At 71.6% G+C, this 57,430-nt stretch carries 49 protein-coding genes and 1 riboswitch (1 of these 50 cut by a window edge); of the genes, 19 read left to right on the top strand and 30 right to left on the bottom strand.

What is annotated here, in order from left to right:
- Window positions 1-205, bottom strand: partial view of an AAA family ATPase gene (locus tag AB0L37_RS27880; protein WP_365511038.1) — the start only. The gene continues 431 nt to the left of window position 1, outside the view; 205 of the gene's 636 nt are visible here — the first part of the coding sequence; it begins with the start codon at window positions 203-205; the stop codon falls past the left edge of the window.
- A 131-nt stretch (window positions 206-336) separates the two neighbouring features.
- A riboswitch (glycine riboswitch) is annotated at window positions 337-448 on the top strand.
- A gap of 139 nt (window positions 449-587) precedes the next feature.
- Here AB0L37_RS27880 and gcvT point away from each other — a divergent pair.
- From gcvT to AB0L37_RS27860, 4 genes are all read left to right on the top strand, one after another.
- A complete protein-coding gene (gene gcvT / locus AB0L37_RS27875; RefSeq protein WP_365511035.1) occupies window positions 588-1,703 on the top strand; it encodes a glycine cleavage system aminomethyltransferase GcvT in 1,116 nt (371 codons plus the stop codon).
- A gap of 54 nt (window positions 1,704-1,757) precedes the next feature.
- Window positions 1,758-2,135, top strand: coding sequence for a glycine cleavage system protein GcvH (gene gcvH, locus AB0L37_RS27870; protein ID WP_365511033.1), 378 nt, complete (start codon window positions 1,758-1,760; stop codon window positions 2,133-2,135).
- A gap of 8 nt (window positions 2,136-2,143) precedes the next feature.
- Entirely contained in the window at window positions 2,144-3,409 is a 1,266-nt protein-coding gene (gene glyA / locus AB0L37_RS27865) for a serine hydroxymethyltransferase (RefSeq protein ID WP_365511031.1), read from the top strand.
- Window positions 3,410-3,543: 134 nt separating this feature from the next.
- The gene (locus tag AB0L37_RS27860) at window positions 3,544-4,914 is read left to right on the top strand and encodes an L-serine ammonia-lyase (protein WP_365511029.1); all 1,371 of its coding nucleotides are present in this window, start codon (window positions 3,544-3,546) and stop codon (window positions 4,912-4,914) included.
- Here AB0L37_RS27860 and AB0L37_RS27855 read toward each other — a convergent pair.
- Both AB0L37_RS27855 and AB0L37_RS27850 read right to left on the bottom strand, forming a co-directional pair.
- Window positions 4,901-5,758 carry an ANTAR domain-containing protein gene (locus tag AB0L37_RS27855; protein ID WP_365511027.1) on the bottom strand — a complete coding sequence of 286 codons (858 nt, stop codon included), beginning with the start codon at window positions 5,756-5,758 and terminating at the stop codon, window positions 4,901-4,903. The genes AB0L37_RS27860 and AB0L37_RS27855 overlap by 14 nt on opposite strands.
- A gap of 206 nt (window positions 5,759-5,964) precedes the next feature.
- Window positions 5,965-6,960, bottom strand: coding sequence for a L,D-transpeptidase (locus AB0L37_RS27850; RefSeq protein ID WP_365511024.1), 996 nt, complete (start codon window positions 6,958-6,960; stop codon window positions 5,965-5,967).
- Window positions 6,961-7,147: 187 nt separating this feature from the next.
- Between AB0L37_RS27850 and AB0L37_RS27845 the strand changes: the two genes are divergently transcribed.
- Entirely contained in the window at window positions 7,148-7,699 is a 552-nt protein-coding gene (locus AB0L37_RS27845) for a glycoside hydrolase family 25 protein (RefSeq protein WP_365511021.1), read from the top strand.
- A gap of 22 nt (window positions 7,700-7,721) precedes the next feature.
- Here the strand turns inward: AB0L37_RS27845 and AB0L37_RS27840 are convergent, their stop codons facing one another.
- Window positions 7,722-8,423: an NAD(P)-binding domain-containing protein gene (locus AB0L37_RS27840; RefSeq protein ID WP_365511018.1), complete on the bottom strand. Its 702-nt coding sequence runs from the start codon at window positions 8,421-8,423 to the stop codon at window positions 7,722-7,724.
- Between the two features lie 69 nt (window positions 8,424-8,492).
- Window positions 8,493-9,491, bottom strand: a complete 999-nt coding sequence (locus AB0L37_RS27835) for a zinc-dependent alcohol dehydrogenase family protein (protein WP_365511016.1) — start codon at window positions 9,489-9,491, stop codon at window positions 8,493-8,495.
- Between the two features lie 116 nt (window positions 9,492-9,607).
- Between AB0L37_RS27835 and AB0L37_RS27830 the strand changes: the two genes are divergently transcribed.
- Window positions 9,608-10,534, top strand: a complete 927-nt coding sequence (locus AB0L37_RS27830; protein WP_365511013.1) for an AraC family transcriptional regulator — start codon at window positions 9,608-9,610, stop codon at window positions 10,532-10,534.
- Window positions 10,535-10,541: 7 nt separating this feature from the next.
- On the opposite strand, the gene AB0L37_RS27825 is transcribed toward AB0L37_RS27830, so the two are convergent.
- A complete protein-coding gene (locus AB0L37_RS27825; RefSeq protein ID WP_365511010.1) occupies window positions 10,542-11,315 on the bottom strand; it encodes an NAD(P)-binding domain-containing protein in 774 nt (257 codons plus the stop codon).
- Between the two features lie 53 nt (window positions 11,316-11,368).
- Window positions 11,369-12,064, bottom strand: a complete 696-nt coding sequence (locus AB0L37_RS27820) for an FCD domain-containing protein (RefSeq protein ID WP_365511008.1) — start codon at window positions 12,062-12,064, stop codon at window positions 11,369-11,371.
- Between the two features lie 214 nt (window positions 12,065-12,278).
- On the opposite strand from AB0L37_RS27820, the gene leuA reads away from it, so the two are divergent.
- A complete protein-coding gene (leuA, locus tag AB0L37_RS27815) occupies window positions 12,279-13,979 on the top strand; it encodes a 2-isopropylmalate synthase (protein ID WP_365511005.1) in 1,701 nt (566 codons plus the stop codon).
- A gap of 1 nt (window position 13,980) precedes the next feature.
- Here the strand turns inward: leuA and AB0L37_RS27810 are convergent, their stop codons facing one another.
- The 4 genes from AB0L37_RS27810 to AB0L37_RS27795 form a co-directional block, all read right to left on the bottom strand.
- Window positions 13,981-16,686, bottom strand: coding sequence for a M4 family metallopeptidase (locus AB0L37_RS27810; RefSeq protein WP_365511003.1), 2,706 nt, complete (start codon window positions 16,684-16,686; stop codon window positions 13,981-13,983).
- Between the two features lie 150 nt (window positions 16,687-16,836).
- The gene (locus tag AB0L37_RS27805) at window positions 16,837-17,868 is read right to left on the bottom strand and encodes a hypothetical protein (protein WP_365511001.1); all 1,032 of its coding nucleotides are present in this window, start codon (window positions 17,866-17,868) and stop codon (window positions 16,837-16,839) included.
- 11 nt (window positions 17,869-17,879) lie between these two features.
- The gene (locus AB0L37_RS27800) at window positions 17,880-18,095 is read right to left on the bottom strand and encodes an EF-hand domain-containing protein (protein ID WP_365510998.1); all 216 of its coding nucleotides are present in this window, start codon (window positions 18,093-18,095) and stop codon (window positions 17,880-17,882) included.
- A gap of 46 nt (window positions 18,096-18,141) precedes the next feature.
- Window positions 18,142-19,056: a MerR family transcriptional regulator gene (locus AB0L37_RS27795; protein WP_365510995.1), complete on the bottom strand. Its 915-nt coding sequence runs from the start codon at window positions 19,054-19,056 to the stop codon at window positions 18,142-18,144.
- Window positions 19,057-19,127: 71 nt separating this feature from the next.
- Here AB0L37_RS27795 and AB0L37_RS27790 point away from each other — a divergent pair, with 71 nt between their 5' ends.
- Window positions 19,128-19,769, top strand: coding sequence for a GNAT family N-acetyltransferase (locus tag AB0L37_RS27790; RefSeq protein WP_365510992.1), 642 nt, complete (start codon window positions 19,128-19,130; stop codon window positions 19,767-19,769).
- Between the two features lie 7 nt (window positions 19,770-19,776).
- Here AB0L37_RS27790 and AB0L37_RS27785 read toward each other — a convergent pair whose 3' ends face one another.
- From AB0L37_RS27785 to AB0L37_RS27760, 6 genes are all read right to left on the bottom strand, one after another.
- Entirely contained in the window at window positions 19,777-20,946 is a 1,170-nt protein-coding gene (locus AB0L37_RS27785; protein ID WP_365511264.1) for a YncE family protein, read from the bottom strand.
- 2 nt (window positions 20,947-20,948) lie between these two features.
- On the bottom strand, window positions 20,949-21,743 hold the full coding sequence (locus AB0L37_RS27780; RefSeq protein WP_365510989.1) for a polysaccharide deacetylase family protein: 795 nt from the start codon (window positions 21,741-21,743) through the stop codon (window positions 20,949-20,951).
- Window positions 21,744-22,055: 312 nt separating this feature from the next.
- Window positions 22,056-22,559 (bottom strand): ATP-binding protein, encoded by a 504-nt coding sequence (locus AB0L37_RS27775; protein ID WP_365510987.1) that lies wholly within the window; start codon window positions 22,557-22,559, stop codon window positions 22,056-22,058.
- Window positions 22,560-22,843: 284 nt separating this feature from the next.
- Window positions 22,844-23,611 (bottom strand): enoyl-CoA hydratase-related protein, encoded by a 768-nt coding sequence (locus AB0L37_RS27770; RefSeq protein ID WP_365510985.1) that lies wholly within the window; start codon window positions 23,609-23,611, stop codon window positions 22,844-22,846.
- Window positions 23,612-23,712: 101 nt separating this feature from the next.
- Window positions 23,713-24,915, bottom strand: coding sequence for an Ig-like domain-containing protein (locus AB0L37_RS27765; RefSeq protein ID WP_365510983.1), 1,203 nt, complete (start codon window positions 24,913-24,915; stop codon window positions 23,713-23,715).
- Window positions 24,916-25,085: 170 nt separating this feature from the next.
- Window positions 25,086-26,303 (bottom strand): Ig-like domain-containing protein, encoded by a 1,218-nt coding sequence (locus AB0L37_RS27760; protein WP_365510981.1) that lies wholly within the window; start codon window positions 26,301-26,303, stop codon window positions 25,086-25,088.
- Between the two features lie 240 nt (window positions 26,304-26,543).
- Between AB0L37_RS27760 and glgX the strand changes: the two genes are divergently transcribed.
- A complete protein-coding gene (glgX, locus tag AB0L37_RS27755; protein WP_365511261.1) occupies window positions 26,544-28,754 on the top strand; it encodes a glycogen debranching protein GlgX in 2,211 nt (736 codons plus the stop codon).
- A gap of 43 nt (window positions 28,755-28,797) precedes the next feature.
- Here the strand turns inward: glgX and AB0L37_RS27750 are convergent, their stop codons facing one another.
- The 7 genes from AB0L37_RS27750 to AB0L37_RS27720 form a co-directional block, all read right to left on the bottom strand.
- Window positions 28,798-29,028 (bottom strand): e9imm peptide, encoded by a 231-nt coding sequence (locus AB0L37_RS27750; RefSeq protein WP_365510978.1) that lies wholly within the window; start codon window positions 29,026-29,028, stop codon window positions 28,798-28,800.
- Between the two features lie 140 nt (window positions 29,029-29,168).
- Window positions 29,169-29,612 (bottom strand): VOC family protein, encoded by a 444-nt coding sequence (locus tag AB0L37_RS27745; RefSeq protein WP_365510975.1) that lies wholly within the window; start codon window positions 29,610-29,612, stop codon window positions 29,169-29,171.
- The gene (locus AB0L37_RS27740; RefSeq protein ID WP_365510972.1) at window positions 29,609-30,481 is read right to left on the bottom strand and encodes a helix-turn-helix domain-containing protein; all 873 of its coding nucleotides are present in this window, start codon (window positions 30,479-30,481) and stop codon (window positions 29,609-29,611) included. The genes AB0L37_RS27745 and AB0L37_RS27740 overlap by 4 nt, the downstream gene beginning before the upstream one ends.
- Before the next feature lie 33 nt (window positions 30,482-30,514).
- Entirely contained in the window at window positions 30,515-31,156 is a 642-nt protein-coding gene (locus AB0L37_RS27735) for a response regulator transcription factor (RefSeq protein ID WP_365510969.1), read from the bottom strand.
- The gene (locus AB0L37_RS27730) at window positions 31,149-32,432 is read right to left on the bottom strand and encodes a sensor histidine kinase (protein WP_365510966.1); all 1,284 of its coding nucleotides are present in this window, start codon (window positions 32,430-32,432) and stop codon (window positions 31,149-31,151) included. The genes AB0L37_RS27735 and AB0L37_RS27730 overlap by 8 nt, the downstream gene beginning before the upstream one ends.
- A gap of 50 nt (window positions 32,433-32,482) precedes the next feature.
- Entirely contained in the window at window positions 32,483-33,247 is a 765-nt protein-coding gene (locus tag AB0L37_RS27725; RefSeq protein ID WP_365510964.1) for an ABC transporter permease, read from the bottom strand.
- Entirely contained in the window at window positions 33,244-34,167 is a 924-nt protein-coding gene (locus AB0L37_RS27720; RefSeq protein WP_365510962.1) for an ABC transporter ATP-binding protein, read from the bottom strand. Before AB0L37_RS27720 ends, AB0L37_RS27725 begins: the two co-directional genes overlap by 4 nt.
- A 169-nt stretch (window positions 34,168-34,336) precedes the next feature.
- On the opposite strand from AB0L37_RS27720, the gene AB0L37_RS27715 reads away from it, so the two are divergent.
- A complete protein-coding gene (locus AB0L37_RS27715) occupies window positions 34,337-36,193 on the top strand; it encodes an ABC transporter ATP-binding protein (protein ID WP_365510960.1) in 1,857 nt (618 codons plus the stop codon).
- Entirely contained in the window at window positions 36,190-38,049 is a 1,860-nt protein-coding gene (locus tag AB0L37_RS27710; RefSeq protein WP_365510958.1) for an ABC transporter ATP-binding protein, read from the top strand. Before AB0L37_RS27715 ends, AB0L37_RS27710 begins: the two co-directional genes overlap by 4 nt.
- A gap of 43 nt (window positions 38,050-38,092) precedes the next feature.
- On the opposite strand, the gene AB0L37_RS27705 is transcribed toward AB0L37_RS27710, so the two are convergent.
- Both AB0L37_RS27705 and AB0L37_RS27700 read right to left on the bottom strand, forming a co-directional pair.
- On the bottom strand, window positions 38,093-38,350 hold the full coding sequence (locus AB0L37_RS27705; RefSeq protein WP_365510956.1) for a hypothetical protein: 258 nt from the start codon (window positions 38,348-38,350) through the stop codon (window positions 38,093-38,095).
- A 247-nt stretch (window positions 38,351-38,597) separates the two neighbouring features.
- The gene (locus AB0L37_RS27700) at window positions 38,598-39,149 is read right to left on the bottom strand and encodes a sigma-70 family RNA polymerase sigma factor (RefSeq protein ID WP_365510953.1); all 552 of its coding nucleotides are present in this window, start codon (window positions 39,147-39,149) and stop codon (window positions 38,598-38,600) included.
- A gap of 203 nt (window positions 39,150-39,352) precedes the next feature.
- Between AB0L37_RS27700 and AB0L37_RS27695 the strand changes: the two genes are divergently transcribed.
- From AB0L37_RS27695 to AB0L37_RS27675, 5 genes are all read left to right on the top strand, one after another.
- The gene (locus AB0L37_RS27695) at window positions 39,353-40,084 is read left to right on the top strand and encodes a hypothetical protein (RefSeq protein WP_365510950.1); all 732 of its coding nucleotides are present in this window, start codon (window positions 39,353-39,355) and stop codon (window positions 40,082-40,084) included.
- 418 nt (window positions 40,085-40,502) lie between these two features.
- Window positions 40,503-42,596, top strand: a complete 2,094-nt coding sequence (locus tag AB0L37_RS27690; RefSeq protein ID WP_365510947.1) for a M4 family metallopeptidase — start codon at window positions 40,503-40,505, stop codon at window positions 42,594-42,596.
- A gap of 121 nt (window positions 42,597-42,717) precedes the next feature.
- A complete protein-coding gene (locus AB0L37_RS27685; protein ID WP_365510944.1) occupies window positions 42,718-43,080 on the top strand; it encodes a trypco2 family protein in 363 nt (120 codons plus the stop codon).
- Between the two features lie 31 nt (window positions 43,081-43,111).
- Window positions 43,112-46,585: a serine protease gene (locus AB0L37_RS27680; protein WP_365510942.1), complete on the top strand. Its 3,474-nt coding sequence runs from the start codon at window positions 43,112-43,114 to the stop codon at window positions 46,583-46,585.
- Between the two features lie 211 nt (window positions 46,586-46,796).
- On the top strand, window positions 46,797-48,371 hold the full coding sequence (locus AB0L37_RS27675; RefSeq protein WP_365510939.1) for a M4 family metallopeptidase: 1,575 nt from the start codon (window positions 46,797-46,799) through the stop codon (window positions 48,369-48,371).
- An 80-nt stretch (window positions 48,372-48,451) separates the two neighbouring features.
- Here AB0L37_RS27675 and AB0L37_RS27670 read toward each other — a convergent pair whose 3' ends face one another.
- The 4 genes from AB0L37_RS27670 to AB0L37_RS27655 all read right to left on the bottom strand — a co-directional run bounded on the left by AB0L37_RS27670 (window position 48,452) and on the right by AB0L37_RS27655 (window position 52,927).
- The gene (locus AB0L37_RS27670) at window positions 48,452-51,064 is read right to left on the bottom strand and encodes a glycosyltransferase family 1 protein (protein WP_365510936.1); all 2,613 of its coding nucleotides are present in this window, start codon (window positions 51,062-51,064) and stop codon (window positions 48,452-48,454) included.
- A 168-nt stretch (window positions 51,065-51,232) separates the two neighbouring features.
- A complete protein-coding gene (locus tag AB0L37_RS27665) occupies window positions 51,233-51,760 on the bottom strand; it encodes a hypothetical protein (RefSeq protein ID WP_365510933.1) in 528 nt (175 codons plus the stop codon).
- A 117-nt stretch (window positions 51,761-51,877) separates the two neighbouring features.
- Window positions 51,878-52,327, bottom strand: coding sequence for a hypothetical protein (locus tag AB0L37_RS27660; protein WP_365510930.1), 450 nt, complete (start codon window positions 52,325-52,327; stop codon window positions 51,878-51,880).
- 24 nt (window positions 52,328-52,351) lie between these two features.
- Window positions 52,352-52,927 carry a 1,4-alpha-glucan branching protein gene (locus AB0L37_RS27655; protein ID WP_365510927.1) on the bottom strand — a complete coding sequence of 192 codons (576 nt, stop codon included), beginning with the start codon at window positions 52,925-52,927 and terminating at the stop codon, window positions 52,352-52,354.
- A gap of 166 nt (window positions 52,928-53,093) precedes the next feature.
- On the opposite strand from AB0L37_RS27655, the gene AB0L37_RS27650 reads away from it, so the two are divergent.
- The 3 genes from AB0L37_RS27650 to AB0L37_RS27640 form a co-directional block, all read left to right on the top strand.
- Entirely contained in the window at window positions 53,094-54,311 is a 1,218-nt protein-coding gene (locus AB0L37_RS27650; protein ID WP_365510924.1) for a S8 family peptidase, read from the top strand.
- A gap of 195 nt (window positions 54,312-54,506) precedes the next feature.
- A complete protein-coding gene (locus AB0L37_RS27645; protein WP_365510922.1) occupies window positions 54,507-56,990 on the top strand; it encodes an alpha-1,4-glucan--maltose-1-phosphate maltosyltransferase in 2,484 nt (827 codons plus the stop codon).
- A 42-nt stretch (window positions 56,991-57,032) separates the two neighbouring features.
- Window positions 57,033-57,430: alpha-amylase family glycosyl hydrolase (locus tag AB0L37_RS27640; RefSeq protein ID WP_365510919.1), on the top strand; the 398-nt coding region annotated here is incomplete at its 3' end.

Here is a 57,430-nt window from a genome sequence, read left to right as displayed (position 1 = left end):
TGCGCACGACCTCGACGGCCCGGCGCATCAGCGTCGACTTGCCGCTGCCGGGCAGCCCGGAGATGACGACGAGGTCACCCGCGGCGAAGCCGAGTCTGCGCGGGGTGCGGCCGCCGCGGCCGCGCAGGTCCCGCACCGAGCGCTGGCGCGGGATCCGCACCCCCGGCAGCGCCGCCCCGTAAGCCCCTGCCACTGCCTTCTGCACCGTGATCGTCCTCCCCGTTCCGGTCACGCCACTCTTGCCCGCCAAGTGTAAAGAGAAGGTAATGCCCTGCGAGGGGTTTCCCCGTTCCGCGGGCATGCAATGATGTGCGCGCAAACTGCATACCGGCCGCTTGAATCCGCGCGGGAGAGTTCCGGCGCTCGTCGACCACGGTGACGAGTGCCCGGACGCCGAAGGAGCAAGTTCCTCCCTTGAATCTCTCAGGCCCCGTACCGCGCGGGCGAGGCAGATCTGAAAAGCGGGCCGCCCCTTGACGTACGGCGGCCCCACCCAAGGTGCAAGCCCCTCGGGGCGAACCTCTCAGGTTCCGATGACAGATGGGGAGGACTACCTCGCCATCTGCCATGCCCCGGGAGCACCAGCCATGACCCGTACGACCTCTCTCGACGCCCTGCATCGCTCGCTCGGCGCGACGATGACCGACTTCGCCGGCTGGGACATGCCCCTGCGCTACGGCAGCGAGCGTGACGAGCACAACGCCGTACGCACGAAGGCGGGCCTGTTCGACCTGTCCCACATGGGCGAGATCACCGTCAGCGGTCCGGCCGCCGTCGACCTTCTCAACCACGCTCTGGTGGGCAACATCGGTTCCGTCGGCGTCGGCCGCGCCCGCTACACGATGATCTGCCGCGAGGACGGCGGCATCCTGGACGACCTGATCGTCTACCGGCTCGAAGAGACGACGTACATGGTCGTCGCCAACGCGGGCAACGCCCAGGTCGTCCTCGACGCCCTCACCGAGCGCGCCGCCGGCTTCGACGCCGAGGTCCGCGACGACCGGGACGCGTACGCGCTGATCGCCGTGCAGGGCCCGCACTCCCCCGCCATCGTGAAGTCCGTCACGGACGCCGACCTGGACGGCCTGAAGTACTACGCGGGGCTGCCCGGCACCGTCGCGGGCGTCGAGGCACTCATCGCGCGCACCGGGTACACCGGCGAGGACGGCTTCGAGCTGTTCGTCTCCCCCGCCGACGCCGAGAAGCTGTGGCAGGCGCTGACCGAGGCGGGCGCCGAGTACGGCCTGATCCCGTGCGGCCTCTCCTGCCGCGACACGCTGCGCCTGGAGGCGGGCATGCCGCTGTACGGGCACGAGCTGACCACCGAGCTGACGCCGTTCGACGCCGGGCTCGGCCGGGTCGTCAAGTTCGACAAGACGTCGCACGGGGACGACTTCGTCGGGCACGACGCCCTGGTGGCCGCCGCCGAGCGCGCCGAGACGAACCCGCCGCGCAAGCTCGTCGGCCTGATCGCCGAGGGCCGCCGCGTGCCGCGCGCCGGGATGTCCGTCGTCGCCGACGGCACGGTGATCGGCGAGGTCACCTCCGGCGCCCCGTCCCCGACCCTGGGCAAGCCGATCGCCATGGCGTACGTGGACGCCGCGCACGCCGAGCCGGGCACGCGGGGCGTGGGCGTGGACATCCGCGGTACGCACGAGCCGTACGAGGTCGTGGCCCTGCCGTTCTACAAGCGCCAGAAGTAGCTCGCGCTCCCCCTCTGTCACCAGCACCTTCCCGCGTACAGGAGAATTCGCATCATGAGCAACCCCCAGCAGCTGCGTTACAGCAAGGAGCACGAGTGGCTGTCGGCCGTCGAGGACGGCGTCGCCACGGTCGGCATCACGGAGCACGCGGCCAACGCGCTCGGTGACATCGTGTTCGTCCAGCTTCCCGAGGTCGGCGACACCCTCACCGCGGGCGAGACCTGCGGCGAGCTGGAGTCCACCAAGTCGGTCTCCGACCTGTACTCCCCCGTCAACGGCGAGGTCGTCGAGGCCAACCAGGACGTCGTGGACGACCCGGCCCTGGTCAACTCGGCCCCGTTCGAGGGCGGCTGGCTGTTCAAGGTCCGCCTGGCCGACGAGCCGAAGGACCTGCTCACCGCCGACGAGTACACCGAGTTCTCCGGGAGCTGAACCGCACCATGAGCGACAAGTCCGTTCTGAACGAGTCCCTGCACGCGCTCGACCCGGAGGTCGCCGCCGCGGTCGACGCCGAGCTCAAGCGCCAGCAGTCGACCCTGGAGATGATCGCGTCGGAGAACTTCGCTCCGGTCGCCGTCATGGAGGCCCAGGGCTCGGTTCTCACCAACAAGTACGCGGAGGGCTACCCCGGCCGCCGCTACTACGGCGGCTGCGAGCACGTCGACGTCACCGAGCAGATCGCGATCGACCGTGTGAAGGAGCTGTTCGGCGCCGAGTACGCCAACGTGCAGCCGCACTCGGGCGCCTCCGCGAACCAGGCCGCCCTGTTCGCGCTCGCCAAGCCCGGCGACACGATCCTCGGCCTCGACCTGGCGCACGGCGGTCACCTCACGCACGGCATGCGCCTGAACTTCTCGGGCAAGCAGTTCGAGGTCGTCCCGTACCACGTGGACGACAACGGGCTGGTCGACATGGCCGAGGTCGAGCGCCTCGCCAAGGAGCACCGCCCGAAGGTGATCATCGCCGGGTGGAGCGCCTACCCGCGCCAGCTGGACTTCGCCGAGTTCCGTCGCATCGCCGACGAGGTCGAGGCGTACCTGTGGGTTGACATGGCGCACTTCGCCGGTCTCGTCGCCGCGGGCCTGCACCCCAACCCGGTGCCGTACGCCGACGTCGTCACGTCCACGACGCACAAGACGCTCGGCGGTCCGCGCGGCGGCATCATCCTCGCCAAGAAGGACTTCGCGAAGAAGCTGAACTCGTCCGTCTTCCCGGGCTTCCAGGGCGGTCCCCTGGAGCACGTGATCGCGGCGAAGGCGGTCTCCTTCAAGGTCGCCGCGAGCGAGGGCTTCAAGGAGCGACAGGAGCGCACGGTCGAGGGCGCCCGGATCCTCGCCGCGCGTCTGACCTCCGATGACGCCCGCGCCCACGGCGTGAACGTGCTCTCCGGCGGCACGGACGTGCACCTGGTCCTCGTCGACCTGCGCAACTCCGAGCTCGACGGCCAGCAGGCCGAGGACCGCCTCCACGAGGTCGGCATCACGGTCAACCGCAACGCCGTCCCGAACGACCCGCGCCCGCCGATGGTGACGTCCGGCCTGCGGATCGGTACGCCGGCGCTCGCCACCCGCGGCTTCGACGCCGACGACTTCCGCGAGGTCGCCGACGTGATCGCCGAGGCGCTCAAGCCGTCCTACGACGCGGCCGCGCTCAAGGCCCGCGTGACCGCTCTGGCCGACAAGCACCCGCTGTACCCCGGCCTGTAGCAATTACGTACGCTTTGCGGCGTACGAACTTTCGGGGCACCCCGCACACTGGACAGTGGGCGGGGTGCCCCGAACCACGTCCCCCGCTTGTCCCGGCAGACAACGGCGTCTACCACCATCATTGGAGTTCCACCGTGGCCATCTCGGTCTTCGACCTGTTCTCGATCGGCATCGGCCCGTCCAGCTCCCACACGGTCGGCCCCATGCGCGCGGCCCGCATGTTCGCGCGGCGCCTGAAGAACGAGGGCCTGCTCGACGGCACCGTCTCGATACGGGCCGAGCTGTACGGCTCGCTCGGCGCGACGGGCCACGGCCACGGCACCCCGAAGGCGGTGCTGCTCGGTCTGGAGGGCGAGTCCCCCCGTACGGTCGACGTGGAGCACGCCGACGAACGCGTGGAGGCGATCAAGGAGTCCCGGCGGATCAGCCTGCTCGGCAGGCACGAGATCGGCTTCGACTTCGACGACGACCTGATCCTGCACCGCCGCGAGACGCTCGCGTACCACGCGAACGGCATGACGCTGTGGGCGTACGACAGCGACGGCAAGGAACTGCTCACCAAGACGTACTACTCGGTGGGCGGCGGCTTCGTCGTCGACGAGGACGCGGTGGCGGGCGAGAACCCGATCGTGCCGGACGACACCGTCCTGAAGTACCCGTTCCGCACCGGCGACGAGCTGCTGCGCCTCACCCGCGAGACCGGCCTGTCGATCCCGGCGCTGATGCTGGAGAACGAGAAGGCCTGGCGCACCGAGGACGAGATCCGGGCCGGCCTGCTCGAACTGTGGCGCGTCATGCAGGCCTGCGTCTCGCGCGGCATGTCCCGCGAGGGCATCCTGCCCGGCGGCCTCAAGGTCCGCCGCCGCGCGGCGAGCTCGGCCCGCAAGCTGCGCGCCGAGGGCGACCCGCTGGCCCACGCCATGGAGTGGATCACCCTCTACGCGATGGCGGTCAACGAGGAGAACGCGGCGGGCGGCCGGGTCGTGACCGCGCCGACGAACGGCGCGGCCGGCATCATCCCCGCGGTCCTGCACTACTACATGAACTTCGTGCCCGGCGCCGACGAGGAGGGCGTGGTCCGCTTCCTGCTGTCGGCCGGCGCCATCGGCATGCTCTTCAAGGAGAACGCCTCGATCTCCGGCGCCGAGGTCGGCTGCCAGGGCGAGGTCGGCTCCGCCTGCTCGATGGCGGCGGGCGCCCTCGCCGAGGTCCTCGGCGGCTCCCCGGAGCAGGTGGAGAACGCCGCGGAGATCGGCATGGAGCACAACCTCGGCCTGACCTGCGACCCGGTCGGCGGCCTCGTCCAGATCCCGTGCATCGAGCGCAACGGCATGGCGGCGGTGAAGGCCGTCACCGCGGCCAAGATGGCGATGCGCGGCGACGGCTCCCACAAGGTCTCCCTCGACAAGGTCATCAAGACCATGAAGGAGACCGGCGCCGACATGTCCGTCAAGTACAAGGAGACGGCGAGGGGCGGCCTCGCCGTCAACATCATCGAGTGCTGATCCCGGCGGCCTGGAGGTGCAGGTGCTCCAGGGCGTCCCGCAGGACGGTCCCGGCGTGCCAGGACAGCCAGCCGCCGACCATGTGCTGGATCCGATCCAGCTCGGCCAGCTGCACGGGCCTGAACCCGGTCAGGGGGCGGGCGTGGTGGCTGGAGATGACGCCCCGCGCGATGCCGTCCAGGCCGGTGAGCGGGACGCTGTGGGCGGCGCGGCTGCCGCTGTCCAGGATGACCTGGCGCGTCTCCTCGTCGAAGATCTCCGTGCTGGCCACGTCCCGCACCGTGACCTGCCGGGCGGCGTGCGCGGCACGGTGGCAGGACGTGCCGTCCCCGACGAACGCGAAGTAGTCGACGAACGCCCGGGGATGCCCCTCGTGCCGCTCCATGCGCAGCACGTCCGCCTCCTGCAACTGGGCGTTGCCGGACTCCGCGCCGACGACGTCCATCACCCGGTGCAGGGCGGCCTTGAGGACCTCCCCCTGGTTGCGCGGGTCGAGCGGGCCGGCGCGCAGTCCGGTCAGCGCGGGCGGGTCCGTGCGGGTGCGGCCGGGAAACCAGAGCGAGTCCCGGTCAGGGGGCGGGCTCGTCGTGCTCAGCGCGGCGGCGACCTGGTGGAGCTTGACGTTGAAGCGCTGCGACGACTCGCGCAGGAGCGTGAACGCCGTGTCCCCGTCGGGGAGGTGGTAGCGGCCCATCAGCATCCCCTGGGCGAGGGCGACCCGGGAGCGGGCCCGCTCCTGGGTCCGCAGGCTCCGCACCTCGTCCCGCAGGGACCGGACCTCGCTCTCCAGGTCCTCTTCCGCGGGGTTGCCCGCGGCAGGGTGCGGCTGTCTGTCGGAGTGCATGGAAATCGGCCTTTCGGCGAGTCTGGTCGAGGACGCGCGGAACCAAGCGGACCTCGAGCCGCCGGTCGGCATCGTCGCCGACCGGCACAGCTCGCTCAGGGGCCCCTCAAGGGCTCGGCCCGGCGTGGTGCCTGCTTCCCAAGCACGTGATCCGACCGTATCTCCCGCCGCCGCGACACGTCACCCCGGCCCCGGCCACCGGATCTTCACAAGGTCGCGGCCGCCGACTCCCCCGCCGCGCTGCCGGCGAGCCACTCGTCCCAGCTCAGGTTGAAGGCCGCGTAGCCGTTGTCCGCGGGGGCCTTGGCGCGCGGCGAGCCGGTGATCGTCACCGGGTCGCCCTGCTTGACCTGCTGGTAGAACCACTTGGCGTCGGACATCGACAGGTGGACGCAGCCGTGCGAGCCGCGGGCGCTGCCGCTGCCCGGGTTCGGGTCGCCGGTCGAGTAGTGCACGTACGTACCGGACTGGGTGAGGTGCACGTCCCAGGGCAGGGTCAGGTCGTAGTAGTTGGCGCTGCCCTTGTCGCAGCTGATGCCGACGCTGCAGGAGGTCATGTGGACCTTCTCCTGCTTGTCGATGACGGCCATCGTGCCGTTCCAGGTGGGGTACTCGGCGCTGCCCGCGTTGATGGACAGGGTGCGCAGGGCCGTGCCGTTCTTGGTGACCTTCATGGTGTGGCCGGTGACGGAGACGGCCGCGCGGACGTCGTCGCCGACGGTGAACGTGTGCGTGTAGTCGTGCACGCCGTACCGGCCGTTGCCGTTGCTGACGCCCTCCATGTCGGCGACGACCTTCACCTTCGTACCGGAGGGCCAGTACTCCTTCGGACGCCAGTCGGCGCGCTTGTCGCCGAACCAGTGCCAGGCGCCCTCGACCGGCTGCGAGGCGCTCACCTTCATGTGCTTCTCCACGCCGGCCCGGGCCTTCGCCGCGACCGGGTTGGTGAACACCACCGAGATCGGCATGGCCACGCCGACCTTGGTGCCGGTCTGCGGGGTGATCGTCTCCAGGAGCATCGGCGGACCCTTGGGCTTGGTCGGCGACGGCTTGGCGCTCGCGCTCGCCTTCCCCTTGCCCGCCCCCTTCCCGTCGTCCCCGCTCGCCGCGTTCCCGCTCCCGCCGCCACAGGCGCTCACGCCCGCCAGCGCCGCGACCGTCACGAGCGCGATTCCTATGCCAGTGCCCTTGCGCCGTCCCACGACCTGCCCCGATCTCCGCCACCACTCGCCCCTCTGACAGGGGCGGACCCTCTGTCAGACAGTGAGAAGGACGGCGGTAGTTGCATGCTGTGTGGCAAAGCGTGTTCCAAGATTGCGGCCACTCATGCGTGTGCGCGGCTGGCACGATGGACGCTCGACCTCGTCGCCCCACCGACCGGAGGCCCGCATGATCCGTGGCATCGACGTCAGTTCGCATCAGGCCACGTTCGACACGGACGGTGTGTCGTTCGTCCTCGTGAAGGCGACGGAGGGGCGGTCCTACGTCAATCCGCGGCTGGCCGCGCAGACGAAGCGGGCCCGTGACGCCGGCTGTGTCGTCGGCTTCTACCACTTCCTGTGGCCGGGGAACATCACGGCGCAGGCCGAGTACTTCGTGAGCAAGGCGCCGGAGCAGCCCGGGGACCTGCTGGCGGCGGACTGGGAGACGACCGGGGAGGGGACGCGGGCGAGCAACGCGGAGAAGGACCGGTTCATCCGCGAGGTGAAGCGGCTGCGGCCCGGTCACCGGGTGCTGTTGTACTGCAACCGCGACTACTGGCTGAACCGCGACTCGACGTCCTACGCCGGTGACGGGCTCTGGATCGCCGACTACGTCACCGCCGGCAAGCCCCGTATCAAGGCGGACTGGGTGATCCACCAGTACACGGACCGCCCCCTCGACAAGGACGTGGCCGATTTCGCGAGCGAGGACGCGCTGCGCGAATGGGCCACGCCCTGACGGGGGTCCGGGCCGCCGGGGATCAGGCGCGCCACTCGGCCGTGCGGGTCGGGGAGGCCGCGTCGAGGGCCTTGCGCACGGCGGCCGCGTCGGCGGCCAGGCCGTAGACGGGGGTGCCCGGCTGCTGGCGCCAGGAGTCGTCCTGACCGCCGGCGTCGACCGCGTCGAAGCCGATCTCGTCGAGGAGGGCCGTCACGACCTGCTTGGCCGCCGTGTCGTCGCTCGCGATCGGCAGGGCGACGCGGGCCGGGTCGCCCTTCGGACGGGGCTTGTCGAGGATGTCGGCGGCGTACGTGCCGTTGAAGACCTTGACGACCTGGTGGCCGAGCTGCCGCTCCGTCCAGCGGCTCTCGGTCAGGCCCTCGTCCTCGATGCCCTCGATCTTCCCGTCGCGCTGCTGCGGGTAGTAGTTGCCGGTGTCGATGACGGCGACGTCGGCGGCGGCGGTGTCGAGGAGACCCTTGGGGAGGTTCGGCACGGCCTTCAGCGGGATGGTGACGACCACGACCTGCGCGTCGCGCACCGCGTCCTCGATGGTCGCGGGCGTCGCGCCGGTCTCCTCGGCGAGCGCGGTGAGGGTCTGCGGGCCGCGCGAGTTCGCGACGTGCACGTCGTGGCCGACGGCGGTGAAGCGCCGGGTGAGGTTGCCGCCGATGTTGCCCGCGCCGATGATGCCGATCTTCATGTGAGGTGCCCTTCGGGAGTCACTCTTCGGGAGATTCATGCATGTGCATGGAGTGCGAACCCCCGGTACGGGAGGACTATTCCTGGGCTCGGCTCAAAGAGTGACGGCTCAGAGAGCGACGACGATCTTTCCGGTGTGCGCGTTCGACTCCATCAGGCGGTGGGCGTCCCGGATGCGGTCGAGGCCTTGGAAGACCTCGGCGATCCGCGGGCGCAGGGCGCCGTCGCGCAGGCCCGCGTCGAGGAACGCGTTGGCGCGGCGCATGCCGTCGGCGGGCAGGTCGAAGTTGGCGTAGGTGTGGATGGTCTGCGGCCAGTTCATCGGGAAGGCGATCGTGCCGCCCAGCCAGCCGTAGACGACGATCGTGCCCCGCTTGCGCAACGCCGAGGCGTGGTGCGGGAGTTCGGGTCCGCCGATCGCGTCGAAGAGCAGGTCCGCGCCGTCGCCCCCGGTGACCCGCCGGACCTCCTTCGGCAGGTCGTCGCCGTCGGTGACGACGACGTGCTCGGCGCCGAGGTCGAGGAGCGCCTGGCGCTTGGCCTCGGTGCGGGTGGTGGCGATGGGGACCGCGCCGACGCGCCGGGCCACCTGGATCGCGGCGGTGCCGACGCCGCTGGAGGCGCCGGTGATGAGGACGTGGTCGCCCGGCCGCATCCCGCCCGTCTCGACCATGCCGCCGTACGCCGTCGTGTACGTGAGCCAGGCCGCGGCCCCGGTGACCGCGTCGACGGAGGCGCGGCGCGGGACGACCGCCGTCTCGGGGAGCACGATCCGGTCGCCGTAGACGCCCTGCGCGCCCATCTCGATGCCGGGTCCCGTCATCACGAGGTCGCCGGGCCGGAAGCCGGTGACCTGGTCGCCGACGGCCTCGACGACGCCGGACGCCTCGTAGCCGAGCCGCGATCCGGGCAGCGTCGGGAGGTAGTAGTACTCCCCCGCGCGGAACAGCGCCTCGGCGCGGTTGAGCCCCAACGCCTCGACGCGGATGAGGAGTTCGGCGGGGCCGGGGGCGCGCAGCGGTACGTCTTCGATGCGCAGGACGTCGGGACCGCCGAGCTCGTCGAAGAGAACGGCGCGGGCGGTGGCGGTGGGCGTGGTGTTCGTCATGCGTCGACCGTACGAAGGCCCGGCGAGACGAACCATGCCTGCCGGTCTCGCTTTCATGTCCGTACGTCTCACGCCAGTGGGTCTCACTGCCTCAACTCCCGCGCTACGGTGACCGGATGGACGTACTCAGCGACGCGATCTCCGCGATGCGGCTCGGGCGGCCGCACTCGGCGCTCCGGGACAAGTTCGCCCCGTGGGGCAACCGGTTCGACGCGCACGACGGCGCCGGGTTCCACGTGCTGCTGCGCGGCTCGGCGTGGCTGCTTCCGGAGGGGGACGAGGCGCGGGCCGTGGCGCTCGGCCCCGGCGACGTGGTCTTCCTCGCGCACGGCCGCGGGCACACCCTGGTCAGCGAAGTCGGCGTGGAGCCCGAGGACTTCAGGCTGCGGCCGGACGGCACCTGGCCCGCGCCGCCGCCCCGGCCCTGCGTCGGCCCGACGCCCGACACGGTGATGCTGTGCGGCGCCTACCTCCTGGACCGGGCGCGGGCCCATCCCCTGCTCGACGAGTTGCCGGACGTGGTGCATCTGCCGGCCCGGGTCGGCGCGCACCGTTCACTGCGGGCTGCGGTCGAGCTGCTCGGCGAGGAGCTCGACGAGCCGCGCCCCGGCTCGGACACGATCGTCTCGGCGCTCCTGGACACGCTGCTCCTGTACATCCTGCGGGCCTGGTGGCTGGGCCGGGACGAGCCGGGCGCGCACGCCTCCGGCTGGTCGGCGGCGCTCACCGAACCGCCGCTGGCGGCCGCGCTGCGGGCGATGCACGCGGATCCGGCGCACCCGTGGACGGTGGCGGAACTCGCGGCGCTGGGCGGTCTGTCACGGGCTGCGTTCGCGCGGCGGTTCGCGGCGGCGGTGGGGATGCCGCCGCTCGCGTATCTGACGTGGTGGCGGATGACGACGGCGGGTCGGCAGCTGCGCGAGGAGGACGTGCCGCTGCGCGTGGTGGCCGAACGGGCGGGCTACGCATCGGAGTTCGCGTTCGCCAAGGCGTTCAAGCGGGAGTTCGGGGTGGCGCCCGGTCAGTACCGCCGGGCATCCTGACGGACCGTCACCAGCCCTGCCTCAGATGGTCGAGGAGGCCGTCGAGCGCCTCGGTCAGGGCTGTGGCGTTGGCCTCGTCGAACCAGGTGGTGCGGATACGTTCGTTGCTGCCGTTCGGCGTCTCGTGGTCCGCGGCGAGCCGGCGCAGCGAGCGGGACCCGTCGCCCAGCGAGCGCCCGAGGCCCTGGAAGAGTCCGCGGACGTAGCGGTCCGCGTCGGCGGCCTCGACACCGTGCCGCCCGGCCCACTCGGCCAGCGTCGCCAGATACCAGTAATGGCTGGTCAACGTGCCCGTGAGAGCGGAGAAGACATCGAACTCCGCTTCGTCCGCGACCGGGAGCGCCCCGCCGAGCCGGTCGAAGAGGGCGTCGACGGCGGGGTGGGCGGGGCACGTCACGGTGACGGAGCCGCGCTCGCGCACGGCGGGCAGCGGGATGGCGCGCACGACGGGGGCGTCGGTGCCGAGGACGCGGCGCAGCGCTTCGGCAGGAACTCCGGCGACGACGCTGACGACGATCCGGTCCCCGCCGACCTTGAGTCCGGCGAGCGCCTCGGCGTATCCCCGCGGGCGTACGGCGATGATCACGATGTCGGAGCTGTCGACGACGCCCTGATTGTCGGCGCGGACCCGGACGTTCGGGTGGCGGGCGGCGAGTTCGGCGGACGTGCGGGCGCCGCGCGGCGAGAGGTTGACCGGCGGCGCCTCCTCGGTCCCGTCGCACAGGCCCTCCACCATGGCCCGCCCGATCTCGCCCACGCCGATGATCCCGATGCCGCGCACGCCGCCCCCCCTGTAAGTGGTGATCGTCCCTTCCTGCCCCTCCTCGGCCCGGCCTACCCCTGGCCGGTCAACTTGCCCTGAATCGCCAGGAGTTCGTCGCGCGCCGCGCGCTCCGCCGCGTCCGGGGCGCCCGCCACCACGGCCGCCACGATGGCGGCGTGCGCCGCGTCGCCGTGGTCGCGCTCCGCGTGGCGTACGTCGACGAGGTCGAGGAGGTCGATCAGGGCCTCGCGCAGGGCCGGGGTGAACTCCGCGAAGAGGTCCGTCAGGACGGGGTTGTGCGCGGCGGCGACGACCGCGGCGTGCAGCGCGATGTCGGCGTCCACGAACGCGTCGCCGGGCCCGTCGGCGGCCGCGCGGCGCGCGTCGAGCGCCGCCGTCATCGCCCGGACGTCGTCGTCGGTGCGCCGCTCGGCCGCGAGGCGCGCGGCCTGGGTCTCCAGCAGGGTGCGCACCTCGTACACGTCCACGAGGGCCGCCCTGCGCAGCCGCGTCGGGAAGTCCTCGACCGGTCTGGCCGCCGTCACGAAGACGCCCGCGCCCTGCCGGGGCCGCACCATGCCGGCGCCGGTGAGCGCGCGCAGCGCCTCGCGGACCGTGGAGCGGCCGACGCCGAGGTCCTTGGCGAGGGTCGTCTCGCCGGGCAGCCGGGTGCCGACGGGCCAGACGCCGTCGGCGATCCGGGCGCGCAGCCGCTCCGCGGCCTGTTCGACGAGGGGGCTGGGCCGGAGCGGACCGTCGGACACCACTGTCACCAACTTGTCTGAGGAGTACTTGTCTGAGGAGCTGAGGTGTGGCTAGTCTACGAGCATGTTCCGCGGACTGCTTCTTCTCGGCTGCCGCGGCGGGGCCTGACGCGACCGGCACCCCGCCGCGGGGTGTCGCGCTGCCGGTTCCCCTTCCGAAGACCTTCAGCAGACCTGCTGAGCCCTTCGGCCGTCAGCAGAGGAAGCCGAGAAGCCCATGTACCGCTGGAACCCCCAACAGCCCTCCCCCATGCCGTTCCACCGCTACCGCCCGTACCACGAGCGCGTCGACGTCCCTGTGGAGTCCCGGAGTTGGCCGGACCGCCGGCCCACCGAGGCCCCGCTGTGGGTCCCCGTCGACCTGCGCGACGGCAACCAGGCCCTCGCGGAACCGATGGACACCGACCGCAAGCGCCGCTTCTTCGACCTGCTGGTCGGCATGGGCTTCAAGGAGATCGAGGTCGGCTACCCGTCGGCCAGCCGGACGGACTTCGACTTCGTACGCCATCTGGTCACCTCCGGCGCCGTGCCCGACGACGTGACGCCGGTCGTCTTCACCCCGGCCAGGACGGACCTGATCGCGCGGACCTTCGCGTCGATCGAGGGGCTGCCGCGCGCGGTCGTGCACCTCTACATCGCGACGTCGCCGGTCTGGCGCGACGTCGTCCTCGGCAAGACGCGCGCCGAGATCGCGGCGACCGTGCGGGAGGCCGCCGTGCTCATGGCCCGCCTGGCCGACGCCCGCCCCGACGCGCACATCCGCTTCCAGTTCGCGCCGGAGACGTACAACGTCACCGAGCCCGACTTCGTCCTGGAGCTGTGCAACGGGCTCACCGAGCTGTGGGACGCGAGCCCCGACCGCCCCGTCACCCACAACCTGCCGACGACGGTCGAGATCGCGACCCCGAACGTGTACGCCGACCAGATCGAGTACATGAGCCGCCACCTGGACCGGCGCGACAGCGTGATCGTCTCCGTCCACCCGCACAACGACCGCGGCACCGGAGTCGCCGCCGCCGAACTCGCCGTCCTGGCGGGGGCGCAGCGCGTCGAGGGGTGCCTCTTCGGCAACGGCGAGCGCACCGGCAACGTCGACCTGGTGACCCTCGCCATGAACCTGTACGCGCAGGGCGTCGACCCGAAGATCGACTTCTCGGACCTCGACGCGGTGCGCGCGACGGTCGAGCACTGCAACCGGCTGCCCGTGCACCCCCGCCACCCCTACGCCGGCGACCTCGTCCACACGGCGTTCTCCGGTACGCACCAGGACGCCATCAGCAAGGGCTTCGCCCACCACGCGACCCGCACGGACGACCGCTGGGAGGTGCCCTACCTGCCGATCGACCCGGCCGACGTGGGACGCACCTACGAGGCGGTCATCCGCGTCAACTCCCAGTCGGGCAAGGGCGGAATGGCGTATCTCCTCAAGGAGCACTACGGCGTCGACCTGCCGCGCGAGATGCGCCCCGAGTACGCGCGGCTCGTCCAGGAGGCCACCGACGACAGCGGCAGCGAGGCGACACCGGACGAGCTGTACGCGCTGTTCCGCACCGCCTACCTGGACGCGACCGGTCCCGTCGCCCTCGCCGACGACTGGTCGGTACGCCAGGACGGTGCCGTCCACCACTTCGCCTGCGTCCTCGAAGTGGACGGCGAGTCCCGGGAGCTGGAGGGCAAGGGCAACGGCCCGCTGGCCGCGTTCACCGACGCCCTGCGCACAGCCGGCCTCGACGTCGACATCGAGTCCTTCACCCAGCACGGCCTGACGGCGGGCCCCGACAGCGAGGCCGTCGCCTACGTCCGCTGCCGGGTCGGTGCCGTACGGGAATGGGGCGCGGCCCGGCACACCTCGGTGCTGACCGCCTCCGTGGGGGCGGTCCTTTCCGCGGTGAACCGGGCCGTGCGTCAGGTGAGTTGAGCTAGTTCTCGCAGGTACCGGCGAAGGTCTCGCGGGTCACCACGTCCGTCGCGGCGGACGTGGTGTCCAGCCAGGCGATGCGCTGCCCGGCGCCGAGGGACGGGGCGAGCTGCGTCCCGGAGGAGCAGGAGACACGCTGGTACGCCGCCGTGCCCGCGACGACGTCCGCGGTCGGGGCGGCCTTCACCTTCCAGGGTCCGGTCCAGCTGCCGAGGCCGCCGAAGAAATCGGTCGAGGAGTACGCGAAGTAGGCGTCGGTGACCGTGAACTGGCCGAGGTAGAGCGTCGAGGGCGCCTTCAGCTTCTTCATCTGCGTCAGATCGGCGACGGGCGCCGTCACGACGGAGTCGCTGCGCAGCAGGAACGCCTGAGTGTCGCGGTAGAACACGCGGTCCGAGGTGAGCTGGACGTCCGTGATCTGCCCGAACAGGTAGCCCGTCATGCGCTTCGTCTGCGTCTTGCCGGTGGCGATGTCGTACGTGTGCAGATACGTGCCGTCGCCGCCGGCCCAGGCGATCGTGCCGTTCTTCATGGCGAGACGGGCGGCCTTGGTGCCGGGCTCGGGCGTCACGTCGACCGTCGTACCGTCGGCCTTGCGGAGCATGACGTCCTGCTCGCCGTCGGGCGTGGTGGAGAGGTAGGCGAGGGCGCCGTTCTCGGTGACGGGCTCGGTCTCGTCGGCGTCCGGGCGGTCGACGACCTTCTTGATCGCGCCCTGGCCCTTGTCCCCTGCACCGTAGATGCCGATGCCGTCGGCGCCGATCCGGGTGAAGACGACCCGGTCCCTGTCGAGCGAAGGGTCGATCAAGTAGGCGCCGTCCTGGGCGAGTTCGTGGTCGGAGTCGCCCTCCTGCTTGTCGAACCGGCCGACGGTGATACCGAACGCGGCGCCGCCCCGGTCCCAGGCGACGGCGTCGCCGTGGCCGATGGCGTAGACGTCCCCGCTGATCTGGGCGGCCTGTTCGTCGATGCCGCTGTACACCTCGTAGGCGGGCAGCACGTCGGCGCCGACGGTGGTGCCGTCGTGGCTGCCGCCCTTGGCCTCCCAGCCGTCCTGGATGCCGTGCGCGTCGAAGGCGGCGTCGATCTTCGCCCGGTCCTCGTCGGAGACCTTGAGGGACTTGGCGGCCAGGGTCACCGCGGTGCGCATCTCGGTGAAGCCCGACAGCGGGGTGAGGTAGTTCTGCGCGGCGCGGTAGACGATCCGGTCCGCGAGCCCGGTGTCGATCGACTTGCGCAGGTCCCACAGCGCGCCGCCGACGATGGTGGAGTTGTAGTGGACGCCGCCGTTGTCGATGTCGAGCGGGATCGGCTCGTAGTCCTTCTGCGCGTTGCGGCCGTCGCCCAGGTCGCGCAGCGCGCAGTCCTCCAGCGTCCCCTCGCCGTTGCAGAGGTACTCACCGATGAGCCCGGACTTCGGGTCGTCCATGGCGACGCCCTTGTCAGCGGTCTCCATCGCGTTGCCGAAGTAGTCGGATATCGCCTCGTTGAGGGCGCCGGACTGGTTCAGGTAGACGAGGCCCGCGCTGTGCTCGGTGACGCCGTGGGTCATCTCGTGGCCGACGACGTCGAGGCCGACGGACAGGGGCACGCCGTTCATGTGCCCGTAGACCATCTTCGAGCCGTCCCAGAAGGCGTTGGCGTAGTCCTTGCCGTTGCTCGCGACGTTGACGACGGAGTGGACGCTGCCGCCCTTGCCGTCGATGCCGTCGCGGCCGATCTCGTTCTTGTAGAACTCGTAGACCTTGGCCGCGTTCACGTGCGCGTCGACGGCGCCGGAGGCGGTGTTCGCCCCGTCGAAGCGGTCGGTGGCCGACGTCACCAGCGGTACGTCGTCGGAGACAGGGCCGCCCGCGACGTCGAGGTAGCTCTTGCGCTGCGCGTCGTACGTGCGGATCTGTCCGCCGGTGACCGGATACATGGCGCGGGTCGAGTCGACGAGCGTGTACGAGCCGTCGGCCGCCTTGTCCGCCTCCAGCGGCACCTGGCTGCCGTCGACGCGGACGCCGGTGGCCCGCGCGGGGGCGGCGTCGGCGGCGTCGACGTTGTTGTAGGAGAGCGCGAGGGCGCCGGCGCGGGCGTCGACGTACGCCTCCTGACGGACGGGGCTGCCGTCCCTGCGGGCGCCGGTGACGGTGAAGTGCCAGGCCAGGCGGCCGCCCCGGGCGTCGGGGAGCACGGTCAGGCCGTGCTCGGCGGTCTTCGCGCCCTCGACGCCGCGCAGGCTGCCGTCGAGGACGGCGAGGCGGTGGCGTGCGGTGGCCTCGTCGACCTTCGGGGTGGTGGAGACGGTGAGCTGTGTGTAGAGGGTGCCGGTGGCGGAGGTCACCCGCTCTCCGTCGCCGGACCGCTCGGTCTGCACGGCGTACTCGGCGCCGAACACCGGGACGCCGTCGTGCTGTTGGGCGAAGCGGACGGTGGTCTGGCCGCCGTCCTTCGTCGTACGGACGGTCCTCAGCTCGGACGCGGGCACCTGGTAGGTGTCCTCGTGGTCCGCGAGGTGGGCCCGGGCAGCCTGAGCGGGGGTGCCGCTCCTGGCTTCCTTGTCGAGCCCCTGGGTCATGAGGGGTGCCACCGGTACCGGGTCGCTCGCGGCGGTCGCCGCGTCGTCGGCCCACGCGGGCGCGGGCCCGGCCAGGAGCGCTGAGCCGGTGGCCGCGGCCACCACCCCAGCCGCCACGACCCGGCGTATCGGTCTCTTTGCCACAGATTTCTCCCCATCACACGCACAGACGCGGGGCTCGACAGCCCCACGTGATCGGTGAGTCGATGGTTCGGCACGGCGCGTGCCCCCTACAAGGGACGCCGGGTGGCGCGAAGTGGCCGCGGCGTAAATCCGCCTCGCGTAGGCGGCCGGTCACTCCATCCAGCCGGCGCGCACCGCATGGGCGCCGAGCTGGAACCGGGTCGCGGCCTTCGCCCGCGCCATCAGGGCGTGCAGCCGCCGCTGGACGGTGCGGTGCCCCATGCCCAGTTGGCGGGCGATGGCGGCGTCGGTCAGGCCGACGTGCAGCAGCGCCAGGATCTGCCGGTCGAGCCCGTCGACGCCGGCCCCGGGCGCCGCTTCGACACCGCCCGCGCGCAGCGGCCTCGCCTGCGCGAAGCACTGCTCGAACAGGGCCTGGAGCGCGGTGAGCAGCCCGCTGCGGTGGACGACGAGGGCGACCGGTTCCGTCTCGTCGCGCTCGGGGTCGAGCGGCAGCAGTGCCGTACGGCGGTCCACGATGATCAGCTTGATCGGCAGCCGGTCCGTGACGGTGACGCTCTGCCCCTCCGCGACGAGCTGCGCGAGCGAGGCCGCGGTCTCCGGCCGGTCGAACCAGCCGCGCTCCATCACCGAGCGCAGCTCCACACCCCGCGCGATCGAGTCGCGCTCGACCTCCTCGATGCTGTCCTCCACGGACAGCGCCACCGGGGCGTCGCGGGCGGGGATCAGGGAGCACACCTCGTGCTGCGCCTCGCGGCCCATGGTGAGCAGCCTGCGACGGATGGCGGCGGCCCCGGACAGCACCTCGACGGGGGCGCCGGAGGCGCGGACCTGGGCGGAGCGGTGCCGTTCGGAGAGCTCGGTGACGAAGTGCTCGACCTGGTGCAGGGCGCCGCGGCGGGCTTCGAGGAGCGGGCCGAGGGCGAGCACCGGGGAGGCCGCGCGGTAGCGCGGGGCGGCCCCGTCCACGCCGAGTCGGGCGCTGGCCAGGCCCCGCTCGACGAGGACGTCGAGGGCGCGCGTGACCTCGTACAGGCGCAACGGGCCGGTCAGCGCGGCCGGTTCGCTGTCGGGCCGGTCGACGAGCAGCCGGTAGACGGCGTCCTCCTCGGGCGCGAGCCCCAGCAGGGTGAGCAGCGAGACGTCCGCCGCCCCTGATCGCGGGGACGGCGGACGCGCCATGTCGTTCAGGGTCAGGCCTTGTTCAGGTTGGCCCAGAACTCGTCGAAGGACAGCAGCTTGTCGCCGTCGGTGTCCTGGCGGGCAATGAGGACCTCGGCCACCGACTCCGTGACGTTGAAGTCGCCCATCTGCGCCATGGCGCTCTTGTACTCGCCCGCCGTGATGAAGCCGTCGCCGTCCGCGTCGAACCGCTCGAACGCCTTGCGTGCTTCCTCGATGTCCGCCACCGGGACCACCCCTCGTTTACGTACTGCTGTGATTACGGGGGTCAGATTATCCGGAGAGCCTCGCGCGCAGTGCAGCGAGTACCCAGGCGAACTCCGCCTCGTGCCGCGGCAGGGTCGCAAGGCCCCGGACCCGGGACACCAGGTCGCGGAAGCGGGCCACGTCCTCGTTGGCGGCGGCCTCCATGCGTGCCAGGACCTCGGCGCGGTCGGCGTCGCCGAGCAGGCCGCGCAGTACCTCGTCCGCCTCGTCGGAGGCGGGGTCGACGCCGCGCTCCCTGGCCTCGGACGCGAGGTGCACCAGGCGGCTCATGAACCACAGGGAGCTGCCGGGTGTCACGTCGGGACCGCGGTCGGCGGCGTTGAACTCGATCATGCGGCGCATGTGCGCGCGGAAGTCCGGGTCCCGCATCAGCTCGGCCAGCTCCACCCAGGCGTCGACCTGCTCGGAGGTCGGGTCGTCCGGCAGGTCGGGGACCATCACCCGCATCCGGTTGCGGATGTCTGGGTCGGCGGCGTCCAGGCCGCCGAAGGTCTGCTCCATGAAGTCGTCGATGATGTGCCTGCGTTCGGCGGCGCTCAGCCGGGCCAGTTTGTTCATCAGAGCCATCTCCTCGGTGCTCGAACCACGCTTCGCGACGGTCGACAGGACAGCCCGGTTCAGCCGCAGCGAGCGGATCTGCGCGTCGAGCGCCGCCACGTGCGCGGCGGCGACGGCGGCGACGTCCGCGTCCCCGGCCACCACTTTCCGTACGTCGTCCAGGCCCAGGCCCAGCTCCCGCAGGGTGCGGATCAATTCCAGGCGGGCCACGGCCCCGGCGTCGTACAGTCGGTAGCCGCCGTCGCTGCGGGTCACGGGGTGCAGGACGCCCTCGTCGGACCAGAAGCGGATGGTGCGCACCGTGAGACCGGTGCGGCGCGCCAGCTGTCCGATCGTGAGCAGCTGCGGGCTGTCGTCGATCATGTCGGGGAGTCTGGGCCTTCCAGTGGGTGGAGACTCAAGCCGTTCGAGCAAGGCGAGCAAGGGGTACGGGGATGACTCTGCGGGACATTCTGGACGCGGCGGCGAAGGGTGTCTTCCCGGCGCCGGACGGCACGACGACGGTGGTCCCGCAGATGCGCGAGCGGGACGCGGGGGTGCTCGCGTTCACGGCGCACACCGTGGTGTTCACGGACGAGCCCGAGGAGTGGGTGCGCGAGACGCTGGCCGCGACGGACTGCGACGCGTTCGCGGCGTCGATGAACGCCCGCTTCCTGGCCGCGTTCATGGACCGTACGGGCCGGTCCCACGACACGATCGACCTGCTGACGGTGGCGTCGGCGCTGCCCGGTGAGCCGCCGCTCGCACTGCGCGAGATCCGCGACCGCGAACACCCCCGGGTGACCCGCGCGCTGATCCACCGCGACGACGTGCGGGTGTGGGAGGCGGCGGGCGACACCGGGGGCGTGCTGGTGCTCGGGCGCGGGATCGGCGGGCGCTGGGAGGCGGCGATCGAGGTCGACGAGGACGTACGCCACCGGGGGCTCGGGCGGCAACTGGCCGTCGCCGCCCGGCACTTGGTCCCGGAGGAGTACGTCTGGTCGCAGCAGTCGCCGGGGAACGCGCGCAGTGTGCGGGTGTTCCAGGCGGCGGGGTACCGGCCGGTGGGGTCGGAGGCCCTGATGCTGCGCTGTTAGTGCCTGCTTAGCGGAAGATGCCCGTGTGGCCGAGGGAGTAGCGGCCGGGCTGCGGGTAGACGGCGAGACCGTGCGGCCCCGAGCCCACCGGGATCCGGGCGATCTGGACGCCCGTACGCGTGTCGATGGCGTACACCTCGGCGTCGTAACGCCCGGACAGCCACAGCGTGTTGCCGTCCGCCGAGACGCCGCCCATGTCGGGGCTGCCGCCCTGCGGGAGCTTCCACTTCTTGGTCAGCTTGTTCTTCGGGAAGTCGAAGACGGAGATCGTGCCCTCGCCCCGGTTGGAGACGTACATCTCCTTGGAGTCGCGGCTGACGTACAGGCCGTGCGTGCCCTTGCCGGTGGGCAGCAGCGTCGGCTTGGAGAAGGTGTCGCCGTCCAGGACCCACATGCCGTCGGCCATCATGTCGGCGACGTAGAACTTCTTGCCGTCGGGCGAGACCTTCACGTCCTGCGGCATCGCACCGTCGAAGGGCAGCTTCTGCTGTCCGATGACCTTCATCTTCTCCGTGTCGACCTTGAGCAGTTCGCCGCTGAACTCGCAGCTGACGATGAAGTAGCGACCGTCGAGGGAGAAGTCGGCGTGGTTGACGCCGTAGCAGCTGACCGGTTCGGTGTGCTGGATCTTCATCGTGTGCGGGTCGCGGAAGACCAGTTCGCGGTCGAGCGAGGCCATCACGACGGCGTGCTTGCCGTCGGGCGTGAAGTAGAGGTTGTACGGGTCGTGCACGTCGACCGGCTTGCCCGCCTTCCCGGTCTTCGGGTCGATGGGGGTGAGCGTGTGGCCGCGGTTGTTGTTGACCCACAGCGTCTTCATGTCCCAGGAGGGGACGACGTGTTGCGGCTGGCGGCCGACCTTGATGGTCTCGACGATCTCGAACGTCTTGGGGTCGATGACGGAGACCGTGTCGGACTCGGTGTTGGGGACGTAGACGCGCGACGGGAAGTCCTTGACGACCGGGGAGAGCTTGTTGGGGCGGTCGGCCGCGTACACGTCCTTCGGGTTGAGGACGGGCGGCATCCCGGGCAGCCCGTTCACGGTCTGCTCCGGCACGGCCGGCTTGACGGGCTTGATGGCGCGCTGGGTGGCGCGGTCGGCGGCGTTCTCGGTGCCGCAGCCGGCGAGCGCGGCGAGAACGGCGGTGGCCGCGGCGGCGATGACAAGCTTCTTCATGGTCACGTGAGCAGCTCCGTGCAGGTCACCGCGGCCAGGCCGCGGCGGTCGAGGTGGTCCAGGAGGGCGGGCAGCGCGGCGACGGTGTCCTGGTAGCCGAAGTGCAGGCTGACGACGGAGCCGGGGCGCACGGCCGAGGCGACGTTGTCGACGACGGCGTTCGCGCCCGGCGAGGTGAAGTCCAGCGAGTCCACGTCGTACGAGAGGACGTGCGGGTAGCCGGCGCGCTGGGCGAGGCGGGCGACGAGCGGGGTCGCGGTCTGTGCGCGCGAGGGCCGGAACCAGGTGCCGATGGAGCCGGTGAGCCGGCGGATGCGCTGGGCGCAGCCGGTGATCTCGGCGGCCGCTTCGGCCTCGGACATGGCGTTGATGTCGCGGTGGTGGAGGGTGTGGTTGCCGAGGTCGTGGCCGCCGTCGAGGATGCGCCGGGCGACGGCCGGGTGCTCGTCGAGCCAGGTGCCGACGGCGAGCACGGTGACGTGGGCGCGGGCGCGTTCGGCCTCTTTCAGGAGGGCGTACGCGATGGCGGGGTCGCCCTGGCCGTGGAAGGTGAGGGCGACACGGTCGGCGGTGCGCGGACCGTGGTCGATCTGGGCGGGCTGTCCGGGGAAGCGGTGCGGTCCGGGGGCGGCACGCGCGGGGCGGGCGGAGGGGGCCGGGGAGGCGGTGCGGGTGGACGTCGGGGGCCGCTCGGCGGAGGCCGGAGCGCAGCCGGTGGCGAGGGCGGCGGTGAGCCCGGCGCCGACGCGCAGGGCCGAGCGGCGTCGCAGCGGTTCTGCCTTGGTCACCCGCCCCATTTAAGGGGGATGTCCGACAAAAGCCGCCTACCGACCCGAGGGCCTTAACGATTACTGAATGCCCGCTGTACTTATCCTTCATTTGCGAGGTGAGTGGGTCACATCACCATGGATTCCGAAGGATTCATTTGGTCCTTGTCGGCACCTTCTGCCATGATCGGTGCCACGACCCCCATTGACCCGGGCCAGGTCGTCATCAGACGCCGTGGGCTACACCCCCACTGTCCACGGCGCATCACACGAAAGCCTCCGCGGCGCCGCACGACGGCGAAAACGGAGGCTTTCGTGCGTTCCCGGAGCCTCTTGCGGCGATCAGCGGTCGGCGACGCGCATCTCGAACCAGGTCGTCTTGCCGCGCGGCAGCAGGTCGACGCCCCAGCGGTCGGAGAGCTTGTCGACGAGGAAGAGGCCGCGGCCCGATATGTCGTACGCCTGCACCGGCATCAGGCAGGGCAGCCCGCGCGACGGATCGCGCACCTCGACCCGGATCCAGCCGCGGCGGCGCAGCATGCGCAGGCCGAAGGCGCGGGCGCCGGTGTGCCGCACGGCGTTGCCGACGAGTTCGGAGACGAGCAGGACGGCGTCCTCGGTCATCTTCGGGGACAGGCCCCAGTGGCGCAGGACGACGACCTGGGCGAGCCTGCGCGCGGTCGCCGCCGACTCGGGGCGCGACGGGAGCGACACCTCCGCCTCGGTGGGATTTCCGAACAACTCCAGTGCCCTCAGGGCGTGTTCGTCCTCGACCGCGGGCGACCAGCGCGCGGCGGTCGCACCGCCGTGCCGCCGTGGTTGTTCGACACCCTCAAGCCCCGCCATGCCCTCCATGATGGCTGCCCGGAGGGGATCGCGGGGCCGTTCCGGCTGAATAGGCCCCCCGGAACGCCTCATTCCGGGGGGCCGGTTTGGCATATGCCAATGGCACTTAAGGTGCCTCTGCACCCCATCTGACCTGTGATGACTTACCGTGCGTGACCCGACGTCGATCGTCACGGACAAGGATCTCTTAAGGTTCTCTTAAGGCGGGGATAATGCGCCCCAACGGAGGACGAGATCAACTCGGCGTGCCCGTACGGGAGTTGACGCCTCCCCCTGAGGGTACGTCAGGCGAACTTCGCCTTGCCCGGACCTTCCTCCACGAAGCTGCGCATTCCGGTCTCCCGGTCCTCGGTCGCGAACAGACCGGCGAACCAGGTGCGTTCGAGGGCGAGCCCCGTCTCCAGGTCGGTCTCCAGGCCCGCGTCGATCGCCTCCTTCGCGGCGCGCAGCGCGATGGCGGGCCCCTGGGCGAGCCGGGCCGCGTACGCGTGCGCGGCGTCGAAGACCTCGTCCGCCGGGACGACGCGGTCCACCAGGCCGATGGCCAGAGCCTCGTCGGCCTTCACATGGCGGCCCGTGAAGATCAGGTCCTTGGCCTTGGACGGACCGACGAGCCGGGACAGCCGCTGGGTGCCGCCGGCGCCCGGGATGAGGCCGAGCAGGATCTCCGGCTGGCCGAGCTTGGCGTTCTCCCCCGCGATCCGGTAGTCGGCGCAGAGCGCCAGTTCGCAGCCGCCGCCGAGCGCGTAGCCGGTGATCGCGGCGATGACGGGCTTGGGGATACGGGCCACCGCGGTGAACGAGTCCTGGAGCGCGCGGGACCGTACGACCATGGCCGCGTGGTCCATGGCCTGCATCTCCTTGATGTCCGCGCCGGCGGCGAACACCTTCTCGCTGCCGCGGACGACCACGGCCCGGATGTCGTCCCGGGCCGTGGCCTCTTCGGCGAGTTCCTTGATGCGGTCCTGGGTGGCGACGTCCAGGGCGTTCATCGGGGGTCGGTCGAGCCGGATGGTCCCGACGCCGTCGGCGATTTCGAGGTGAACGGTCATGCCCGGCAGGTTAGCGCCCGTTCACCTCGGCCCATCAAGCCCCTGCGGCGATTGAGCAGCGGGGTCCGGGGCGGAGCCTCCCGACCCGCACCGCGACGGGGCTACTTCTTCCAGTCCGCCCAGGACATGTTCCACCCGTTGTACCCGTTGTCAGGGGCGACCGTCTGGTCATGGGAGTTCTTGACGACGACCACGTCACCGATCATCGAGTGGTCGAAGAACCACGCCGCGGAGACCTTGCTGTCGTACCCGCCCCGCACATCGCGCAGCCCCACGCACCCATGGCTGGCGTTGTAGTTGCCGAAGGCGTCGCCGCCCCAGTAGTTGCCGTGGATGAACGTGCCGGAGTTCGTCAGGCGCATGGCGTGCGGGACGTCCTTGATGTCGTACTCGCCGCCGTAGCCGACCGTCTCGCCGTTCATCCGGGTCACCTTGAGGCGCTCGCTGATGACCATCTGCCCGTTCCACGTGTCGTAGCCGGGCTTGCCCGTGGTCACCGGGATCGTCTTGATGACCTTGCCGTCGCGCTTGACGGTCATCTTCTTCGTCTTCACGTCGACCGTGGAGACCTGGCTGCGCCCGACCGTGAACTTCACGGTGCGGACCTGCTTGCCGTAGACGCCGGGCCGGCCCTCGACGCCGTCGAGGTTCAGCTTGACGGTGACCTTGGTGCCCGCGGCCCAGTACTCCTCGGGCCGGAAGTCGATCCGGTCGTTGCCGAACCAGTGGCCCTCGACGGGGACGGACGGCTCGGTCGTGACCGTGATGGCCTTCTCGACGTCGTCGGGGTGCGTGATGCCGCGTGTGAAGCGGACCGAGAACGGCATGCCGACGCCGACCTTCGAGCCGTCCTCCGGGGTGAACGTGCCGATGAAGGTGTTCTTCGGGGTGAGCGTGGTGAACGTGGTGTCCTTGGCCGACTCGCGACCGTCCTTGTCCTTCGCCACCGCGTGGATCTTGTACTTGGTGGACGCGGCCAGGTGCTGCGCCGGGGTCCAGCTCGCCCCGTCCGCGGCGATCTTCCCGTCGACCGCCCGGCCCTTGGTGTCGGCCACCTCGACCTCGGTCAACCTGCCCTTGTCGGCGGTGACTTTGAGTGCGCCGCTGGTGGCGACGTCGTCCGCGCCGTCCTTCGGCGCGACGGTGACGACGGCCACCGACGGCTTGTTCGCCTCGGCCGCCTTCTCCGCCTTGCCCTTGCCGTCGCCACCCGCGTCCGAACCGCCCCCGCCCCCACCGCACGCGGTGACCAGCAGCAGTGCCGCCCCCAGCAGAGCCGCCGATATCGGTCGTCGCCCGTTCAAGATGTTCTTCTCCCCTCGCCAGGCCCCGGTCCAGGGCCCGCACCCCTGCGCGTCCGCCCGCGCACTGCGAAAGATAACCACACGACCTGGGAAAACGGATCCCCGCTTATGTCACCGTTCCGTCCCAACGCCCTGGCCACACCCCCCTTTCCGCATTCGGGGGCGAGCGGTCATCCGGCCGCCGCGCCCGCGGTCCACTCCTTCCATCCCATGTTCCAGCCGCCGAGCCCGTTGTCAGGAGCCACTTTCTTGTCAGCGCTGTTCTTCACCTCGACGACGTCGCCGATGATCGTGCGGTCGAAGAACCAGCCGGCCGGCGTGAGCGAACTGCCGCCCTTCACATCGCGCAGACCGACGCAACCGTGGCTGACGTTGCTGCTCCCGAAGACGCCGCCCGACCAGTAGTTCCCGTGCAGGAACGTGCCGGAGTCGGTGAGCCGGATCGCGTGCGGCACGTCCGGGATGTCGTACTCGCCGCCGAAGCCGACGGTGCGGCTGTTCATCCGGGTGACCTCGAGCAGCTCGCTGACGACCATCTTCCCGTTGTACGTGGTCGAGCGCGGCGCCCCCGCCGTGATGGGGAGGGTGTCGACGAGCTCGCCGTCCCTGCGCACCTCCATGGTGTGCGCCGCGGCGTCGACCAGACTGACCTGGCTGCGGCCCACGGTGAACGTGAACGACTTGTACTGCAAGCCGTAGACGCCGGGCGCCGCCTCGACGTCGCGCAGCTTCAGGTCGACGGTGACCTTGGTGCCGGGCTTCCAGTACTTCTCGGGCCGGAAGTCGAGCCGGGTGTTGCCGAACCAGTGCGGGGCGATCTCGACGGCGGGCTTCGAGGTGACGCGTACGGCCTTCTCGACCGCCGCGCGGTTCTCGATCTCCCGGTTGAACTCCAGCTTCACGATCATGCCGGTGCCGACCGTGGAGCGGTTCTCCGGTGTCACGTAGCCGATGAAGCGCTCGTCGGGGACGAACGTGGTGAAGGTGGTGTGGCGGGCCATCCGGCGTCCGGCGTCGTCCACGGCGACCGCGTCGACGACGTACTTCGCGGCGAGGGAGAGCCGGCCCCCGTCGGGCCCGGTGGGCCGCCAGCGGCTGCCGTCATCGTCGAGGCGGCCGGGTACCTTCTCCTCCTGCGCGTCCTGGACGCGGACGACCTTCACGGACTCCAACCGGCCCTCGGGGACCTCGACTTGGAGCTTCCGGTCCGCCTTCACGTCCTTGCTCGCGTCGTCCGGGGTGACGCGGATCAGGTCCTCCGGCGAGCGCGGCTTGCCGAACACCTCGCCCGAGTCGCATCCGGCGAGACCGCCGACCAGTCCTGCCCATGTCAGTACGGCGGCCAGTGTCGCCCCTGCGCGCCTCGCGCGCCTCACAGCTGTTCTCACGCCAGGCCAACGACGCTCCCCCCGCCGGGGAAACGTGAGTGCGAGCCACGCTCTGGGCAGAACAGTGGGGAGGAGTACGCGTGGGGAGCCGCGGCCGGGACGCCGCACGCCCTGCTGACGAGATGTCGTGGAGCCGCGGGAGGCTGGCAGGTGTCGAGCGCACCCGAGCAGGAGGCAGTGCAGACCGGCACGTCAGGGGGCGTGCCGGGCCGCACGGGTCAGGGCAACGGGCGGCCGGCGATGCCCGCCGTGCCGGCACAGGACCGGGACCGGAAACGCGAACGCACTCCCCCGGCCGGGCCGGTGTGGCCGGGCGCGCCCATGCCGCTAGGCGCCCGCTTCCGGGTCGGCCCGGACGGTGTCGCGGGCACCAACTTCGCGCTGTGGGCGGGCGGTGCCCAGTCCGTAGAGCTGTGCCTGTTCGACGAGGAGGGGCGTGAACGCCGGGCCCCGCTGACCGAGTTGACGCACGAGATATGGCACGGCTTCGTCCCCGGGGTCCTGCCGGGACAGCGGTACGGGTTCCGGGTGCACGGCCGCTGGGACCCGTGGACCGGCGCCCGCTGGAACCCGGCGAAACTGCTCCTCGACCCGTACGCGCGGGCCGTGGACGGCGAGTTCAGCCTGCCGCCCGAGGTCTACGGGCACGTACGGGACTGGCCCGAGCAGCATGTGGCGGACACCGTGCGCGACGACCGGGACTCGGCCCCGTACGTCCCGAAGGGTGTCGTGGTCCACGACGACGCGCCGGACGACGAATGGGCGGACGACCGCAGGCCCAAAACCCCGTGGTCGGACTCCGTCATCTACGAACTCCACGTCCGCGGCTTCACCCGCCAACACCCGGGAATCCCCGAGGAGTTGAGGGGCACGTACGCGGGTCTGGCCCATCCTGCGGCGATCGAGCACCTGGTGAAACTGGGTGTGACGGCGGTGGAGCTGCTCCCGGTCCACCAGTTCGCGCACGAAGATCACCTGCTGCGCAGGGGGCTGAAGAACTACTGGGGCTACAACTCCATCGGCTACTTCGCCCCGCACGCGGCGTACGCGGCGTCGGGCACGGGCGGGCAGCAGGTCGGCGAGTTCAAGCGGATGGTGCGGGCGCTGCACGACGCGGGCATCGAGGTCATCCTCGACGTGGTCTACAACCACACGGCGGAAGCCGGGGAGTTGGGACCGATGTTGTCGTTGAAGGGCATCGACAACCGGGGCTACTACCGCCTCCAGGACGACGCGCGCCGCTACGCCGACTACACGGGCTGCGGCAACACCCTGCACGTGGTCCAGCCCCACGTCCTGCGCCTCATCACGGACTCCCTGCGCTACTGGGTGACGGAGATGGGCGTCGACGGCTTCCGCTTCGACCTGGCGGCGGCACTGGCCCGCTCGATGCACGACGTCGACATGCTGTCGCCGTTCCTGGCGGTGATCGCACAGGATCCGGTGCTGCGCCGGGTGAAGCTGATCGCGGAACCGTGGGACGTGGGGTCCGGGGGGTATCAGGTGGGTGCCTTCCCACCCTTGTGGACGGAGTGGAACGACCGCTACCGCAATGCCGTACGGGACTTCTGGCGCGGCGCGCTGCCGGACGTACGGGACCTCGGCTACCGCCTCTCCGGATCGAGCGACCTGTACGCGTGGGGCGGGCGCAGGCCCTACGCGTCGGTCAACTTCATCACCGCGCACGACGGGTTCACGCTGCGCGACCTGGTCTCGTACGAACGCAAGCACAACGAGGCCAACGGCGAGGGCAACCGCGACGGCTCGAACGACAACCGCTCCTGGAACTGCGGCGCCGAGGGCGAGACGGACGACGCGGCCGTACTGGCCCTGCGCAGGCGCCAGTTGAGGAACCTCCTGACGACCCTGCTCCTGTCGACCGGCGTGCCGATGCTGGTCGCCGGCGACGAGTTCGGGCGCACGCAGCGCGGCAGCAACAACGCGTACTGCCAGGACAACGAGATCAGCTGGGTCGACTGGGGATTGTTGGAGGACGAGGGCTGGCGCTCCCTCTTCGACCTCACGTCCCGCCTGATCGCGCTCCGCCACGACCACCCGGTGCTCCGGCGCCGAGCGTTCTTCTCGGGCCGCGCGCACTCGGCGGACGGGCTGCGCGACCTGGCGTGGTTCACGTCGCGCGCTACGGAGATGACGGAGCGCGACTGGTACGCGCCGGCGGCGACGCTCGGCATGTATCTGTCCGGCCGTGACATCCCGGGCCGCGACGCCCGCGGCGAGCCGGTCGAGGACGACAGCTTCCTGGCAATCCTGCACGCCGGCGACCGCCCGGAGACCTTCGTACTGCCGGGCGAACCGTGGGCCCACGCGTACGAGGTCCTCGTGGACACGTCCGAGGAGGCCCAGTCGGGGGCGCCCGGGGTGGTTCATCGGGCGGGGGCGGTGATGGGGGTGGGGGCGCGGTCGGTGGTGTTGTTGCGGGTGGTGGGGTGAGACCCGGCGCACGACCGACGGGCCCCGGACGTGGGCCCTGCCCTCACAAGGCGATCGGGCGGTACGCCAGGGCGTGGTCGACGACCTCGTCAGCCGAGAGCTCCCGCTCCGGCGGCCAGAAGATCAGCCCGCTCACGTACCCGGACGGGCAGGCCAGAGCGGTGTCGAGCCGTTCCAGCCAGTCGGCCGTCTCGTCCTCGGACGCGCACTCCGCTGCCATGATCCGCCGCACGAGGTGGACCGCCTCCGCGCGGCTCATCCCCGCTGCACTCATCAGGCCTCTTTCGCTGTTCCCCGAAGCTGAGCGCCGCCCCCGGCGCTTGCCTCATTCTGAAGGCCGAGGCGCGCGCGCCGAGGAGATCGGCTGGAACGACACCGCGCGCCCCGCACCCGCCATGCAGACGGTCTACGACGTCATCCGGCACGCGTAGCCGGCCGGGGCTCGCCCCGGTACGTGCCGAACGACCAGTGGTTGCCCTCCGGGTCCGCGATCGCGAACTCCCGGCTGCCGTACGGCTGGTCCTCGATCTCGCGGAAGATCTTGACGCCCGCGTCGACGAGGTGCGCGTACAGCTCGTCGACGCGGTCCGTGACGACGTAGCAGCCGAACGTGCCCGGCGTCTGGCACCACTTCTCCGGCGGGGCGTCGGGGTCGTGGGAGCCGAGCATGACGCCGCCGCCCTCGGGCCAGTCGAGCTGGGCGTGGGCTACGCGGCCGCCGTCCTCGTAGACGGCCGTGCGCAGGAAGCCGACGGTGTCGACGAGGAAGTCGATCAGGGCCGGGGCGTCGGTGGCCTGGAAGGACGGCCAGACCGTGGGTTCGCGGGGGGTCTGGGGGGTGTTCTGTGTGGTGTTCATGGGGTCGATTCTTCGCCGTTGTGGTGGCCCCCGGCTTGGATGTTCCGGCACTCCTCCGCGAGCCACGCCGTCGGACTCAGGCCCGTGTACTGCCGGAACGCGCGGACCAGGTGGGAGTGGTCGCAGTAGCCGTGGTCCGCCGCGATTCGGGAGAGGTCCAGGGGCCGGTCCGCCGTTGCCGCTCTGACCACCGACTCCTTCGCGTACTGGAAGCGCATCAGGCGGGCCGCCTGCCCGGGGCTCAGGCCCGTCTCCGCGCGGAACAGGGTCGTCAGGCGGCGCTCGCTCAGAGCGACGTGCGCGGCTAGGCCCGGAAGGGTGCCCGCGCCGCGGTGGCGGGCCAGCCAGGTCCAGGCCTCGGCGACCTCGGGGCGCACCCCGGCGAAGGGGTCGTGCGTGCGCAGGTAGGCGGAGAGGACGTCGAAGCGGGCCCGCCAGCTCTTCAACTCCTGTAAGCGGTCGTGCAGTTGGGTTGCCTCAGCCCCCAGTACCGCCGCGCCGTCCGTCACCACCGGGCCCGCCAGTTCCGCCGCCGGGGCCCCGAGGAGCGCCCGCGCCGCCAGCGGGTGCACCGCCAGCTGGATGCCCGCCTCGTGCTCGGGCTGCGCGATGAACGCCGGGCTCTGGTGCAGGCCGCCCACGACGATCTCGGTGCGGTGCGCGTCCGCGCCCATCGCCTGCTCCGGGGTCGAGCCGCTGACCACGGGGCCGTCGAGGGAGAAGATCAGGGTGAGGTAGGGGGACGGCAGGCCGCGGTGGAGCGCCGGACGCTGCCCCCTGCTGCGGTAGCCGACGGCCGAGACGATCGCGCCGCCGGGGCGCGGGGTGGCCCGGACGAATTCCATTGAGCCGGGGGCTCCGGTACTCATGCCTCCAGTATGCGGAGGGGCCGCCCGCGCTCGCTAGCCGAGGATTTTTCGGTCGTACGCCACCGCCACCGCCGCCGCGCGGTCCTTCACGCCCAACTTGCCGTAGATGTGCGTGAGATGGGTCTTCACCGTCGCCTCGCTGATGAACAGCTCGCGCGCGATCTCCTTGTTGGAGGTGCCGCGTGCCACCAGGACGAGGACCTCGCGTTCGCGTGCCGAGAGAGTCTCGTCCGCCGGCGCCGCAGGGGTGCGTACCGCTGTGACCAGGCGCGATGCCACCGCCGGTGAGAGGACCGTGCGGCCTTCGGCAGCCGCTCGTACCGCCGTGAAGAGTTCCTCGCGCGGGGCGTCCTTCAGGAGGTAGCCCGTCGCGCCCGCCTCGATCGCGGGGAGCGTGTCGGAGTCCGTGTCGTACGTGGTGAGGACCAGGACGCGGGAGCGGGCGCCGCGGCGGGTCAGTTCCTTGATCGCGTCGACCCCGCCGCCGCCCGGCATGCGCAGGTCCATGAGGACGACGTCCGGGTCGAGTTCGGCGGCGCGGGTGACGCCCTCGACTCCGTTGGCCGCCTCGCCGAGGACCGTGAAGCCGGGGGCCGACTCGAACATGCCGCGCAGGCCGTCGCGGACCACCGGGTGGTCGTCGACGATGAGCAAAGTGATCACCGGGTCAGTCATGGCGCACCAACGGTACGCGAGCCGAGATCGCCGTGCCGCCGCCCGGCTCGGATTCGATCGTCACGTCACCGGCGAGGCGCTCGGCGCGGGCCCGCATGCCGTCGAGGCCGAAGCCGCCGGCGCCGGTGCGGGCGGGCAGGGCGAGGGGGTCGAAGCCCTGGCCGTCGTCCCGTACGTCGAGGGTCACCTCGCCCGCCATGAAGGAGAGGGTGACGCCGAGGCGGGTGGCGCGGGCGTGCCGGGCCGCGTTCGACAGGGCCTCTTCGGTGATGCGCAGGAGGGACGCCTCGATCTCGTCGTGGAGGGGCTCGGCGGTGCCGGTGAGGGTGAAGTCGGCGCGCACGCCCGTACGGGACGACCAGTCGGTGACCGTCTTCTTGAGCGCTTCGGGGAGCGTGGCGCCGTCCAGGGCCGCGGGCGCCAGGTTGTGCACGGAGCGGCGGGCCTCGCCGAGGCTGTGGCGGGCCAGATCCGAGGCGCGGTCGAGGTGTTCGTGGGCGACGGCGAGGGTGGGGGCGTTCTTCACGACCTGGAGCTGGGCGATGATCCCGGTCAGGCCCTGGGCGATGGTGTCGTGGATCTCGGCGGCGAGCCGGCGGCGCTCGTCGGCGATGCCCGCTTCCCTTGCCTGGACGAGGAGTTGGGCGTGCAGGGCGGCGTTCTCGTCGAGGGCCTGCTGGAGCGCCGTGTTCGTGCGCTCCAGCTCGCCGATGGTCTCGATCTGGATGCGGGCCTGCTCCTTCTCCTTGCCGTTGATGTGGCCCATGAAGCCGACCAGAGCGCTGTTGACGGCCAGCAGTCCGCCGAACAGGACCCAGCCGAGGGAGTTCTCCGGGGGGAGGCCGCCCGCCTGGGAGCCGGCCACGACGATGATCGCCGCGAAGAGTCCCGGCCTGACCTGGCGCCGCGGCAGCAGCCGTTCGACGTCGAAGTAGCCGCAGGCCGCGTAGAACACGTAGAAGGGATTGATGAGGGAACCGACGAAGGCGAGCGCCCAGCGGACCCAGTAGTAGACGATCCCGGCGCCGGACGGTCCTGGACGGGTGCGCATCGCCCGGCCCCACCACAGCTGGAGGGCGAGGGCGGCGGCGGACACCGGCACGAAGACGAACCAGTCGGTCCGGTCCATGTCGACGACGCCGGCCGTGGCGGCGGACAGGACGACGCCGACGGCGAGCATGCCGTACGGGCCGTAGCGGTGGAAGTTCGCCCAGCGCTCCTCGACGATCCTGGCCGCCTCCTCGGCGGCGCCGCGTTCGTCCGTCTCCGTCGTCATGCAGCCAGTCTGCACGGCAGCGCCGTCGCTCACCGCCTCGCCCATCCGACTCACTCCCAGCGGAACCAGCGCGTCGCGGCGCCGGTCAGGAGGACGGCCCACACGGCGAGGACGCCCAGGTGCGACCAGGCCGGCCAGTCTCCCGCCATCGCCTGGTTCATGGCCTGCGCCGCCGCGCCGAAGGGGGTCAGCTCGACGATGCGGGCCAGCGTGTCCGGCATCGCCTGCACCGGCAGCCACACGCCCGCGCAGAACATCGCGGGGAAGAAGACGACCGAGCCGATCGCGCTGGAGATCTTCGTCGTACGGGCCCTGGAGGCGATCAGCGCACCGAGCGCGAGGGCGCACACGACGGACAGGAGCAGGGCGAGGAGATAGCCGGCGATCTGGCGCGGCAGCGCCACGTCGAAGGCGAGGCGGCCGACGGCCAGGCAGAGCGCGACGCCGAGCAGGATGGCACCGCCGTGGATGGCCATCTGGGCGCTGAGCAGGGCGGACGGCCGGACCGGTGTCGTCGACATGCGGCGCAGGACGCCGCGCTCGCGGTACCCGGTGATGATCGGCGGCATCGACTGGATGCCGCCCGCGATCATGGCGAGCAGCACGGTGACGGGCACGTACGCGTCGATCAGGCGGATCCCGCCGAGCCCGGAGTCGGCCTCGCGGAAGGAGGGGATCGCGCCGAGGATCACAAGCAGGCCGACGGGGAAGAGCAGGATCCCGATCAGGCTGCCGGCCTCGCGGCGGAAGAGGGTGAACTCGGCGCGCAGGACGGCACGGTGCGCGGAACGTGGGGCGATGGCGGCGGTGCTCATGACTGGCCGGCTCCCGTGAGGTCGAGGAACGCGTCGTCCAACGTGGCGTCGGAGACCCGCAGTTGGTGGGCGGTGATGTGGTGCCGGGCGAGCAGGGTGACGACCGCGTTGACGGTCTCGTCGCTGCCGGTGAGGGTGACCCGGCCGTCGCGGAGGTCGGTGGAGGCGACGCCCGGCAGCGCGGCGAGCTCCCGCTCGTCCAGCGGGGCGGACGGCGTGAAGGTGATGACGGTGGCGCCCGCGGCCTGCCGGATCAGCCCGTCCGGGGTGTCGAGCGCGGCGACCCGGCCCTGGTCGATCACGGCGATCCGGTCGCAGAGCCGCTGCGCCTCCTCCATGAAGTGCGTGACCAGGAGGACGGTGACGCCGCGCTCCCGTACGTCCTCGATCAGCTCCCAGGTGTCGCGGCGGGACCGCGGGTCGAGGCCGGTGGTCAGCTCGTCGAGGACGACGACGCGCGGGTTGCCGACCAGGGCGAGCGCGATGAACAGGCGCTGTTTCTGGCCGCCGCTGAGCTTGGCGAAGCGGGTCGTCAACTTGTCGGTCAGGCGCAGGCGTTCGGCCAGCGGACGCCAGTCGAGGGGGTCCGGGTAGATCGCCGAGTACAGCTCAAGGGCCTCCTTGACCGTGAGCTTCGGCTGGATCTCGCTCTCCTGGAGCTGGGCGCCGAGGATGCGGCTGACGGCGGCGTGGTCGCGCACGGGATCGAGACCGGCGACACCGACCCGGCCCTCGTCGGGGGTGCGCAGCCCTTCCACGCACTCCACGGTGGTGGTCTTGCCGGCCCCGTTGGGTCCGAGGATGCCGAAGATCTCGCCCTCGGCGACGGTGAAGGAGACCCCGTCGACGACGGCCCGGCCCGCGTACGACTTGCGCAGCCCGGTGACTTCGATGAGCGGTGCGGTGGTGGTCGTGGTCATGGGTACAGCGTCGCCGTCGGGGGGTCTTCGGAGCATCGCCCATCGCGCTCGAAGCGGCATCAACCGATCGGTTGATGGGCGGTACGACCCCGCGAGCCGATGTGCGTACGGACGAACGGCGTCCGAAACCCGGTGGGCGTTGTCAGTGCCGATCCGTAGGCTCGCCGTGATGACGACTACACATGCAGCGACCACGGATCAGGACCGGAGCGACGAGACACCTCAACAGGCGTCGCCCGTACGGCAGTCGGCCGCACGCTCGCTGCTGCGGCTGTGGCCGTACGTGCGTCCCGTACGGGCGCGCTGGGCGGCCGCCGCGGCGGTGGCGGTCGTCGCCTCGTGCCTCGCGCTGGTCTTTCCGCTGGTCCTGAAGTGGATCGTGGACGGCCCGGTGACGCACCGGGACCCGGGCGGGCTGTGGGTCGGGGCCGGGGTGCTGCTCGCGCTCGGTGTGGCGGAGGCACTGCTCTTCGGGCTGCGGCGGTGGCTGGTGGCACGGCCGCTCGCCGGGGTCGAGGCGGCGATGCGGGCCGATCTGTACCGGCATCTCCAGCGGCTGCCGGTCGGCTTCCACGACCGGTGGGCGTCGGGGCAGCTCCTGTCGCGCGCGACGACGGACCTCATGGTCGTCCGCATGTTCCTCGCCTTTCCGCTGACGTTCCTCATCGTCAACGGGGTCACGATCGTCGCCGGTCTGACGCTGCTCATCGTGCAGGACTGGGGGCTCGGGCTCGTGCTGCTCGCGCCCGCGGTGCCCCTGATAGCCATCTGTTACCGGTTCGAGCACGGGTACGCGGAGGCGTCACGGCGCGCCCAGGACCAGGTCGGCGATCTGACGACGGTCGTCGAGGAGTCCGTGCTCGGCATCCGCATCATCAAGGGGTTCGGCCGGCACCGCGCCCAGGCGCGGGCCTTCCGCGATCTGTCGCAGACCGTGCGGGGCACGGAGCTGGTCAAGGCGCGGCTGCTCGCCGGGATCCTGGCGGTCATCACCCTCCTTCCGGAGGTGGCGCTCGGCGCGGCCCTGGTCCTCGGCACGGTGCAGGTCTCCGACGGCTCGCTGTCGGCGGGCACTCTGGTCGCGTTCCTGTCGACGGCGCTCGCGCTGCGCTGGCCCATCGAGTCGATCGGCTTCCTGCTCGCGATGAGCCAGGAGGCGGCGACGGCGACACGGCGGTACTTCGAGGTGATGGACGCGCCGGAGGAGGACCCGGCCGTCCTCGACGAGGAAAGTGGTGAACTCGCAGGCGACGGGATGCGGTTCGAGGGTGTCTCGTTCCGCTACCCGGACGCCGCCGACGACTCCGTGCCGACGCTGCGCCGGATCGATCTGCACATCAGATCCGGGGAGACGATGGCGCTGGTCGGCGCGACCGGCAGCGGCAAGACGACGCTGACCGCGCTGGTGCCGCGCCTGTACGACGTCACCGCGGGGCGGATCACGCTCGACGGGCGGGACATCGCCGCGATGCCGCGCGAGGAGCTGCGCACGCTCGTGTCGGTGGCCTTCGAGGAGCCGACCCTGTTCTCGGCGTCCGTCGCGGAGAACGTGCTGATGGGCGCCCCGGACGCGGACGCCGGACAGCTGGAGCGGGCGCTCGGTGTCGCGCAGGCCGACTTCGTACGGCAGTTGCCGGACGGTGTCGACACGGAGGTCGGCGAGCAGGGGCTCAGCCTGTCCGGCGGGCAGCGGCAGCGGCTCGCGCTCGCCCGTACCGTCGTCGGCGGCCCGCGGTTCCTGATCCTGGACGACCCGCTGTCCGCGCTCGACGTGCACACGGAGGCCGCCGTGGAGGCGGCGCTGCGCCGCGTCCTCGCCGACAGCACCGCGCTCGTGGTCGCGCACCGGCCGTCCACGGTGCTGCTCGCGGACCGGGTCGCGCTGCTGTCCGAGGGGCGGGTCGCGGCGGTGGGCACGCACCACGAACTGCTGCGGACGAACGCGGAGTACCGGTATCTGATGTCGGGAGACGCCGAGGACGCGGCGGAGTCGGCGGAGCGCGCGGGGGAGGCGGCACAGGCATGACGACAACGGCGAACGCCAATACCGATACCGATACCGAGGAGGACGTTCGCGTCCCCTCTCCCGGCGACCCGTTCGACCGGGACGACCTGCCCACGCCGAAGGGCGCGACGAGCACCCTGCTGCGCTCGCTCCTCGCGCCGCACAGGCGCGGCGTGCTCCTCACGGTGCTCGCGCTGCTGCTCCAGCAGGCGGCCGTGCAGTCGGGGCCGCTGATCGTCGCGTACGCCATCGACAGCGCGGTGCCCGCGTTCCGCGACCACTCCTACGGGCCGCTGATCGCGGTCGGCGTCGGGTTCCTGCTCACCGCGTGCGGCTCGGCGGCCTTCCAGTACGCGTACATCCAGTTCTCCGCCCGCGTCAGCCAGAGCGTGCTGCTCGATCTGCGCGGCCGGATCTTCCGGCACGCGCAGGCGCTCAGCGTCGACTTCCACGACCGGTACACGTCGGGCCGCGTGATCTCCCGGGCGACGACGGACGTCGAGGCGCTGCGCGAACTGCTCAGCGAAGGCCTCCAGGAACTGGTCAACGTCATCCTCGCCTCGCTCTACATCACGGCGATGCTGCTCTGGCTCGACCTCGGCATCGGGTCGGTCGCCGCGCTGTCGTTCGCGCCGCTGTACGTCCTGATCCGGCTGTACCGGCGGCGGGCCGCGCGGGCGTACGGGGAGCGGTCATCGGCGATCGCGGCGGTCATCGTGAAGTTCGTCGAGACGATGAACGGGATCAGGCCGGTGCGCGCGTTCCGCCGCGAGAGCGCCAACGACGCGCACTTCGCGACGCTCAACCACCGGCACGAACGAGCCAACGGGACCGCCCTGCTGGAGATGGCGCGCTACGTGGTCGGCTCCCGGCTCATCGCGAACACGGCGGTCGCCGGGATGGTCCTGTGGGGCGCGTACCGGGTCGCGGGCGGCACGCTGGCGCTGGGCGTCCTCGCGGCGGCGGTGCTGTTCATCCGCCGCCTGTACGACCCGATCGACCGGCTCGCGATGTTCCTCAACTCGTACGAGTCCGCGGCCGCCTCGCTCAAGAAGATCGCGGGGCTGCTCGACCAGACGCCGTCGGTGCCCGAGCCGGTGGCGCCGCGCGAGCTGCCCGCGGCGCGGGAGGGCAGGCCGGGCCGCGAGGTCGTATTCGACGGCGTCTCGTTCGGGTACCGCACGGGCGGCGAGGTGCTTCCGCGCTTCGACCTGACGTTCCCGGCCGGGCGGACGGTGGCCGTGGTCGGGTCGACCGGCGCGGGCAAGTCGACCCTCGCCAAGCTCCTGGCCCGCTTCTACGACCCCTCGCACGGGCGGGTCCTGCTCGACGGGGTCGACCTGCGGGAGCTGTCCAACGCCGAACTGCGGCGCGGGGTGGTGATGGTGACGCAGGAGGCGTTCCTGTTCTCCGGGACGGTCGCCGAGAACATCGCGATCGGGCGGCCCGAGGCGAGCCGCGAGGAGATCGAGCGGGCCGCGAAGGCGATCGGCGCGCACGACTTCATCACCGCGCTGCCCGACGGCTACGACACCGATGTGCGCAAGCGCGGCGGGCGGATCTCGGCGGGGCAGCGGCAGTTGGTGGCGTTCGCGCGGGCGCTGCTCGCCGACCCGGCGGTGCTGATCCTGGACGAGGCGACCAGCTCCCTGGACATCCCGGGCGAGCGGGCGGTGCAGCGGGCGATGCGCACGGTCCTGCGCGGCCGCACCGCCGTGGTCATCGCGCACCGCCTGTCGACGGTGGAGATCGCGGACCGGGTCCTGGTGATGGAGCACGGCCGGGTGGTCGAGGACGGCACCCCGGCGCAACTCATCGGCGGGGACGGGGTGTTCGCGGGACTGCACCGGGCGTGGCGGGAGAGCGTGGTGGGGTGACCGGTGCTGCGGCGGGGCCGGGCGCCCCGCCGCAGCACCGGGTTCACACCGCCCTGCGCAGTTCGCAGACCCCGTCCGTGCAGGTGCGGCGCAGGCGGCCCGCCGAGACGGTTTCCGCGAGGCCGATCACCCAGCACATCGGGCAGCCACGCAGCGCGACCAGACCGACGGGGGCGAGCAGCAGACTCGCCCACCCGACGACGGGGAGCAGGGCAAGTGCCCCGGCCAGCGCACCGAACCCGACGACGCCCCGGGCCAGATGACGCGGGACGGAGCTACTTCCGAAGCCGCGCTTCGACACGGGCGCGGGCGGATCAGGTGTCGTCGCCGGACCGACCGTCCTCGCCGGACCAGCCGTCCTCGCCGGACCAGCCGTCATCGCTGGACCAGCCGTCCTCGTCGGATCAGGTGTCATCGTCGGATCAGGTGACATCGCTGGACCAGCCGTCCTCGTCGGGCCGACCGTCATCGCCGGACCAGCCGTCCTCGTCGGGCCGACCGTCATCGCCGGACCAGCCGTCATCGCCGGACCAGCCGTCATCGTCGGATCAGGTGTCATCGTCGGTTCCCCTCGTCGCGGCCAGTTCGTCGCGTACCGCCGAACGGGCCCGGTGCAGGCGGGACTTCATGGCGGCGGTGCTCAGGCCGAGCCGGTCGGCCACGGTGCGGCCGGGCAGTCCCTGGATGTCCCGCAGGACCAGGACCCGGCGCTGGTCGTCCGGCAGCGCGGCGACGGCGGCCACGACCCGGTCCGCCTCCAGGCGCAGGAGCGCGTCGTCCTCGGCGGACCGTACGACGCCCCGCTCATCGGGTTCGGGGCGCAGCAGCCCGCGCGTACGGCGCAGGCACTCGTTGCGGACGATCCGGAACATCCACGAGGCCAGCGCCCCGGAGGCCCGCAGCATCCCGATCCGCCGGTACAGGATGATCAGCGCCTCCTGCGCGGCGTCCTCCGCGTCCTGGGGCGTGGCGCACAGCGAGTGCGCGAACCGCTGCACGTGCGGGAACGAGCCGTACACCAGCGCGGTGAGCGCCTCCACGTCACCGCGCTGCGCCGCGGCGACGAGCGTCGCGCCGGGCCAGGGGTTCCGGTCAGCCACGCCCGCTCCTCCGGCGGCGCCGCAGCGTCACGGTGCAGGCGCACACCAGCAGCGCGACGGCCGCGGCGGCGATGACGACGGTGGTGGTCATGGGGTCCTCCCGGTGGTGGGTGCTACGAGACTCACCCATGAGAGACACCGCCGGCACAAAAGGATTCGGGCCGGGATTCACGTGCGCGGGGAAAGGTGATCACATAAGGCCCATGGACCAGTTCAGTGTGCCGGGCCTCTACCAGGGATACGACCGCATCGCGTTCGGCGGCTACGTCGCCGGGCGGCTCGCCGAGGGCGTCGCGAGCAAGGCCGTACGCGTCGACTTCCGCGGCCCCGTCCCCGTGGAGACCGCGGTCGTACGGGCCGGACTCGACGGCGGCGGCGTCGAGTTGAGGCACGCGGACGGACGCGTTCTGGCCATCGCCGTCCCCGCCGCCGGCCTCGCCGACACCGCACCGCCCGCCCCGCCGACCCTCGCGGAAGCGGCCCGCGCGGCGCAGGCGCTGCGGGACGCGACGCCGCCTGAGGAGGCCGGCCCCGACTGTTTCGGATGCGGTTTCGGCCGCACCGCGAGCACCGGGCTGCGCATGCACTGCGGCCGCGTCGAGAACCGGGACGACGTCGTGGCCTGCGACTGGACGCCGGACGCGGCGCACGCGGGCCCGGACGGCACGGTGGCGCCGGAGCTCGTGTGGGGCGCCCTGGACTGCCCGGGCAACTGGGCGGGCCGGCTGCTCGGTTCGCAGCGGGTCGGGGCGATGACCGCCTCGCTCACGGCGACGCTGCCGCGCCCGGTGCGCGCCGGCGAGCCGCACGTCGTGTACGCGTGGGTGCGCGAGGAATCGGGCCGCAAACACGGCTACGGGATGGCCGTCGTGGCTGCGGACGGTGAACTGTGCGCGGCCGGCGAGGCGTTGTGGATCGACCCGCGCGAGGAGTGAGGCCGGGCGGCACCGGCTAAAAACAGCCACGGCCGTCCCCGCGGCCCCTCTCCGCCCCCTTGCCCCCACATGCACCTCCGGCCCCCGTTCCCTCCGCGGACCCACCCGTTCCGGACAACGTCTCCGGCCCGCGCCCGGCCGCGTCCCCCGAGGTGGGCGCGGTGACGGGGGCTTCACCGCGCCCCCGCGCAGGTCATCACGGACCCGCCCCGCATATCGAACACGGCTCCCCGCGCACCGGACCATTTCCGGCCAACCTCTTGAAGCGCTCCTGACAGACGGCGCTCTCTGCTGCCACTCTTCCCCTCGTTCCAGCGCACCACCCGCACCGCCTGCACTGCGTTCTGCCCGGTCGGCCACCCGCCGCCCGTTCCCCACTGGCCGCCCACCCAAGCGGCCACGCAGAAGGAGTCAAGCGTTGACCAGCACCTCAACCTCCCACAGACCCTCCCGTCGTAGGCGCCGCGCCACCGCTGCCGCGGCCGCCGGCGCCGTCGCCGCGCTGCTCGCCGTCGCCGTCCAGTCGGGTCCGGCCACCGCCGCCGAGGCCCGGGACGCGAGCCCGGCCGCGCAGGCCACGTCGAACGCCGCCCGCGGCGCCGACCCGGGCGCCCTGCCCGTGAAGCTCTCCCCCGCCAAGCGCGCCGAACTGCTGCGCGCGGCCAACACCACCAAGGCGAAGTCCGAGACCGCGAAGGAACTCGGCCTCGGCGCCAAGGAGAAGCTCGTCGTACGGGACGTGCTCCAGGACCGCGACGGCACCACGCACACCCGCTACGAGCGGACCTACGACGGACTGCCGGTCCTCGGCGGCGACCTGATCGTGGACGCCTCGAAGTCGGGCACCGAGCAGGGCGTCACCAAGGCGTCGAAGGCCCAGCTCAAGGGCGTCGACACGAGCGCCGACGTGAAGCCCGCGACCGCCGAGGCGCAGGCGGTGAAACTGGCGAAGGCCGACGGCTCGAAGAAGACCGAGGCCGACCGCGCGCCGCGCAAGGTCGTGTGGCTGGGGCAGGGGGCCACCAAGGGGCAGCCCACGCTCGCGTACGAGACGGTGGTCGGCGGACTCCAGGACGACGGCACCCCGAACGAACTGCACGTCATCACCGACGCCACCACCGGCAAGAAGCTCCACGAGTGGCAGGCGATCGAGAACGGCACCGGCAACACCCAGTACAGCGGCACCGTCACCCTCGGCACCGCGCTGTCCGGATCGTCGTACACGCTCAACGACACCGCGCGCGGCGGCCACAAGACGTACAACCTGAACCGCGGCACGTCCGGCACCGGCACGCTCTACTCGGGCTCCGACGACGTGTGGGGCAACGGATCGGCGTCCAACACCGAGACGGCCGCCGCCGACGCTCACTACGGCGCCGCGCTGACCTGGGACTACTACAAGAACGTGCAGGGCCGCACCGGTATCCGCGGCGACGGCGTCGGGGCGTACAGCCGGGTGCACTACGGCAACGCGTACGTCAACGCGTTCTGGGACGACAGCTGCTTCTGCATGACGTACGGCGACGGCACCAGCAACACGCACCCGCTGACGTCGATCGACGTGGCCGCGCACGAGATGACGCACGGCGTCACCTCGAACACCGCGGGCCTCAACTACTCCGGTGAGTCCGGCGGGTTGAACGAGGCGACGTCCGACATCTTCGCGACGGCCGTCGAGTTCTACGCCAACAACCCGACCGACGTCGGCGACTACCTCATCGGCGAGAAGATCAACATCAACGGCGACGGCACCCCGCTGCGCTACCAGGACAAGCCGAGCAAGGACGGCGCGTCCAAGGACTCCTGGTACTCGGGGATCGGCTCGATCGACGTGCACTACTCGTCGGGCCCGGCGAACCACCTCTTCTACCTGCTCAGCGAGGGCAGCGGGACGAAGACGATCAACGGGGTCACCTACAACTCGCCGACCAGTGACGGCCTTCCGGTCACCGGCATCGGCCGCGACAAGGCGGCGCTGATCTGGTTCAAGGCGCTGACCACGAAGTTCACGTCGACGACCAACTACGCGGGCGCCCGCACCGGTGCCCTCGCGGCGGCCGGTGAGCTGTACGGGACGACGTCCGCCGAGTACAAGGCCGTCCAGGACGCGTTCGCCGCGATCAACGTGGGCGCCCGCTCCGGCGGCACCGACCCGGGCACCGGCAAGACGTTCACCAACGACACGGACGTGGCGATCCCGGACTACCCGGGCGCGGCCGTCACCTCGTCGCTGACCGTCTCCGGCGTGAGCGGCAACGCGCCGTCCACCCTCAAGGTCGGCGTCGACATCGTGCACACCTGGAGCGGTGACCTCCAGGTCGACCTGGTCGGCCCGAGCGGGAAGACGTACCGGCTGCACTCGTCGGCGTACGACTCCACGCCCAACATCCAGACCACGTACACGGTCAACGCCTCGACGGAGGTCGCGAACGGCACCTGGAAGCTGAAGGTCCAGGACCTCGGCGCGCAGGACACGGGCTACATCAACAGCTTCAAGCTGACGTTCCCGTAAGCACGGACCGCACAGCGGGGCGCGTCGCACCGGAGGTTCAACTCCCCGGGGCGGCGCGCCCGTTCGTGCGGTGCCGGACCCCGCGGTCTGGCAACCTGTGATCGTGACTCAGGGGGACGCCATGCGTGAAGAACTGGAACTGGCCGCCGCCGTACAACTCGTACGCGACGAACTGCAGCGGGCCGCGGCCGCCGGAGCCCGGTCGGGGATCCGGTTCGAAGTGGGCACGGTCGGCATGGAGTTCGCGGTGGAGATGCACCGGGACGCGAGCGCAAAGGCCGGCTTCAAGGCCTGGGTGGTGTCGGGTGAGGCGCAGGCGAGCGCCGGGCGCTCCCGGACCCACACCGTGTCGGTGACCCTCGTGCCGAAGCGGGCCGACGGCACGTCCGTCGAGATCTCGCACGACCAGGACCCCCTGGACGAGGCCGCGGACGACGTGGACGGCGAACCGGCGGCCCTGTTCACCCCGCCCTCCGCGTCCTGAACCCCGTCGCGCGAGGACCGGACGGCCTCTCATGAACCGCAACCGCCTGGTCGCCGTCCGCGCGACGGTCAAGGGCAAGCACGCGCGCCTCAGTTCCGGCTGCGTGATCGCACCGCACCTCGTCCTGACGGCGGGCCACGCCCTCCAGCCGCAGACCGCCGCGCTCGCCCCCGGCGGAGCCCATGTACAGGTCCAGCTGTTCGGCGACCGGCGGCTCGTCCCGGCCCGCGTCGCCTGGGACGGCCGCCCGGCCGGGCTCGACGCGGCGGTGCTCCGGATCGCGCCCGAGCACTGGCCGGCGGACGCGGGCGGCTCCCCCGTCCGCTTCGGCCGGTTCGTGACCTTGGAGGCCGGCCGGCCCGCGCACACGCTCGGCTTCGCCCGGGTCCAGGGCGTTCGGCGGCCCGAGGGCATGGAGACGGCACAGGTGTCGGGCACGGTCAGCCCCGGCGACGGAATGCTGGGCGAGCGCTGGGAGCTGAGCGTCGACCGGGCCCCGGCCGCGCTCGAGGCCTCCCCGTGGAGCGGCCTGTCGGGTGCGGCGCTGTGGAGCGGGCCGCTGCTGTGCGGCGTCGTCACGGTCGACCTGGCGCACTGGAAGCACGGCAAGCTGGAGGCCGTACCGCTGCACGTCATGCTGCGCGACCCGGAGTTGCGTGCGCTGCTCCACCGGGAGCTGGGCAGCGCGCCCGTCGCCGAAGCCGTCGAGCTGGAGGCGCTGTGCGAGCCGGCCGTGCCGCTGCGCGCGCCCCGGCTGCCCTCGGAGCTGCTGCGCCCGCAGGCCGAGGTGGTCGCCTTCACCGGCCGGACCGACGAGCTGCGGGAGTTCGCGCAGTGGTGCGAGGAGGGCGGGGGCCTCGCCACCCGGCTCATCACCGGCCGCGGCGGGCAGGGCAAGTCGCGGTTCGCCCGTGAGCTGTCGGCGCGGCTCGCCGCCGACGGCTGGGTGACCGCGCAGCTGCGCGAGTCGGACGCGGACCGGTCCGAACTCCTGCGCTCCCTCAAGGCGTTGACGACGGTCGACCACCGGATGCTGCTGGTCATGGACTACGCCGAGACCAGTCCGGAGCTGGTCGGCACGGTCGTCGAGACGCTGGAAGCACGCGGCGGACACCATCCGGTCCGCATGGTGCTCATCGCACGGAGCGCGGGCGAGTGGTGGGAGCAACTGCCCGGCGCCACACCGCGCAGCTCCGGCGTGCTCGGCGGGGCCGACACCGTCGAACTCAGCGACGTCGCGGGCTCGTACGGCGCCCGCGTCGACATGTACCGCGGCGCCGTCACCGCGCTCGCCCGCCGCCTGCCCGGTCTGCGACAGCTGCCGGAGTACGCCCGTGCCGACTGGCCCTCGGTGGCACGCTCGGTACTGGCGCAGCCCGCCGCCGACCTGGCGAGCGGCTCCGCGCTTCAGTTGCAGATGCGGGCCCTGCTCGACCTGCTGACGGCCGCCGACCGGCAGACCAGGGCGGCCGGAGCCCGGCCCCGCCCCGCCCGGCAGCAGCGCGACGTCCAGGCCGAACTCCTCGACCACGAACGGCGGTACTGGAAGCGGACGGCCGGGGCCTGGGCCGCACTCGACGGGCTCGGGACCGGCGTCCTGGCCGACGCTGTCGCGGCGGCCACCCTCACCCGGGCCGACGACATGGAGCACGCACGCGCCCTGCTCGGCAGTCTCCTCGGCCTGGGCGCCGAGGTCGTGGACGCGCTGATCGAGTGGCTGTGCACGCTCTACCCGCCCGCCGAGGGAGCGTGCTGGGGGGCGCTCGAACCGGATCTGCTCGGTGAGTACCACGTCGCCCTGCGGATCAGGGACAACGCCGCGCTGCTCACCGGACTGCTGCCGCGGCTGACCGGCCGTGCGGCCGAGCGGGCCCTGACCGTGCTCGCCCGGGCGGCGGCCCAGCCCGCCTGCCCGTGCCCGGACCTGCCCGAGCGCGTGGCGAAACTGGTCGTGGCGCACCCCGAGTCGCTCGCGGTGCCCGCCGTGGTCGTGGCGGGCCGCTCGGAGAACCCCGGCTTCCTCCTCGACGCCCTCCAGCGGCTGGCCCGGCGGCGCGACCTGCCCCTCGACCTGCTGGAGACCCTGCACGCGGCGGTGCCCGACCGCAGCAGACTGCTCGGCGAACAGGCCCTCGGTCTCGCCCAGCGGCTGGCCCGCGCCCACCGCCGCCGGCTGCGGCTGTCCGGCGGCGACCTCGCACTCGCTCCCGCGCGGGCCAAGGCCGGCCTGGCCCGCGCCGAGCACAATCTCGCGGTCCGGCTGTGTTCGGTGCGCCGCTGGTCCGACGCGGTGGAGTCGAGCAGCCGGGCCATCCAGCTCTACCGGGGGCTGAGCCGCGGCGACGCGGCCGGGTACCTCCCGCTCATGGCCGAGTCCCTGGGCGTGCGATGGGGCGCGCTCTCCGAACTCGGCCGCCACCAGGAGGCGATGGCGGACTGCGCGGAGGCCGTGCGGGTCAACCGGCGCCTGGTGGCCGACGCGAAGGCCGCGCGCACCCCGGCCGAGAGCATGGCGCACCGGGCCCGCCTGGGGCAGGCGCTCAACAACCTCTCGGTGGTGCTGGCTTCGCGTCAGCTGGCGGCCGAGGCGCTCATCGTCAGCCAGGAGGCGGTGCGCATCCTCGACGACCTGGCGGAGGAGCGGCCCACCCGCCACCATCTCGCCCTGCTCGCCGCCGCGCTGCACAACACCGCGAACCGGATCGTGCTCGGCTTCGACGTCGTGTCGGCGGAGGCGGCGGACCAGGAGGGCCTGCGGGCCGTGACCCGCGCCGTGCTCATCCGGCGCAGACTCGCCCAGGTCCAGCCGGACGCCTATCTGCCGGGCCTGGTGGAGTCGCTGCACAATCAGGCGCTGGAACTCGTGGCGCACACCTCGTACCAGGGGGCGTGCGAGGTGATCGACGAGTGCCTGCGGGTCGCCCTGCAACTGGCGGAGAACCAGCCGGTCATCCACCGCCCGACCCTGGCCCGCGTCCTGCGCAGCAGAGCCGTGGTGTTCGCCGCCGCGGGCCGGCGCAAGGAGGCGGTCCGCAGCGCGGTCACGGCCGTCCTCCTGTACCGCCGGCTCGCCCGCGGGCCCGGGGAGTTCGACGACGTCATCCAGGCGCTGCTGCGCGAGATCGCCGACCTGACCCTGTTCGCGGGTGCGAGCGCCCTCCAGTGGCTGGAGCTGACGCGCGAGGCGGACGCCCTGGTCGCCGAGGGCCGCGCGCGGACCCACCGCGCCTGGCTGCGCCGCACGCGCCGGGCCCGGGCCCGCGCGCGGCTGCGGCAGTGGGCGGGGATCCGGCTGCGGGTGAGCCTGCGCCCCTTCGAGGCCGAGCTGCGTGTGCCGCCGCTGGTCCCCGTGCCCGAGGTCGATCCGCGCCGCGAGGATCAGGAGGCGTTCCGCGCCGTCCTGTCGGGCGAGGAACTCAGCGACATCCTGACCGGTGCCAAGGCGCCGGCGCTCAGGGATCTCGAAGCCATGTACGAGTCCCTCGGCTTCACGCCTCTCCCCTGAGCGGTCCGCTCCCGCTCCGCGTTCGCAATGCGTGCGGCAGCTTTCGCTCAACGGACGAATTCCGGCCAACCTGCGATCACGTACATGACATGTACACCCCTCAACTGCCACAGTTTTCCCGCACGCCCCGTACGACCCGCAAGACCAGTACGACCCGCACCACCCGCACGGCAAAGCTCACCCCCCCCACATCCCACAAGGAGCTTTCTTCGTGACCCCCCACATATCCCGTACGTCCCGCAGGACAACTCTCGCCATCGCCACGGCCGTTGCCGCCGGCGCGCTCCTCTCCACCGCCTTCACCACGACCGGCGCCTCCGCCGAGCCGTCCGCGCCCGCGGCCACCCCACTGGCCCTGAGCGCTTCCGCCCGCGCCGACCTGATCAAGGACGCGAGCGCCGACTCGGCAGCCACAGCACGCGAGTTGAAGCTCGACTCGAAGGAAAAGCTCGTCGTCCGTGACGTCGTCAAGGACCGCGACGGCACGACCCACACCCGCTACGAGCGGACCTACGACGGCCTCCCGGTCCTCGGCGGCGACCTCGTCGTCCACGAGACCAAGGCGGGCAAGCGCGAGGGTGTGACCCGCGCGACGTCCAAGTCGATCGACGTCGCCACCACCGGCGTCTCCCTCAAGGCGGCCCCGTCCGGCGCCCGCAAGGTCGTCTGGGCCGCGACCGGTACGCCGAGACTCGCGTACGAGAAGGTCGTCACCGGCACGCAGAAGGACGGCACGCCGAGCAAGCTGCACGTCATCACGGACGCAGCGACCGGCAAGAAGATCTACGAGTACGACGCGATCCACACCGGCACGGGCGAGTCGCAGTACAGCGGCAGCGTCGAGATCGGCACGAGCGGCTCGGGCTCGTCCTTCTCCCTGACGGACGCGACGCGCGGCGGCCACTCCACGTACGACCTCAAGCACGGTTCGTCCGGCAAGGGCACGCTGTTCACCGACGCCGACGACAAGTGGGGCGACGGGACGACGAACGACGCGGCGACCGCCGGCGTCGACGCGGCCTACGGTGCCCAGGTCACCTGGGACTACTACAAGAGCGTGCACGGCCGCAGCGGCATCAACGGCGACGGCAAGGGCGCCTACTCCCGGGTCCACTACGGCAACGCGTACGTCAACGCGTTCTGGGACGACAGCTGCTTCTGCATGACGTACGGCGACGGCGACGGCAACGCCAAGCCGCTCACGTCGATCGACGTGGCCGCGCACGAGATGAGCCACGGCGTCACGGCCGCGACGGCCGGCCTGGTCTACAGCGGTGAGTCCGGCGGCCTGAACGAGGCGACGTCCGACATCTTCGGCACGTCGGTCGAGTTCTACGCGAAGAACGCCTCCGACGTCGGCGACTACCTCATCGGCGAGAAGATCGACATCAACGGCGACGGCTCCCCGCTGCGCTACATGGACAAGCCGAGCAAGGACGGCTCGTCGCTCGACGCCTGGAAGACGGGCGCGGGCAACGTCGACGTCCACTACTCGTCCGGCATCGCGAACCACTTCTTCTACCTGCTCAGCGAGGGCAGCGGCAAGAAGACGATCAACGGCGTCGCCTACGACTCCCCGACGTCCGACGGCTCCACGGTCACCGGCATCGGCCGCGACAAGGCCGAGAAGATCTGGTTCAAGGCCCTGACGACGTACTTCACGTCGAGCACCAACTACGCGAAGGCGCGCACGGGCACGCTCAGCGCGGCGTCCGACCTGTACGGCGCCGACTCGGCGGAGTACAAGGCCGTGGCGGCGGCCTGGGCGGGCGTGAACGTCAAGTAGCGGTACCGGTACGGGTGGTGTGGCCGGGCGGCGGAGCGAGTGCGCCGTCCGGCCACAGCACGCACGGACACCGGCCGAGGTCACCGCATCAACACCCCACCCCCCTCACTCACCTCCTCCGAAGGCACCGTCACGAGACCCGTCTCCGCCGGCGACGCCAGCAGGCGGTGCGTCGGCAGGATGCGGACCGTGTAGCCGTAGGGGCCCGTGCGGTCCAGGGAGAGGGGGCCCTCGTACGACCAGCGGCCCTCTGCGTCGGGGCCCGCGACCGGTTTGAGGGGGACCGTGACGCCGTCCGCGATGCGGTCCTCGCCGTCGACGCGGCCCGCGACGGCCTGGACCTCCACGTCGTCGGGGGCCAGCTCGCCGAGCGCGACGCGGACATGGAGGGCGAGGGTCGCGCCGAGTTCGGCGGCGGGCGTGGCCGCCTCGACGTGGTCGACCGCGACGCGCGGCCACGCCGCCCGGATGCGGGTCTTCCAGGACGCCAACTCCCGCGCCGCGTCGGGGGTCATGGCCCGGTCGGCGTGCGCGGCGGGGGTGTAGAGCCGCTCGACGTACTCGCGGACCATGCGCCCGGCGAGGACCTTCGGGCCGAGGTGGGTCAGGGTCTGGCGGACCATCTCGATCCAGCGGTCGGGCAGACCCTCGGGTCCGCGTTCGTAGAAGCGGGGGGCGACCCGGCGCTCCAACAGGTCGTAGAGCGCGGCCGCTTCGAGGTCGTCGCGGCGGTGCTCGTCGGTCGCCGTGCCGTCGGCCGTGGGGATCGCCCAGCCGAAGTCCGGCTCGAACCACTCGTCCCACCAGCCGTCCAGGACGGAGAGGTTGAGGCAGCCGTTGAGCGCCGCCTTCATGCCGCTGGTGCCGCAGGCTTCGAGGGGCCTGAGCGGGTTGTTGAGCCAGATGTCGCAGCCGGGGTAGAGCTTCTGCGCCATCGCCATGCCGTAGTCGGGCAGGAAGACGATGCGGTGGCGCACGCGCGGGTCGTCGGTGAAGCGGACCAGTTCCTGGACGAGGCGTTTGCCGCCGTCGTCCGCCGGGTGAGCCTTGCCCGCGACGACGATCTGAACGGGGCGTTCCTCGTCGAGAAGGAGCCGCATGAGCCGGTCCGGGTCGCGCAGCATCAGCGTAAGGCGCTTGTAGGACGGGACGCGGCGCGCGAAGCCGATGGTGAGGACGTCGGGGTCCAACACGCCGTCCACCCAGCCGAGTTCGGCCGCGCCCGCGCCGCGCTGGCGCCAGGAGGCGGCGAGCCGGGTGCGGACCTCGTCGACGAGTTGGGCCCGCAGTGACCTGCGCAGCTCCCAGATGTCCTGGTCGGGGATGTCGCCGACGGCGTCCCAGCGGTCCGAGCCGCCGACCGACAGGGCGTCCTCGGTGCGCCGTTCGCCGATCTGGCGGGCGCCGAGCCGGAAGACCTCGGGGGCGACCCAGGTCGGGGCGTGCACCCCGTTGGTGACGGAGGTGATGGGGACCTCCTCGGCGTCGAACCCCGGCCACAGGCCCGCGAACATGCCGCGGCTGACCGAGCCGTGGAGCGTGGAGACGCCGTTGGCGCGCTGCGCCAGCCTGAGGCCCATCACCGCCATGTTGAAGACGTTCGGGTCGCCGCCCTGGTACGTCTCCATGCCGAGGCCGAGGATCCGCTGCACGTCGAGGCCGGGGAGTTCGGCGGCGGAGCCGAAGTGCCGGGCGACGAGCTCGCGGTCGAAGCGGTCGATGCCGGCCGGGACGGGTGTGTGCGTGGTGAAGACGGTGCCGGCCCGGACGGCTTCGAGCGCGGTGTCGAAGTCGAGCCCGTCGGCGGTGAGTTCGGCGATCCGCTCGACGCCGAGGAACCCGGCGTGGCCCTCGTTCGTGTGGAAGACCTCGGGGGCGGGGTGGCCGGTGATCCGGCAGTACGTGCGCACGGCGCGCACACCGCCTATCCCGAGCAGCATCTCCTGGAGCAGCCGGTGCTCGCTGCCGCCGCCGTACAGCCGGTCGGTCACCTCGCGTTCGTGGACGTCGTTCTCCTCGACGTCCGAGTCCAGCATGAGCAGCGGCACCCGGCCGACCTGCGCCAGCCAGACGCGGGCGAGCAGCCGTCGCCCGCCGGGCAGCGCGAGCGCGACGTGCGCGGGCGTGCCGTCGGACTCCCGCAGCAGCGCGAGGGGCAGCTCGTTCGGGTCGGTGACCGGGTACGTCTCCTGCTGCCAGCCGTCCCGCGACAGCGACTGCCGGAAGTAGCCGTGCCGGTACAGCAGTCCTACGCCGATGAGGGGCACCCCGAGGTCGCTGGCCGCCTTGAGGTGGTCGCCCGCGAGGATGCCGAGGCCGCCGGAGTACTGCGGAAGGGCGGCGGTGATGCCGAACTCGGGCGAGAAGTAGGCGACGGCGGAGGGGGGTTCGGCGCTCTGCGTCTGGTACCAGCGGTCGTCGTGCAGATAGCCGCGCAGATCGTCGGCGACCTCGCTGAGCCGGGCCAGGAACCCTTCGTCGGCGGCGAGTTCGGCGAGCCGGGCGGTCGGCACGCTGCCGAGCAGCCGCACCGGGTCGCCGTCGGACGCGGCCCAGACCGCGGGGTCGACGGCGGCGAAGAGATCACGGGTGCCGGCATGCCACGACCAGCGCAGGTTGCGGGCCAACTCGTGGAGCGGGGCGAGTGGTTCGGGCAGGACCGGGCGGACGGTGAATCGACGGATGGCCTTCACGGATCCGGTTCCCCTTTCGCGCGTTCAGCGGGGGGTGTCGGCGGTCGGTCGGGGGTTTTCCGTGGGCGTACGTCGTCGTACGGCCCTGGCGTCACCCCCCGACGGTAGTGGGCCGGGCAGCCGCGGGCCACGGCGCGCACCGGGAGCACGGTGCGCGCCGCTGTCGCGTCAGGCGATGGCGGCGCCGGTACCGCGCGCCCCGCCGATGTAGTCGCCGAGCCCCGCGTCGTCGTACACGGAGATGTCGACGTACGCGCCCTCGGGGATGTCGTAGTCCTTGACCACGTAGTCCATGACGGCGTCGGTGCCCGGCGCGGTGACCGTGCCGAGGTTGTGCGTGGTGCCGCCCGACGTGTACGAGATCTGCACGTAGAACGTGTCACCGTCGTTCTTCGTGTCGTACACCCACAGCTTCTCGTCGTTCGGGTGGAACTCGACCTTGCCGACGAACGAACCGCCCTGGTTCAGCTCCAGCTTCACGGCGTAGCCACCCGCGTCGTACGCGAAGTACGTGCCGTCGAACGGGTCGTCGAGCGTGCCGCCGCTGCACGGACAGCCGTCGGTGTCGCGGTAGTAGGAGCTCACGGCCGGGTTCGGGCTGTACGCCTGCGCCGGGACGGCCGCGGCGCCGAGCAGGGCCCCCACGGCGAGCGCCGCTGTGCTGAACAGTCCGGCGAGCCGTCGTGTCGCTCTCATCAGAACTCTCTCCCCATGTCGGTCTTCACGTGCGCATCAGGCCGCCGCCCGACGATCACGGACAGCAGAGCAACGATGACAGACCGTACGGCCCCGCGGTAGCGCGCGCCCCGGAGCTCAGCGCTCGACGCTCGCGCCGGGCGGCTCCGTCAGCAGCCGGAGCACGACGGGCGCCGCGCCCTCGGCCACGACCAGCTCCGTCACGTCCCCGCCGGGACCGCGCAGCAGCAGCGACACGGACCCGGGGAGGCCGGGCGCGGCGCGCCGCTCGACGCACCTGAAGTCACCGCGCGCCAGCGCGAGTTCGCCCCGCCCCATCTCGCCCCACCAGCGCGGCTCCCCGTCGTTCACCCGCAGCCACCCGTGCCCGAGGACCCGGTCGGCCCCGCCCGCTCCGGCGGGCCCGCGCACCGCGCACGGCAGGGACGCGGGCAGGCCGGCCTCGGCCCTGGCCAGGTCGCGCGCGTCGGCCCGGGCCCGGCGGCGCAGCACGAAGGACGTCACTGCGCGCCCCGCCGTCCGGTCCAGAACCCATTCGACCGGTGCGGTCAGCAGGTCACCCAGCACACGCCACCCCCGCGGCAGATCCGTTCACTCACCCCGTACGACGACGAAGACGCCCCGCACCCGGCCACCGTTCCCGTCCGACCACTCGGCGCTCACCTCGCCCCGCGCACCCGGCGCGTCCGCCCCCGCATCGAGGAGCCGCACGAATTCCGGCCGTACTTCACCGGCCGCGTCCTCGATCCGGGCCCGTACGGTCCCGTCCAGTTCCCCGTCCACGCTCTGCGCGTGCGCCGGGACTTCACCCTTGAGCAGGGCGGTCACCTGCGCGAGCAGGACCGGGTCGCGGGTCCCGTCGTAGACCCAGCGGTCACCGAGCACCCCGTGCACGAGGGTGCCGACGAGCGCGTCCGCGGGCGCGTCGGGCAGCGGGGCGCCCCGGTAGGTCATCGGCACGTGGTACGTGACCGGCCGCGGCCCCGAGGAGTCGGTCACGGCCATGAACTCCATGCCGACCTCCCCCGCCGGGTCGTCCAGACGGAAGCCGCCGGACTTGGCCAACTCCGGTGCGCCGGACCCCTGGTACCAGGGCTGCTTCGGGAGCCAGTCGGCCAGGAGTTCCAGCTTGGTGGGCTTGAGCGTGGTGTGGTGGATGATCGCCATGCCGCCATCCTCACGCACTCGGCCGAATTCCGCCGCAACCTTTACCGCCGCTCCACGGGCGATATGGCCGATTCCGCCCCCTCGTACGCCCTTGTGGCACTTCACACCACACGGAAGGCTGCCAACTGGCGTGATATTGCGCCGAGTTGAGGAGGGGAACTCATCCATGGCAGTGACCGTGCCAGTGACGCGGACGCGGCGGGCCCGCTGGGCCGGAGGGCTCACCGCACTCGCCACGACCGCAGTGATTTCGGCCATCACGCTGCCCGCTCAGGCCGCCCCCGCACAGGGACGGATACTCGGCGCCGGCGAGCCCGGCGCCGTGGCAGGCAGCTACATCGTGACGTTGAAGGGGGGAACGAGGGCCCCGTCCGAGGCGGGCAAGGACCTCGCCGAGAAGTACGGGGCGAAAATACGCCACACCTACAGCAAGGCGCTCAACGGATACGCGGTGAAGGTCGACGAGACACAGGCGAAACGGCTCGCGGCCGACCCCGACGTCGCCTCCGTCGTCCAGGACTCCGAGGTCGCCTTCGACCACACCCAGAAGAACCCGCCCTCCTGGGGGCTCGACCGCATCGACCAGAACGACCTGCCGCTCGACACGTCCTACACCTGGCCCGAATCCGCGGGCGCCGGCGTGACCGTCTACGTCATCGACACCGGCATCCGCACCACCCACCAGGACTTCGGCGGGCGGGCCTCCAGCGGCTGGGACTTCGTCGAGAACGACGCGGTCGCCCAGGACGGCAACGGCCACGGCACCCACGTGGCCGGCACCGTCGCGGGCGAGAGCCACGGCGTGGCGAAGCAGGCGCACGTCGTCGGCGTCCGCGTCCTCGACGACGAGGGCTCCGGCACCACGGCCCAGGTCATCGCCGGGATCGACTGGGTGACCAAGAACGCGCGGAAGCCGGCCGTCGCCAACCTGAGCCTCGGCGGCTACGCCAACGCCCAACTCGACGCAGCCGTACGGAACTCCATCGCGTCCGGGGTCACGTACACGGTGGCGGCGGGCAACGACGGGCTCCCCGCGGACTTCTACTCACCGGCCCGCGTCAAGGAGGCGATCACGGTCGGCGCCACCGGCCGGAACGACGCACGTGCGAGTTTCTCGAACTGGGGTACCCGCCTGGATCTGTTCGCACCCGGAGTGGACATCACGTCCGCCTCGTACGCGAGCGACACCGGGAAGGCCACCTTCTCCGGTACGTCCATGGCGTCGCCGCACGCCGCGGGCGCGGCCGCGCTGTATCTCGCCGATCACGCGGGGGCCACGCCCGCGGAGGTGAGCAAGGCACTCGCCGACCGGGCGGTGCCGGGCAGGGTGACCGGCGCCGGGATCGGTTCGCCCAACAAGTTGCTCCAGGTCAACAACCCTTGAGGGAAAGGTGAATTCATGGGCCGGTCCCGTCTCTCGGAGCGGGGCCGGTCTTGTGTGTGTGCTTACGCGCGAGTAGTTAACAAAGCACCGGATTGCCCGCCGGACGAGCGTGGAAGGCTCCCCCGGTACGCCGTACGGCACCATCGCACGACCCCGTTTCCGCAACCCCCGAATCCTCCGCGGACAGGAGCGGTCATGCCCGCACATCCCGCCATGCCCCCCGAGCCGTCGTCGACGCCACCGGAGGGGTCACCGGCGCCCGAGAAGCCCGTGAAGAGGGCGGCCGAGCCCGTGAAGAGGGCGGCGAAGAAGGTCCCGCCCCAGGGCGCCCCCAGAAAGAAGGCCACCACGGCGAAGACCACGAAGGCCACGACGACTCCGAAGACCACGAAGGCAGCGAAGACCGCGAAGGCGACCAGGACCACGCAGACCACAAAGGCCGCGAAGACAACCAAGGCCACCAAGGCCACGCCCACCACAAGGGCCGCGAAAGCCACGCAGTCCTCGACACCCACGTCACCCGCGTCACCCACGTCGGCCTCGTCGGCCTCATCGCCCACGAGGCCTCCGAAGACCTCGGAGACGTCGAAGGCCCCGGCCGCCAAGGCCCTCGCCGCAGAAGCGACGGCCGCGAAGACCCCCACCGCGGAAGCCCCGGCCGCGACATCCCCGGCCCCCGAATCCGCCCCGCCCCCGTCCCCGGCCCCCACCATCGGCCGCATCCCCATCCGCGACGTGCGCCCGGTGATCGACCACGGCCGGCGCCCCGCGAAGGCCGTCGTGGGCGAGACCTTCCCGGTCACGGCGACCGTGTTCCGCGAGGGCCACGACGCCGTCGCCGCGAACGTGGTGCTGCGCGGCCCCGACGGCCGTACGGGCCCGTGGGCGCCGATGCGGGAACTCGCCCCCGGCACGGACCGCTGGGGCGCCGATGTCGCCGCCGACACGACCGGGACCTGGCACTTCCGGGTCGAGGCGTGGAGCGACCCGGTGTCGACCTGGCGGCACACGGCGCAGATCAAGATACCGGCGGGCATCGACACCGAACTCGTCCTGGACGAGGGCGCGTTGCTCTACGAACGCGCCGCCGAAGGCGTCCCCGAACAGCTGCGCGAAACGGTTCTGCAAGCCGCCGCCGCGCTCCGCGACCCCGGCCGCGCCCCGGCCGCCCGGCTCGCCGCGGCCCTCACACCGGACGTCGACGAGGTCCTCTCCCGGCACCCCCTGCGCGACCTGGTCACCGCCTCCGACGAGTGGCCGCTCCTCGTGGAGCGCGAACGGGCCCTGTACGGCGCCTGGTACGAGTTCTTCCCGCGCTCGGAGGGTGCCGTGGTCGAGCCCGGCAAGCCTCCGGTGAGCGGCACGTTCGCCACGGCCGCCGAGCGGCTCCCGGCGATCGCCGCGATGGGCTTCGACGTCGTCTACCTGCCGCCGGTCCACCCCATCGGCACGACCTTCCGCAAGGGCCCGAACAACAGCCTCTCGCCGGGCCCCGACGACGTCGGCGTCCCCTGGGCGATCGGCTCGCACGAGGGCGGCCACGACGCGATCCACCCCGACCTCGGCACGCTGGACGACTTCGACGCATTCGTGTCCCGGGCAACCGGGTTGGGCCTGGAGATCGCCCTCGACTTCGCGCTCCAGTGCTCCCCCGACCACCCCTGGGTGCAGAAGCATCCGGACTGGTTCCACCACCGCGCGGACGGCACCATCGCGTACGCCGAGAACCCGCCCAAGAAGTACCAGGACATCTACCCGATCGCCTTCGACAGCGATCTGCCGGGTCTTCTCGCCGAGACGACCCGGGTGCTGCGCCACTGGATGGCGCACGGCGTCCGTATCTTCCGGGTGGACAACCCGCACACCAAGCCGGTCGCGTTCTGGGAGCAGGTGATCGCGGACATCAACCGCACCGACCCGGACGTGATCTTCCTGGCGGAGGCGTTCACCCGCCCCGCGATGATGCACACGCTGGCGCAGACCGGCTTTCAGCAGTCGTACACGTACTTCACCTGGCGTAACACGAAGCAGGAACTCACCGAGTACGTCGAGGAGTTGAGCGGTGAAGCGGCCTCGTACATGCGGCCGAACTTCTTCGTCAACACCCCTGACATCCTGCACGAGTTCCTCCAGCACGGCGGCCGTCCGGCCTTCGAGCTGCGGGCCGTGCTCGCCGCGACGCTCTCCCCCTCGTGGGGTGTCTACAGCGGCTACGAACTGTGCGAAAACACCCCGCTGCGCCCCGGCAGCGAGGAGTATCTGCACTCCGAGAAGTACGAACTACGGCCGCGCGACTGGGAGTCGGCCGAGCGCGAGGGGCGCACGATCGCCCCGCTCATCACCGCGCTCAACGACGTCCGGAGGCGCAGCCCCGCCCTGCACGCCCTGCGCCCGGTGCACTTCCACCACGCCGACAAGGACGAGGTGATCGTGTACTCGAAGCGGGCGGGCTCGAACACGGTTCTGGTGGTCGTGAACCTCGACCCGCACCACACCCAGGAGGCCACGGTCTCGTTGGACATGCCGCAACTCGGGCTCGGCTGGCACGAGTCCGTGCCGGTGCGCGACGAGCTCACCAGCGACACCTACCACTGGGGCAGGGCGAACTATGTGCGCCTCGAACCGGGCCGCACGCCCGCGCACATCCTCACCGTCCTGCGACCGTCCACGCCGCGATGAATTCTCTGGCAGACCAAGGGATTTCGGAGGGTCACCCACACCATGATCATGAATGAGCCCGTCCCGGACACCTTCGAGGACACCCCTGCCAAGGACCGGGACCCCGACTGGTTCAAACGCGCCGTCTTCTACGAGGTGCTCGTCCGCTCCTTCCAGGACAGCAACGGCGACGGCGTCGGCGACCTGAAGGGCATCACGGCCAAACTGGACTATCTCCAGTGGCTGGGCGTCGACTGCCTCTGGCTCCCACCCTTCTTCAAGTCCCCCTTGCGGGACGGCGGTTACGACGTCTCGGACTACACGTCGGTCCTGCCGGAATTCGGCGACCTGGCCGACTTCGTCGAATTCGTGGACGCGGCGCACCAGCGCGGGATGCGCGTCATCATCGACTTCGTCATGAACCACACGAGTGACCAGCACGAGTGGTTCCAGCAGTCCCG

Origin of the sequence: Streptomyces sp. NPDC052225 (assembly GCF_040679615.1) — a bacterium.
Taxonomy (GTDB): domain Bacteria; phylum Actinomycetota; class Actinomycetes; order Streptomycetales; family Streptomycetaceae; genus Streptomyces.
The sequence above is the reverse complement of the archived record's forward strand: the minus strand, read 5'-3'. Positions and strand labels throughout refer to the sequence as shown.

Excerpts from the sequence above, each read along its gene's own strand:
- gcvT (WP_365511035.1), top strand. The coding sequence starts at position 588 with ATGACCCGTACGACCTCTCTCGACGCCCTGCATCGCTCGCTCGGCGCG.
- gcvH (WP_365511033.1), top strand. The coding sequence starts at position 1,758 with ATGAGCAACCCCCAGCAGCTGCGTTACAGCAAGGAGCACGAGTGGCTG.
- glyA (WP_365511031.1), top strand. The coding sequence starts at position 2,144 with ATGAGCGACAAGTCCGTTCTGAACGAGTCCCTGCACGCGCTCGACCCG.
- AB0L37_RS27855 (WP_365511027.1), bottom strand. The coding sequence starts at position 5,758 with ATGCACTCCGACAGACAGCCGCACCCTGCCGCGGGCAACCCCGCGGAA.
- AB0L37_RS27845 (WP_365511021.1), top strand. The coding sequence starts at position 7,148 with ATGATCCGTGGCATCGACGTCAGTTCGCATCAGGCCACGTTCGACACG.
- AB0L37_RS27840 (WP_365511018.1), bottom strand. The coding sequence starts at position 8,423 with ATGAATCTCCCGAAGAGTGACTCCCGAAGGGCACCTCACATGAAGATC.
- AB0L37_RS27835 (WP_365511016.1), bottom strand. The coding sequence starts at position 9,491 with ATGACGAACACCACGCCCACCGCCACCGCCCGCGCCGTTCTCTTCGAC.
- AB0L37_RS27830 (WP_365511013.1), top strand. The coding sequence starts at position 9,608 with ATGGACGTACTCAGCGACGCGATCTCCGCGATGCGGCTCGGGCGGCCG.
- leuA (WP_365511005.1), top strand. The coding sequence starts at position 12,279 with ATGTACCGCTGGAACCCCCAACAGCCCTCCCCCATGCCGTTCCACCGC.
- AB0L37_RS27805 (WP_365511001.1), bottom strand. The coding sequence starts at position 17,868 with ATGGCGCGTCCGCCGTCCCCGCGATCAGGGGCGGCGGACGTCTCGCTG.
- AB0L37_RS27795 (WP_365510995.1), bottom strand. The coding sequence starts at position 19,056 with ATGATCGACGACAGCCCGCAGCTGCTCACGATCGGACAGCTGGCGCGC.
- AB0L37_RS27790 (WP_365510992.1), top strand. The coding sequence starts at position 19,128 with ATGACTCTGCGGGACATTCTGGACGCGGCGGCGAAGGGTGTCTTCCCG.
- AB0L37_RS27785 (WP_365511264.1), bottom strand. The coding sequence starts at position 20,946 with ATGAAGAAGCTTGTCATCGCCGCCGCGGCCACCGCCGTTCTCGCCGCG.
- AB0L37_RS27780 (WP_365510989.1), bottom strand. The coding sequence starts at position 21,743 with ATGGGGCGGGTGACCAAGGCAGAACCGCTGCGACGCCGCTCGGCCCTG.
- AB0L37_RS27775 (WP_365510987.1), bottom strand. The coding sequence starts at position 22,559 with ATGGCGGGGCTTGAGGGTGTCGAACAACCACGGCGGCACGGCGGTGCG.
- AB0L37_RS27770 (WP_365510985.1), bottom strand. The coding sequence starts at position 23,611 with ATGACCGTTCACCTCGAAATCGCCGACGGCGTCGGGACCATCCGGCTC.
- glgX (WP_365511261.1), top strand. The coding sequence starts at position 26,544 with ATGCCCGCCGTGCCGGCACAGGACCGGGACCGGAAACGCGAACGCACT.
- AB0L37_RS27750 (WP_365510978.1), bottom strand. The coding sequence starts at position 29,028 with ATGAGTGCAGCGGGGATGAGCCGCGCGGAGGCGGTCCACCTCGTGCGG.
- AB0L37_RS27745 (WP_365510975.1), bottom strand. The coding sequence starts at position 29,612 with ATGAACACCACACAGAACACCCCCCAGACCCCCCGCGAACCCACGGTC.
- AB0L37_RS27740 (WP_365510972.1), bottom strand. The coding sequence starts at position 30,481 with ATGAGTACCGGAGCCCCCGGCTCAATGGAATTCGTCCGGGCCACCCCG.
- AB0L37_RS27735 (WP_365510969.1), bottom strand. The coding sequence starts at position 31,156 with ATGACTGACCCGGTGATCACTTTGCTCATCGTCGACGACCACCCGGTG.
- AB0L37_RS27730 (WP_365510966.1), bottom strand. The coding sequence starts at position 32,432 with ATGACGACGGAGACGGACGAACGCGGCGCCGCCGAGGAGGCGGCCAGG.
- AB0L37_RS27725 (WP_365510964.1), bottom strand. The coding sequence starts at position 33,247 with ATGAGCACCGCCGCCATCGCCCCACGTTCCGCGCACCGTGCCGTCCTG.
- AB0L37_RS27720 (WP_365510962.1), bottom strand. The coding sequence starts at position 34,167 with ATGACCACGACCACCACCGCACCGCTCATCGAAGTCACCGGGCTGCGC.
- AB0L37_RS27715 (WP_365510960.1), top strand. The coding sequence starts at position 34,337 with ATGACGACTACACATGCAGCGACCACGGATCAGGACCGGAGCGACGAG.
- AB0L37_RS27710 (WP_365510958.1), top strand. The coding sequence starts at position 36,190 with ATGACGACAACGGCGAACGCCAATACCGATACCGATACCGAGGAGGAC.
- AB0L37_RS27695 (WP_365510950.1), top strand. The coding sequence starts at position 39,353 with ATGGACCAGTTCAGTGTGCCGGGCCTCTACCAGGGATACGACCGCATC.
- AB0L37_RS27685 (WP_365510944.1), top strand. The coding sequence starts at position 42,718 with ATGCGTGAAGAACTGGAACTGGCCGCCGCCGTACAACTCGTACGCGAC.
- AB0L37_RS27680 (WP_365510942.1), top strand. The coding sequence starts at position 43,112 with ATGAACCGCAACCGCCTGGTCGCCGTCCGCGCGACGGTCAAGGGCAAG.
- AB0L37_RS27665 (WP_365510933.1), bottom strand. The coding sequence starts at position 51,760 with ATGAGAGCGACACGACGGCTCGCCGGACTGTTCAGCACAGCGGCGCTC.
- AB0L37_RS27655 (WP_365510927.1), bottom strand. The coding sequence starts at position 52,927 with ATGGCGATCATCCACCACACCACGCTCAAGCCCACCAAGCTGGAACTC.
- AB0L37_RS27650 (WP_365510924.1), top strand. The coding sequence starts at position 53,094 with ATGGCAGTGACCGTGCCAGTGACGCGGACGCGGCGGGCCCGCTGGGCC.
- AB0L37_RS27645 (WP_365510922.1), top strand. The coding sequence starts at position 54,507 with ATGCCCGCACATCCCGCCATGCCCCCCGAGCCGTCGTCGACGCCACCG.